56 protein-coding genes and 1 tRNA gene (1 of these 57 only partly in view) are annotated in these 56,916 nt (G+C 69.8%); 39 read left to right on the top strand and 18 right to left on the bottom strand.

The annotated features are described in order from the left end of the window. From ACFUN8_RS13300 to ACFUN8_RS13265, 8 genes are all read left to right on the top strand, one after another. Positions 1-443, top strand: the end of a protein-coding gene (locus tag ACFUN8_RS13300; protein ID WP_383635391.1) for an FAD-dependent monooxygenase. Its footprint begins 1,051 nt before the window's first position; only the last 443 of its 1,494 coding nucleotides appear in the window; its start codon lies beyond the left edge, outside the window; it ends in the stop codon at positions 441-443. Beyond that, the gene (locus tag ACFUN8_RS13295) at positions 440-1,903 is read left to right on the top strand and encodes an NDP-hexose 2,3-dehydratase family protein (protein WP_383635388.1); all 1,464 of its coding nucleotides are present in this window, start codon (positions 440-442) and stop codon (positions 1,901-1,903) included. Before ACFUN8_RS13300 ends, ACFUN8_RS13295 begins: the two co-directional genes overlap by 4 nt. Continuing rightward, the gene (locus ACFUN8_RS13290) at positions 1,900-2,910 is read left to right on the top strand and encodes an NAD-dependent epimerase/dehydratase family protein (RefSeq protein WP_383635385.1); all 1,011 of its coding nucleotides are present in this window, start codon (positions 1,900-1,902) and stop codon (positions 2,908-2,910) included. The genes ACFUN8_RS13295 and ACFUN8_RS13290 overlap by 4 nt, the downstream gene beginning before the upstream one ends. A 24-nt stretch (positions 2,911-2,934) precedes the next feature. Next, positions 2,935-4,044, top strand: coding sequence for a DegT/DnrJ/EryC1/StrS family aminotransferase (locus ACFUN8_RS13285; RefSeq protein ID WP_383635382.1), 1,110 nt, complete (start codon positions 2,935-2,937; stop codon positions 4,042-4,044). Next, the gene (locus tag ACFUN8_RS13280; RefSeq protein ID WP_383635379.1) at positions 4,044-4,673 is read left to right on the top strand and encodes a dTDP-4-dehydrorhamnose 3,5-epimerase family protein; all 630 of its coding nucleotides are present in this window, start codon (positions 4,044-4,046) and stop codon (positions 4,671-4,673) included. The genes ACFUN8_RS13285 and ACFUN8_RS13280 overlap by 1 nt, the downstream gene beginning before the upstream one ends. Positions 4,674-4,704: 31 nt before the next feature. Further along, positions 4,705-5,907, top strand: coding sequence for a nucleotide disphospho-sugar-binding domain-containing protein (locus ACFUN8_RS13275; RefSeq protein WP_383635376.1), 1,203 nt, complete (start codon positions 4,705-4,707; stop codon positions 5,905-5,907). Between the two features lie 42 nt (positions 5,908-5,949). Further along, positions 5,950-6,531 carry an NADPH-dependent FMN reductase gene (locus ACFUN8_RS13270; RefSeq protein ID WP_383635373.1) on the top strand — a complete coding sequence of 194 codons (582 nt, stop codon included), beginning with the start codon at positions 5,950-5,952 and terminating at the stop codon, positions 6,529-6,531. A gap of 97 nt (positions 6,532-6,628) precedes the next feature. After that, entirely contained in the window at positions 6,629-7,354 is a 726-nt protein-coding gene (locus tag ACFUN8_RS13265; RefSeq protein WP_383635370.1) for a class I SAM-dependent DNA methyltransferase, read from the top strand. Between the two features lie 64 nt (positions 7,355-7,418). Here the strand turns inward: ACFUN8_RS13265 and ACFUN8_RS13260 are convergent, their stop codons facing one another. The 3 genes from ACFUN8_RS13260 to rfbA form a co-directional block, all read right to left on the bottom strand. Further along, positions 7,419-8,552, bottom strand: a complete 1,134-nt coding sequence (locus tag ACFUN8_RS13260) for a nucleotide disphospho-sugar-binding domain-containing protein (protein WP_383635367.1) — start codon at positions 8,550-8,552, stop codon at positions 7,419-7,421. After that, on the bottom strand, positions 8,549-9,253 hold the full coding sequence (locus tag ACFUN8_RS13255; protein WP_383635364.1) for an antibiotic biosynthesis monooxygenase family protein: 705 nt from the start codon (positions 9,251-9,253) through the stop codon (positions 8,549-8,551). Before ACFUN8_RS13255 ends, ACFUN8_RS13260 begins: the two co-directional genes overlap by 4 nt. A gap of 94 nt (positions 9,254-9,347) precedes the next feature. Further along, positions 9,348-10,241, bottom strand: coding sequence for a glucose-1-phosphate thymidylyltransferase RfbA (rfbA, locus tag ACFUN8_RS13250; protein WP_383635361.1), 894 nt, complete (start codon positions 10,239-10,241; stop codon positions 9,348-9,350). A gap of 316 nt (positions 10,242-10,557) precedes the next feature. On the opposite strand from rfbA, the gene ACFUN8_RS13245 reads away from it, so the two are divergent. The 4 genes from ACFUN8_RS13245 (at position 10,558) to ACFUN8_RS13230 (ending at position 14,001) form a co-directional block, all read left to right on the top strand. Continuing rightward, on the top strand, positions 10,558-11,688 hold the full coding sequence (locus ACFUN8_RS13245) for an acyl-CoA dehydrogenase family protein (protein ID WP_383635358.1): 1,131 nt from the start codon (positions 10,558-10,560) through the stop codon (positions 11,686-11,688). 88 nt (positions 11,689-11,776) lie between these two features. Continuing rightward, complete coding sequence (gene rfbB, locus ACFUN8_RS13240) at positions 11,777-12,769, top strand: dTDP-glucose 4,6-dehydratase (RefSeq protein WP_383635355.1); 993 nt, start codon at positions 11,777-11,779, stop codon at positions 12,767-12,769. Then, positions 12,766-13,119 (top strand): hypothetical protein, encoded by a 354-nt coding sequence (locus ACFUN8_RS13235; protein WP_383635352.1) that lies wholly within the window; start codon positions 12,766-12,768, stop codon positions 13,117-13,119. Before rfbB ends, ACFUN8_RS13235 begins: the two co-directional genes overlap by 4 nt. A 48-nt stretch (positions 13,120-13,167) precedes the next feature. Continuing rightward, entirely contained in the window at positions 13,168-14,001 is an 834-nt protein-coding gene (locus ACFUN8_RS13230; RefSeq protein ID WP_383635349.1) for an aldo/keto reductase, read from the top strand. Positions 14,002-14,030: 29 nt separating this feature from the next. Here the strand turns inward: ACFUN8_RS13230 and ACFUN8_RS13225 are convergent, their stop codons facing one another. The 14 genes from ACFUN8_RS13225 to ACFUN8_RS13160 all read right to left on the bottom strand — a co-directional run bounded on the left by ACFUN8_RS13225 (position 14,031) and on the right by ACFUN8_RS13160 (position 27,134). Next, entirely contained in the window at positions 14,031-14,780 is a 750-nt protein-coding gene (locus ACFUN8_RS13225) for a response regulator transcription factor (RefSeq protein ID WP_383635346.1), read from the bottom strand. Beyond that, complete coding sequence (locus tag ACFUN8_RS13220; protein ID WP_383635343.1) at positions 14,768-16,027, bottom strand: NAD(P)/FAD-dependent oxidoreductase; 1,260 nt, start codon at positions 16,025-16,027, stop codon at positions 14,768-14,770. Before ACFUN8_RS13220 ends, ACFUN8_RS13225 begins: the two co-directional genes overlap by 13 nt. 53 nt (positions 16,028-16,080) lie before the next feature. Beyond that, positions 16,081-16,851, bottom strand: coding sequence for an SDR family NAD(P)-dependent oxidoreductase (locus ACFUN8_RS13215; protein WP_383635341.1), 771 nt, complete (start codon positions 16,849-16,851; stop codon positions 16,081-16,083). Continuing rightward, entirely contained in the window at positions 16,844-18,373 is a 1,530-nt protein-coding gene (locus ACFUN8_RS13210) for an FAD-dependent monooxygenase (protein ID WP_383635338.1), read from the bottom strand. Before ACFUN8_RS13210 ends, ACFUN8_RS13215 begins: the two co-directional genes overlap by 8 nt. 34 nt (positions 18,374-18,407) lie before the next feature. Beyond that, positions 18,408-19,355: an aromatase/cyclase gene (locus ACFUN8_RS13205; RefSeq protein ID WP_383635416.1), complete on the bottom strand. Its 948-nt coding sequence runs from the start codon at positions 19,353-19,355 to the stop codon at positions 18,408-18,410. Positions 19,356-19,428: 73 nt separating this feature from the next. Then, on the bottom strand, positions 19,429-20,214 hold the full coding sequence (gene fabG / locus ACFUN8_RS13200) for a 3-oxoacyl-ACP reductase FabG (RefSeq protein ID WP_383635335.1): 786 nt from the start codon (positions 20,212-20,214) through the stop codon (positions 19,429-19,431). A 147-nt stretch (positions 20,215-20,361) separates the two neighbouring features. Then, positions 20,362-20,631 carry an acyl carrier protein gene (locus ACFUN8_RS13195; RefSeq protein WP_383635332.1) on the bottom strand — a complete coding sequence of 90 codons (270 nt, stop codon included), beginning with the start codon at positions 20,629-20,631 and terminating at the stop codon, positions 20,362-20,364. Between the two features lie 78 nt (positions 20,632-20,709). Beyond that, the gene (locus ACFUN8_RS13190) at positions 20,710-21,921 is read right to left on the bottom strand and encodes a ketosynthase chain-length factor (protein WP_383635330.1); all 1,212 of its coding nucleotides are present in this window, start codon (positions 21,919-21,921) and stop codon (positions 20,710-20,712) included. Then, positions 21,918-23,174: a beta-ketoacyl-[acyl-carrier-protein] synthase family protein gene (locus ACFUN8_RS13185; RefSeq protein ID WP_383635327.1), complete on the bottom strand. Its 1,257-nt coding sequence runs from the start codon at positions 23,172-23,174 to the stop codon at positions 21,918-21,920. The genes ACFUN8_RS13190 and ACFUN8_RS13185 overlap by 4 nt, the downstream gene beginning before the upstream one ends. A gap of 41 nt (positions 23,175-23,215) precedes the next feature. Beyond that, on the bottom strand, positions 23,216-23,545 hold the full coding sequence (locus tag ACFUN8_RS13180) for a TcmI family type II polyketide cyclase (RefSeq protein ID WP_383635324.1): 330 nt from the start codon (positions 23,543-23,545) through the stop codon (positions 23,216-23,218). A gap of 96 nt (positions 23,546-23,641) precedes the next feature. After that, entirely contained in the window at positions 23,642-24,619 is a 978-nt protein-coding gene (locus ACFUN8_RS13175; protein WP_383635321.1) for an acyltransferase domain-containing protein, read from the bottom strand. A 70-nt stretch (positions 24,620-24,689) separates the two neighbouring features. Next, complete coding sequence (locus tag ACFUN8_RS13170) at positions 24,690-25,721, bottom strand: ketoacyl-ACP synthase III family protein (protein WP_383635318.1); 1,032 nt, start codon at positions 25,719-25,721, stop codon at positions 24,690-24,692. Between the two features lie 6 nt (positions 25,722-25,727). Continuing rightward, positions 25,728-25,922, bottom strand: a complete 195-nt coding sequence (locus ACFUN8_RS13165) for a ferredoxin (protein WP_383635315.1) — start codon at positions 25,920-25,922, stop codon at positions 25,728-25,730. A gap of 33 nt (positions 25,923-25,955) precedes the next feature. Further along, positions 25,956-27,134: a cytochrome P450 gene (locus ACFUN8_RS13160; RefSeq protein WP_383635312.1), complete on the bottom strand. Its 1,179-nt coding sequence runs from the start codon at positions 27,132-27,134 to the stop codon at positions 25,956-25,958. A gap of 867 nt (positions 27,135-28,001) precedes the next feature. On the opposite strand from ACFUN8_RS13160, the gene ACFUN8_RS13155 reads away from it, so the two are divergent. Beyond that, the gene (locus tag ACFUN8_RS13155; protein ID WP_383635309.1) at positions 28,002-28,613 is read left to right on the top strand and encodes a hypothetical protein; all 612 of its coding nucleotides are present in this window, start codon (positions 28,002-28,004) and stop codon (positions 28,611-28,613) included. Then, the gene (locus ACFUN8_RS13150; protein ID WP_383635306.1) at positions 28,610-28,825 is read left to right on the top strand and encodes a helix-turn-helix domain-containing protein; all 216 of its coding nucleotides are present in this window, start codon (positions 28,610-28,612) and stop codon (positions 28,823-28,825) included. The genes ACFUN8_RS13155 and ACFUN8_RS13150 overlap by 4 nt, the downstream gene beginning before the upstream one ends. Positions 28,826-29,431: 606 nt before the next feature. On the opposite strand, the gene ACFUN8_RS13145 is transcribed toward ACFUN8_RS13150, so the two are convergent. Then, positions 29,432-29,503, bottom strand: a tRNA-Arg gene (locus ACFUN8_RS13145). 172 nt (positions 29,504-29,675) lie between these two features. On the opposite strand from ACFUN8_RS13145, the gene ACFUN8_RS13140 reads away from it, so the two are divergent. The 25 genes from ACFUN8_RS13140 to ACFUN8_RS13020 all read left to right on the top strand — a co-directional run bounded on the left by ACFUN8_RS13140 (position 29,676) and on the right by ACFUN8_RS13020 (position 56,804). Next, positions 29,676-30,122 (top strand): response regulator, encoded by a 447-nt coding sequence (locus tag ACFUN8_RS13140; protein ID WP_383635303.1) that lies wholly within the window; start codon positions 29,676-29,678, stop codon positions 30,120-30,122. A gap of 83 nt (positions 30,123-30,205) precedes the next feature. Beyond that, complete coding sequence (gene nrtL, locus ACFUN8_RS13135; RefSeq protein WP_383635300.1) at positions 30,206-31,204, top strand: ArgS-related anticodon-binding protein NrtL; 999 nt, start codon at positions 30,206-30,208, stop codon at positions 31,202-31,204. Positions 31,205-31,256: 52 nt separating this feature from the next. Continuing rightward, on the top strand, positions 31,257-32,648 hold the full coding sequence (gene lysA, locus ACFUN8_RS13130; RefSeq protein ID WP_382567173.1) for a diaminopimelate decarboxylase: 1,392 nt from the start codon (positions 31,257-31,259) through the stop codon (positions 32,646-32,648). Positions 32,649-32,932: 284 nt separating this feature from the next. Further along, positions 32,933-34,243, top strand: a complete 1,311-nt coding sequence (locus ACFUN8_RS13125) for a homoserine dehydrogenase (RefSeq protein WP_023538655.1) — start codon at positions 32,933-32,935, stop codon at positions 34,241-34,243. Between the two features lie 7 nt (positions 34,244-34,250). Then, a complete protein-coding gene (thrC, locus tag ACFUN8_RS13120) occupies positions 34,251-35,357 on the top strand; it encodes a threonine synthase (RefSeq protein ID WP_383635297.1) in 1,107 nt (368 codons plus the stop codon). Between the two features lie 300 nt (positions 35,358-35,657). Continuing rightward, positions 35,658-36,578 (top strand): homoserine kinase, encoded by a 921-nt coding sequence (gene thrB, locus ACFUN8_RS13115; RefSeq protein WP_383635294.1) that lies wholly within the window; start codon positions 35,658-35,660, stop codon positions 36,576-36,578. A 392-nt stretch (positions 36,579-36,970) separates the two neighbouring features. Then, positions 36,971-39,058, top strand: a complete 2,088-nt coding sequence (rho, locus tag ACFUN8_RS13110) for a transcription termination factor Rho (RefSeq protein WP_383635291.1) — start codon at positions 36,971-36,973, stop codon at positions 39,056-39,058. Positions 39,059-39,322: 264 nt separating this feature from the next. Further along, positions 39,323-40,951: a trypsin-like serine protease gene (locus tag ACFUN8_RS13105; protein ID WP_383635288.1), complete on the top strand. Its 1,629-nt coding sequence runs from the start codon at positions 39,323-39,325 to the stop codon at positions 40,949-40,951. Positions 40,952-41,195: 244 nt separating this feature from the next. Continuing rightward, positions 41,196-42,296 carry an LCP family protein gene (locus tag ACFUN8_RS13100; protein WP_383635285.1) on the top strand — a complete coding sequence of 367 codons (1,101 nt, stop codon included), beginning with the start codon at positions 41,196-41,198 and terminating at the stop codon, positions 42,294-42,296. Positions 42,297-42,463: 167 nt separating this feature from the next. Then, positions 42,464-42,691, top strand: coding sequence for a 50S ribosomal protein L31 (rpmE, locus tag ACFUN8_RS13095; RefSeq protein ID WP_023538649.1), 228 nt, complete (start codon positions 42,464-42,466; stop codon positions 42,689-42,691). A 194-nt stretch (positions 42,692-42,885) separates the two neighbouring features. Further along, positions 42,886-43,977, top strand: a complete 1,092-nt coding sequence (gene prfA, locus ACFUN8_RS13090) for a peptide chain release factor 1 (protein WP_383635282.1) — start codon at positions 42,886-42,888, stop codon at positions 43,975-43,977. A 132-nt stretch (positions 43,978-44,109) separates the two neighbouring features. After that, entirely contained in the window at positions 44,110-44,949 is an 840-nt protein-coding gene (prmC, locus tag ACFUN8_RS13085; RefSeq protein WP_189105624.1) for a peptide chain release factor N(5)-glutamine methyltransferase, read from the top strand. Positions 44,950-45,164: 215 nt separating this feature from the next. Further along, positions 45,165-45,812, top strand: coding sequence for an L-threonylcarbamoyladenylate synthase (locus ACFUN8_RS13080; protein ID WP_354604892.1), 648 nt, complete (start codon positions 45,165-45,167; stop codon positions 45,810-45,812). Then, positions 45,809-46,450: a low molecular weight phosphatase family protein gene (locus ACFUN8_RS13075; RefSeq protein WP_023538645.1), complete on the top strand. Its 642-nt coding sequence runs from the start codon at positions 45,809-45,811 to the stop codon at positions 46,448-46,450. The genes ACFUN8_RS13080 and ACFUN8_RS13075 overlap by 4 nt, the downstream gene beginning before the upstream one ends. A gap of 198 nt (positions 46,451-46,648) precedes the next feature. Further along, a complete protein-coding gene (locus ACFUN8_RS13070) occupies positions 46,649-48,064 on the top strand; it encodes an MraY family glycosyltransferase (RefSeq protein ID WP_383635279.1) in 1,416 nt (471 codons plus the stop codon). A gap of 265 nt (positions 48,065-48,329) precedes the next feature. Then, a complete protein-coding gene (locus ACFUN8_RS13065) occupies positions 48,330-48,767 on the top strand; it encodes a hypothetical protein (protein WP_383635276.1) in 438 nt (145 codons plus the stop codon). A gap of 225 nt (positions 48,768-48,992) precedes the next feature. Beyond that, the gene (atpB, locus tag ACFUN8_RS13060; protein ID WP_382567158.1) at positions 48,993-49,805 is read left to right on the top strand and encodes a F0F1 ATP synthase subunit A; all 813 of its coding nucleotides are present in this window, start codon (positions 48,993-48,995) and stop codon (positions 49,803-49,805) included. 80 nt (positions 49,806-49,885) lie between these two features. Beyond that, positions 49,886-50,140 (top strand): ATP synthase F0 subunit C, encoded by a 255-nt coding sequence (atpE, locus tag ACFUN8_RS13055; protein ID WP_078075070.1) that lies wholly within the window; start codon positions 49,886-49,888, stop codon positions 50,138-50,140. Positions 50,141-50,181: 41 nt separating this feature from the next. After that, on the top strand, positions 50,182-50,736 hold the full coding sequence (locus ACFUN8_RS13050; RefSeq protein WP_383635273.1) for a F0F1 ATP synthase subunit B: 555 nt from the start codon (positions 50,182-50,184) through the stop codon (positions 50,734-50,736). After that, on the top strand, positions 50,733-51,548 hold the full coding sequence (locus tag ACFUN8_RS13045; protein WP_383635270.1) for a F0F1 ATP synthase subunit delta: 816 nt from the start codon (positions 50,733-50,735) through the stop codon (positions 51,546-51,548). The genes ACFUN8_RS13050 and ACFUN8_RS13045 overlap by 4 nt, the downstream gene beginning before the upstream one ends. A gap of 159 nt (positions 51,549-51,707) precedes the next feature. Further along, a complete protein-coding gene (atpA, locus tag ACFUN8_RS13040) occupies positions 51,708-53,306 on the top strand; it encodes a F0F1 ATP synthase subunit alpha (protein WP_356586553.1) in 1,599 nt (532 codons plus the stop codon). Positions 53,307-53,326: 20 nt separating this feature from the next. Then, complete coding sequence (locus ACFUN8_RS13035; protein WP_383635266.1) at positions 53,327-54,253, top strand: F0F1 ATP synthase subunit gamma; 927 nt, start codon at positions 53,327-53,329, stop codon at positions 54,251-54,253. After that, positions 54,253-55,707 (top strand): F0F1 ATP synthase subunit beta, encoded by a 1,455-nt coding sequence (atpD, locus tag ACFUN8_RS13030; protein WP_383635263.1) that lies wholly within the window; start codon positions 54,253-54,255, stop codon positions 55,705-55,707. The genes ACFUN8_RS13035 and atpD overlap by 1 nt, the downstream gene beginning before the upstream one ends. Positions 55,708-55,848: 141 nt before the next feature. Beyond that, entirely contained in the window at positions 55,849-56,223 is a 375-nt protein-coding gene (locus ACFUN8_RS13025) for a F0F1 ATP synthase subunit epsilon (RefSeq protein ID WP_354604884.1), read from the top strand. A 134-nt stretch (positions 56,224-56,357) separates the two neighbouring features. Continuing rightward, a complete protein-coding gene (locus ACFUN8_RS13020) occupies positions 56,358-56,804 on the top strand; it encodes a DUF2550 domain-containing protein (protein WP_354604883.1) in 447 nt (148 codons plus the stop codon). Positions 56,805-56,916 lie beyond the last annotated feature (112 nt).

Here is a 56,916-nt window from a genome sequence, read left to right as displayed (position 1 = left end):
AGCCGCTGCGCGCCATGTTCGGCGAACTGATGCGGTACGAAGAGGTCAGCCGCCATCTGATCGGCATGGTCAGCGGTCTGGACATCCACCACGAGGTCGGCGGTGGCGACCATCCGCTGCTCGGCCGCAGGGTCCCGCCCGCCGAACTCCTGACGTCGGCGGGGGTGTCCACCACCTTCCGGACGCTGCACGGCGGGCGGGGCGTGCTGCTGGACCTCGCCGACGACGCCCGGCTCCGCTCGGCCGCCGCCGGCTGGGCCGGCGCGGTCGACATCGTCACCGCCCGGCCGCAGGGTGACGCGGCCGACGGAGGTGCCCTCGCCGGTACCGACGCGCTCCTGGTGCGGCCGGACGGTTATGTGGCCTGGGCCGCCCCCGGTCACACCGACGGACTGTCCGACGCGCTCGGCCGCTGGTTCGGCACGCCGGTGGCACCCGTATGAGCGGGACGACGCGTGCGCCGGGAAGCCCGCGGGACCACGGGCTCCCCGGCGGCCCCCGCCTCGCCGAGTTCCGTACCGCGCTCGACGCGGCCCGCGGCTCGGTCTTCACCCGGGCGGAGCGCATCCCGCTCGACGCGCTGGACCGGTGGAGCGCCGACCCGGAGTCCGGCACCATCCGGCACGTCAGCGGCAAGTTCTTCTCGGTCCAGGGGATCGATGTCACGATCTCCACGGACGGCACGACCCGGCGGTGGCACCAGCCCATCATCAGCCAGCCCGAGATCGGCGTACTCGGCATCCTCGTCAAGGAGTTCGACGGGGTGCCCCACTTCCTGATGCAGCTCAAGGACGAGCCGGGCAACATCAACGGCATCCAGCTCTCCCCGACCGTGCAGGCCACCCGTAGCAACTACACCCGGGTCCACGGCGGTCACGCGGTGCCGTATCTCGACTACTTCCTGGAGCGTGCCCGGCACCGGGTGATCGCGGACGTCCGGCAGTCGGAACAGGGCGACTGGTTCCTGCTCAAGCGCAACAGGAACATGATCGTCGAGACCCGCGGCGACGTGCCCCCGCGCGAGGGCTTCCACTGGCTGACGATTCATCAGATCCACGATCTGCTGGACCTGGACGACATGGTCAACATGGATGCCCGTTCCGTGCTGTCCTGTCTGCCGCTCTGGGAGTTCGTACGGGCGTCGGCCGGGGACGAGCGGGTGAACTCCGTCGTCGACGCCTGGTCGAAGACGGGGCACCGGGGGCTGCACGACACGGCCGAGCTGCTCAGCTGGATCACCGACGCACGCACCCGGACCGAGGTCGACGTACGGAACGCCCCACTCGACCGGCTGCCGCACTGGCGGCGCGGCACGGAGATCATCTCCCACGAGTCCGACCGGTTCTTCGACGTCATCGGCGTCCGGGTCGAGGCGGGCGGCCGTGAGGTCGCCGGGTGGGACCAGCCGATGGTGGCGGCCAGACATGTCGGACTCGTGGCGTTCCTCGTCACGTACGCCGACGGAGTCCCGCACGTGCTGGTCGGCATACGGGCCGAGCCCGGCTTCGCCGACGTCGCCGAGTTGGGGCCCACCGTGCAGTGCGTACCCGCCGAGCACGAACGCGGCCACCCCGAGTGGCCGCCCTTCCTGGACACCGTGCTGTCGGCCCCCGCCGACCGGGTGCTCTACGACACGACGCTGTCGGAGGAGGGCGGCCGGTTCTTCCACACCCGTAACCGCTATCTGATCGTCGAGGTGGACAGCGACGTCGACCACCCCGGCTTCCGGTGGATGACACTCCATCAGCTCGCCGAACTGATCCACCACAGCCACTACATCAACGTGCAGGCGCGCACCCTGCTGGCCTGCATGGCGACGCTCGCCACGACACGGGAGACCGGCTCCGCCGGCCCCCGGACCCCGGAGCCGGCCACCACGGCGGGCCAAGGGGGCGGCGTATGAGCGCGCCCCGCGTACCGACGATCGCCGTACTCGGCGCCTCCGGCTACGTCGGCTCCGTACTGTCCCCCCTGCTCGCGCGGCGCCCCGGATCGCTGCGTCTCGTGGCCCGGCGGGAGTGCCCCGTCCCGGCGGGGGCGGCGGCGGCCGTCGAGCCGATCGCGGCCGATCTCACCGACCACGCCGCGGTCGCCCGCGCGGTGGCCGACGCGGACGTCGTGCTGCATCTGGTGAAGCACAGCGGCGACTGGCGGCTTCCCGAGGAGGACCCGGCGGCCACGGAGCCGGTGAACGTCGGCACCATGCGCTCGGTCGTCGAGGTTCTGGCGTCCCGCCCCCCGGCGGCGGACCGTCCGCCGCCGCTCGTCGTGTTCGCCGGCGCCTGCACACAGATCGGGCACACCCCCGACCACCCCATGGACGGCACCGAACCCGACGACCCCGGCACCGAGTACGACCGCCAGAATCTGGCGGCCGAGAACCTCCTCATGAGGGCGAGCCGGGCCGGCGTGGTCCGCGGGATCAGCCTGCGGCTGGCCACCGTCTTCGGCCAGAGTCCGACCGCGGGCGCGCCGGACGCCGGGGTGGTCACGACCATGATCCGCAAGGCGCTCGACGGTTCACCGCTGACCATGTGGCACGACGGCACGGTCGTCCGCGACATCACCTATGTCGAGGACGTCGGCCGGGCGTTCGTGGCGGCGATCGACCGACCCGACCGCCTCGTCGGACGCCACTGGATGATCGGCAGCGGCCGCGCCGACCGCCTCGGCGACGTGTTCGGCACGGTGGCCGAGAGCGTGGCGGCCGCCACCGGCCGGCCACCGGTGCCGGTGGTCACCGTGACCCCGCCGGGAGCGGCGGTCGTCACCGATTTCCTCAACGTGTACATAGATCCCGCGCCGTTCAGGTCCGCGACCGGCTGGTGGGCGCGAACCTCGCTCCGCGAAGGCATCGACCGCACGGTCGCGACACTCCTTCCGCGCCCGGTGTCCGCCGCCACGCCATGACCTGAGAACCGAAAGGAAGAACAGATGGCGACCCGAGTCTGGGACTACCTGGCCGAGTACGAGGACGAGCGCGACGACATCCTCGACGCGGTCAAGACGGTGTTCGAATCCGGCACCCTGGTGCTGGGCCCCAGCGTGCGGGCCTTCGAGGAGGAGTTCGCCGCCTGGCACGGCGTCGGACACTGCGTCGGCGTCGACAACGGTACGAACGCCGTCAAGCTGGCCCTCCAGGCGGTCGGTGTCGGACCGGGCGACGAGGTCGTGACGGTGTCGAACACGGCGGCCCCCACGGTGGTGGCCATCGACGCGGTGGGCGCGACGCCCGTCTTCGTGGACGTCAACGAGGACGACTACCTGATGGACGTCGCCCAGGTCGAGGCCGCGATCACCGAGCGCACCCGCTGCCTGCTGCCGGTGCATCTGTACGGCCAGTGCGTGGACATGACGGCGCTGCGGTCCGTCGCCCGCGCCCACTCCCTGACCGTGGTCGAGGACTGCGCCCAGGCCCACGGCGCCCGGCAGAACGGCCGGCTGGCCGGCTCCTTCGGCGCCGCGGCCGCGTTCTCCTTCTACCCGACCAAGGTGCTCGGGGCGTACGGCGACGGCGGGGCCGTCGTGACCGTCGACGAGACCGTCGACGGGAACCTCCGCCGCCTGCGCTACTACGGCATGGAGGAGCGGTACTACGTGGTCGGGACGCCCGGCCACAACAGCCGTCTCGACGAGGTCCAGGCCGAGATCCTGCGCCGCAAGCTGGGCCGTCTCGACGGCTACGTGGCCAAGCGCCGGGCCATCGCGGCCCGTTACCGGGAGGCGCTCGGCGACACCGGTCTCGTGCTGCCCGAGGTGACCGAGGGCAACGAGCACGTCTACTACGTCTACGTGGTCCGGCACCCCCGCCGTACAGAGATCATCGAACGGCTCAAGAGCTACGACATCCACCTCAACATCAGCTATCCGTGGCCGGTGCACACCATGTCCGGCTTCGCGCATCTCGGCCGGGAGACCGGGACACTGCCCGTCACCGAGCGCCTGGCCGGAGAGATCTTCTCGCTCCCCATGTACCCCTCGCTCACCGAGGACGTGCAGGACAAGGTCGTCTCGGCGCTGCGCGACGTGCTGGAAACCCTGTGATGAAGGTGCGCGAGCTGGCGGTCGAGGGCGCTCTCGAATTCACCCCGGACGTGTACACGGACGAGCGCGGGTTCGTCGCCAACCCCTTCGAGCTGGTCTCCTTCACCGAGGCGCACGGCGGCCCGCTCTTCCCGGTGGCCCAGACGATCCACAGCCACTCGCGACGGGGAGTCGTCCGGGGAATGCACTACACGGCCACACCGCCGGGGATGGCGAAGTACGCCTACAGCGCCCACGGCGAGGCCCTGTACCTGGTCGTCGACACCCGGGTCGGCTCGCCCACGTTCGGACGGTGCGACTCGGTGTCGATGGACCAGCGGTCGTTCCGCTCGATCTACCTCCCCGTCGGGGTCAGCAACGGTTTCGTCGCCCTCACCGACGAGACGGTCATCTCGTACATGATCTCGAAGCCGTACGTGACCGCCGACGAACGGGCGCTGTCGGTTCTCGACCCCGCCCTCGGCCTGCCGATCCCCGACGGCCTCCCGCTGATCCTGGCCGAACGGGACCGCGAGGCGATCACGCTCGCCGAGGCACTTCGGCTGGGTGTCCTTCCCGACTACGAACAGTGCCTGTCGGCGGACCGCGGCCCGAGGGCCGGGAGCGCCGCGACGGGTGCGACCGGCTGATGCCGTCGCGACGGAAACTTTGAGGAGAGCAATGCGCGTTCTGTTCACGACACTTCCGGGCACGTCACACGTCCTGCCGTGGGTCTCCCTGGCGCAGGCCGCCCAGTCGGCGGGGCACGACGTCCTCGCCGCGGTCAGCGGTCCGGCGCTGGAGCCCGCGGCCGGCGCCGGACTGCACGCCGTCGCGACCGACGACGGTGAGGCGCGCCGTAACTACGAGAAGCTCGCCGACATGCTGGCCGAAGGCGGATCGGGCATGGAGATCGGCGGCGAGCAGATGGCTCGTTACGTCGGCTCGGTCTTCGCCGACACCAGCACCGCCATGATGGACGGCCTTCTCGACGCCGCGCGGAAGTGGGGCCCCGACCTCGTCGTGTACACGCCGCCGACGGTGGCGGGTCTGGTCACCGCCCGGGTGCTGGGTGTCCCCGCGGTCATGCACGGGCTGGGCACGCCGCTGCCCACACCGCCGGGCGCGCTCGCCGGATTCGCGGCGGAGGCGGCCCGGCACGGCGTCCCGGACCTGGCGAAGGAGATACGGGACGTCGAGATCGACGTCAGCCCGCCCTCGCTCGACGCCTTCGGCCCGCCGAGAGCGCCGGCGCACCGGAGTTCGGTCCTGCCGATGCGGTTCACCGCCTACACCGGTGGCGCCCATCTCCCGGACTGGCTGCTGGAACGCGGGCCGCGGCCCCGCGTCGTCGCCACCCTCGGCTCCTTCACCCGCTGGTTCGGTGAGGGCAGCCTCATGCGGGAGATCGTCCTGGGCACCCGCGACCTCGGCGTCGACCTGGTCGTGGCCACGGCCGGCGCCGAACTGCCCGCCCTGCCGGATCCGTTGCCCGACCATGTGACGCTGGTCGACTGGGTACCGATGCGGGCCCTGCTGGGGGTCAGCGACGCCGTCATCCACCACGGCGGACTCGGCACCATGTACGCGGCCTTCGCCGCGGGTGTCCCGCAGCTGGTGCTGCCCGCCGCGGCCGGGCCCGCCCTCGCCAACGCCCGGACGATCGCGGCACGGGGCGCCGGCGCCCTCATCGACATGGACGAGGCCACCCCGGCCACCGTGAAGCCCGCGGTCGAGGACGTACTGGTCAACCCCGCCTACCGGCAGGCCGGTCAGGAGGTGGCGGCCGAGATGGCCGCCATGCCCGCCCCGGCCAGGGTGGTGGACCAGCTCACGGACTTCGTGTCCGCCCACCGGCGCTACCGGCGCCCCGCGCGCACCTGAACCCATCCCCAGGACGAAGACGAAAAGGAAGAAAGACACCCCATGAGCGAGACGCGACTCAACCTCGTCATTGTGATCGGCAGTATCCGCAAAGGCCGTACGGGCGACACCGTGGCCTCGTGGATGAAGGAGGCGGCGGCCAAGCACGACCAGTTCGACATCGAGATCGTCGACATGGCCGAGAACCCGCCGCCGCTCATCCTCACCGACGACGCGCCGCCGGAGCTGGCCGGGACGACGAGCAAGCTCGCGGCCGCCGACGCCTTCATCATCGTGACGCCTGAGTACAACCACAGCTTCCCGGCGTCGATCAAGAGCCTCATCGACTGGCACTACACCGAGTGGCGGGCGAAGCCGGTCGGGTTCGTGTCCTACGGCGGGCACGCCTGCGGACTGCGCGCGGTCGAGGCGCTGCGGCTCGTACTCGCCGAGATGCACGCCGTCACCATCAGGGACTGCGTCAGCTTCGGGATCTACTCGGGGAACGGCTTCGACGACGAGGGCAGGCCGGCCGACGCGGAGGGCGCCGAGACGGCGGCCAAGGTGATGCTGGACCAGCTCGGCTGGTGGGCGGCGGCCCTCAGCGAGGCGCGCAGCAAGACGCCGTACGAAGTCCAGTTCTGATCCGACGTCCGACATCCGATGCCCGGACCACCACCCACGGTGCGGCTGGTGGTCCGGGCATCGGACGGCCCGCACCGGTCGCCGACGAGGAGGAGACATGGGATCCGTCTACGGATCTGACACGGCGAGTATTTACCACGATTTCTACCGGGAGCGTAAGGGCAAGGACTACGCCGCCGAGTCGGCGAATGTCGCGGCACTGGTACGCGAGCGGATGCCGGAGGCGTCCTCGCTGCTCGACGTCGCCTGTGGCAGCGGGTCCCATCTGGAGCACTTCGTCTCGGAGTTCGACCACGTCGAGGGTGTGGAGCTGTCCGAAGCCATGCTCGCCGTGGCCCGGCCGTTGCTGCCGGGTGTCCCCCTGCACCAGGGCGACATGCGCGATTTCTCCCTCGGCCGCCGCTTCAGCGCCGTGACCTGCATGCACAGCTCCATCGGTTACGCCGGTGACGAGGCGCGACTGCGGCAGACGCTCGCCTGCCTGGCCGACAAGCTGGAACCGGGCGGCGTGCTGGTGGTGGAACCGTGGTGGACCCCCGGGAACTTCCTCGACCGCCACGTCGCCGGCGACGCCCTGACGGTCGGCGACCGGACCATCTCCCGGGTGTCGCACACGGTGCGCTCCGGTGACGTGACCCGGATGGAGGTCCACTGGGTCGTCGCCGATCCCGTCAACGGGCCCCGGCATGCCGTCGAACGGCACGAGTTGACGCTGTTCGAGCGGGCGCAGTACGAGAACGCGTTCGCCGAAGCCGGCTGCACGGTCGAGTATCTGCGACCCGACTGGACCGGCCCCGGCCTCTATGTGGGCGTACTGATCTAGGTTCTGTCCGTCGCGACTGGCCCCGGCTCGGCCGGGGCCAGTCGCATGTCGCGTGAGCCGGTGGTCAGACCAGGCCCTCGACCAGGGCCACATGATCGGCCGGGCCCGGCAGCCCGGCGATCTCGGACGCCAGGGCGTCCGCCCGGTCCTTGAACGAGGAATCGTCCAGGAGCCGCCGGCACCCCTTGGCGATGTGCTCGGTCGTGTGCTCCTCGGGCTCACCGAGCACGATCGCCGCGCCCTGATCGCCCAGCCGCTGCCACAGCTTCCGGTACAACGGCCATTCGGAGAGCACCAGTTGGGGCGTGCCCGCGGCCATGGCGTTCATCGCCGTGGACCCTCCGCCGTGGTGCACGATCAGATCGCAGGTGGGCACCAGCACCTCCAGGGGCATCCAGCCCACGCGCAGCCCCGGCAGAGCCTCCCGTACGGCGGGCGCGACATCCTCCGGCGCCGCCACGACCAGTTCGGCGTCGAGGTCGGCGAGATCCCGGCCCAGCCGGATCAGGAAGTCCTGGCTCTCGCTCGCCGCCACCCGCGTGCCGGCGGTCACACAGATACGCCGCCGGTCGCCGGTCGTCAGCATCCACGGGTCCATCCGACGGGCCAGGTTGGTCCCCACCCAGCGCGCGTGCACCCTGTTCGGCACGGTCGCGGCGGGGCTGATGCTCGGGGGAGTGACATCCAGGATCAGCTCGGGATGCGGCACCGCGTCCAGCCCCAGCGCCGCCAGCTCCGGGGCGAGTTCCTCGTCCGCGTAGCGATTGGCCTCCCGGATCTCCAGGGCGTCCCAGGTGTGCCGCACCTGGGGGATGCCCAGGGAGGCGGCGAGAAGGCCGGCGGCGTACGACTGGCTGCCGCCGACGACGACGTCCGGGCGCCAGTGCTCGGCCAGCGCGCGTAGTCCGTCGAAGCTCGCGGCCGCCAGCCGGGCCATCCAGGAGCCGTGGAACCGGATCTGGTCCTCCACGCTCTCGGGAGGAGGGACGGGCTCGCCGTCGCGGCCCGTCGACAGCAGGCTCTCAAGGGTGCGGTCGGTGATCGTGACGAACGGTATGGCCATCTGCTCGGCGACCGACGCCGTCTCCTCGGTCGTGGCCAGCACCACGCTGTGGCCGACGTTGCGCAGCGCCGTGGCCAGCGGCGGCGCCCAGAACATGGTGGCCGGGCCCGGCCCGGTCACGAAGAGCACCTTCATGCGCGGTCCCCGGTGCGGGCGTCGGCCGCCGAGCGCGAGTGGGCGATGGTGTAGGTGTGCGGCTCGTGCGAGTTGACCAGCGACTGGCCGATCGCGCGGCGCTGCCTGACCTCCTCGGGCCGCTCGCTCTCGGGCAGCACATGGAAGGCGTCGTAGGCGTCCTTGCTCTCCCACTGGGCGTACATCGCGACATGCGTGCCGTCGATGCCGCGCAGGATGCTGTGGGAACGGAAGCCCGGCACTGTCTTCAGCCACTCGTCGGGCTGTGCGAGCGTCTCGATCAGGGCCGCCTGGTTCTCGGGGTCGGCCGCGAACAGGGTCAGCACGGTGAAGTCCTCGCGCTCGGGCGAGATCTCCACGATCCCGCCGAGATCGGGGTGTGTCTGGGTGAAGACGACCTCCGTCTTGACCGACTTGAACCAGGTCGTCCACTGGTAGAAGGCGGGCATCGTCTCGGTCACCATCTTCTCGCGCTTGTAGCGCTTCTCGATGGCTTCCCGCGACCGCATCTGGATGAGGTTGGCGGTACCGGGCACGTCTTGGCCGGAATGCAGCGACGACGACACCCAGCCCGGGAATTCCCCGGCGTTGTCGATGATGTCGCGCATGGCCTCCACCAGGCGCTCATGACGATAAGGGGTGTCGGTTCCGAACCAGTTGAGAATGTTCAGATAGCCGTCGTCGACTGACAGGTAAGCCATGTTTCCCTCTCTGGGTAATCCGGACCGCGATCCGGGGGCCGCGGTTGTTGTGCGTGATTCAGGGCGTGATTCAGGGCCTGAATCAGGGTCTGGCTCAGGGCGCGACGAGCCAGGGCGCGGGCGCGGCGGCGGATATGTTCATGACGTACTGGCCGTAGTCGGAATTCGCGAGTTCCTCGCCGAGGCGATGACACGCCTCGGCGTCGATGTAGCCCATGTTCAGGGCCACTTCCTCGATGCACGCCACCCGTACGCCCTGCCGCTGTTCCATGAGCTGCATGTAATGACTGGCATCGGTCAGTGAGTCGTGGGTGCCCGTGTCCAGCCAGGTGAAGCCGCGGCCGAGGTCGACCAGGGTCGCGCGCCGCTGCTGCGTGTAGACCCGGTTGACGTCGGTGATCTCCAACTCGCCCCGCGGCGAGGGGCGGATACCCCGCGCGATCTCGACCACGTCGTTCTCGTAGAGGTAGAGCCCGGTCACCGCCAGGTTCGACCGCGGGCGGGCCGGCTTCTCCTCCAGCGAGACGATGCGCCCCTGCGCGTCGGCCTCGGCGACGCCGTAGCGTTCGGGGTCCGGCACCCGGTAGCCGAACAGCACACATCCGTCGATGTCGGCCACATGGTGGTGCAGGACCTCGCCGAAGCCGGGCCCGTGGAAGATGTTGTCGCCCAGCACGAGCGCGACGTCGTCGGTCCCGATGTGATCGGCACCGATGAGGAGCGCCTCGGCGATGCCCCGCGGCTCGTCCTGGGCCGCGTAACTGAGGTCGAGGCCGAGCTGCTTGCCGTCGCCGAAGAGGGCCTGGAAGGCCCCGAGATCGCGCGAGGTCGAAATGATCAGGACGTCCCTGACCCCGGCCAGCATCAGGATGGACAGCGGGTAGTAGATCATCGGCTTGTCGTGCACGGGCAGCAGCTGCTTCGAGACGCCGAGGGTCAGAGGGTGCAGCCGGGTGCCCCGCCCGCCCGCCAAGATGATGCCCTTCATGCCAGGCCTTCCCACGGTTCGGGTGTGGTGTGAGGAGAGCGAGCGACCGGTGCCCCGTCGGGGTGCGCCGTGTCGGCAAAGCGCCTCATCAAAAAGCATGGCAGGAGAAAGTGAGACATCGATCGGGGAATTGTCAGGCCACCGATAACTGTTCGTCAGGGCTTTCACAAGTGCGCTCGGTGACCTTGACGCACCCCCGGAGTCGTCCAGCAAGGTATAACCAGGATCCGCCGACATCCGGGCGAAAACGGAGAGTTGACCGCACGGGAAGCGTGAGTGTCACGCACTCGCGGTCCTGTAGTTAGGGGTTTGCAGCGTGCTGATCGTCGATGAGCTGGCGGAAAAGGCGGCCGCGGCCGCACAGCAGGCGGAGGAGAAGCGCCGGCTCGGTCCCGAGGTTGTCGAATCGATGCTCGGGGCCGGATTCGCGCGCCATTTCGTCCCGCGCGAATTCGGCGGCGCCGAGGGCACGTTCGGAGAGCTGACGCGAGCCGTCGCGACCCTGGGCGCGGCCTGCCCCGCCACGGCGTGGTGCGCCTCCCTCGCCGCGAACATCGGCCGCATGGTGGCGTTCCTGCCCGCCGAGGGATACCGGCAGATCTGGGAGCACGGTCCCGACCCGCTGGTCGTCGGCTCGCTCGCCTCCTTCGGCGAGGCGGTCCCGTCCCCGGACGGCTGGACGGTGTCCGGACGGTGGCCCTACATCAGCGCCGTGGGCGACTCCGACTGGGCCCTGCTGTGCGCCGTCACGCCGGAAGGCGAGTCCCGCGTGTTCGCGCTGCGCACCTCCCAGCTCCAGGTCGAGGAGACCTGGGACAGCATCGGGATGCGGGCCACCGGCAGTCACAACGTCGTCGTCACCGGTGTCGACGTACCGGCGACACTGACCTTCGCCCGGGACGACCTCCTCGCCGGGCGCCCGACCGACTCGACGGCCCTCTGCCACACCGTTCCGCTGGAGGCGGCCAACCTGCTCTCCTTCGCCGCCCCGATGCTGGGTACGGCCGAAGGCGCGCTCGCCGTGTGGACCACGTACGCGCGCGGGAAGGCCGCCGGGTGGAATCCCGCGGCGCCCAGCGCCAGCACGCTCGCGACGACGTTCGCGCGTACGTCGGGGGAGATCGACGCCGCCCGTCTGCTGCTGGAGCGCTGCGCCGACGTGTGCGACCGGGGCGCGGCGGTGACGGAGGAGGAGATCGCCCGGAACACCCGCGACACGTCGCTCGCCGTTCGGATGCTGATCGAGGCGGTCAACCGGCTGGCGGCGCTGGGCGGTACCTCGAACTTCGGTGAGGGCAAGCCGTTGCAGCGCTTCTGGCGCGACGCCAACACCACCGCCACCCATGTCGCCCTCCAGTTCGAGATGGCGGCGATGGGTTACGCCGAGGGCCGTCTGTGGGAGCCGGGCAAGGCTCCCGGCAACCGGCCCGCCGACGCCGATTGGTGACACCGCCGCCGCGAATTCGCATCGGCACCTCATCGACACCGCATCGCACCGCAGCGACGCCTCATCGACGAAGGGAACGGACCGGGGCATGACTCAGCGTGTTCTCGTCACCGGCGGCGCCGGTTTCATCGGATCGCACTATGTGCGCTCGCTGCTCGGCGGCGTCTATCCGGGCTGGGAGGACGCCGAGGTCACCGTGGTGGACAGGCTCACCTACGCCGGGAACCCGGCCAACCTGGAGCCGGTCGGCGGCCGCCACAGATTCGTGCACGGCGACATCTGCGACCCCGACCTGCTCCGTACGGTCGTACCCGGCCATGACGTGGTGGTCAACTTCGCGGCCGAGTCGCACGTGGACCGCTCCATCACCGCCGCCGCGGAGTTCGTGAGGACCAACACGCTCGGCGTCCAGACGCTCATGCGGGCATGCCTCGACGCGGGCGTCACGAAGGTCGTCCAGATCTCCACGGACGAGGTGTACGGCAGCATCGACGACGGCTCCTGGGACGAGACCGCGCCACTGGCGCCCAACTCCCCCTACGCGGCGGCCAAGGCCGGGGGTGACCTGATCGCCGGCGCGTACGCCCACACCTACGGACTGCCCGTGTCGATCACCCGCTGCGGCAACAACTACGGGCCGTACCAGTATCCGGAGAAAATCATCCCCTTCTTCCTCACCAACCTCCTCGACGGGCGTGCGGTACCGCTCTACGGAGACGGGCTCAACGTGCGCGACTGGATCCATGTGGACGACCACTGCCGTGGAGTCCAGACCGTCGTGGAGCACGGCCGGGCGAGGGAGGTGTACCACATAGCGGGCACCGCGGAGCTGTCCAACACCGAGCTGACCGAGCAACTGCTCAAGGCGGTGGGCGCCGACTGGGACAGCGTCGAACGCGTCGCCGACCGGCCGGGCCACGACCGCCGCTACTCCCTGTCGGACGCCAAACTGCGCGCTCTGGGCTACGCGCCCCGCGTGCCGTTCGCGGAGGGGCTCGCCGAGACGGTCCGTTGGTACGCCGACCGGCGCGGCTGGTGGGAACCGCTGAGGGCAGCCGCCGCGAAGGGCGCGAGCGGGTGACCGGGAGCGTACTGGTCGTCGGACGGGAGGGACGGGTCGTGGCGGCGGTCGTCCAGGAGATCGGGCGCCACGGGGCCCGGGGCGTCGGCGCCACGACCGACGACGAGGCACTCGCGGCCCTCGACGCCGGAGACATCCGCCTCCTGGTCATCGGCGGCGGGATCGGGCACCCCGCACGCGACACCCTGTCGCGGCGGGCCCGCGCGCGGGGCGTCGACGTCGTCGGCACCCCGCTGCGCGACCTGGACATCGACGTGTACGTCGGACGGGAGATCGTTCCTCGACTGCGCGAGGGGAGCGAAGTCCGGGCCTCCGACGATCCGTCCGACGATTCGCCGGACAGCAACTAGGCTGTGGCCGACCGGTGTTGACCGACTTCGAGCGAGGCAGACCAAGCCATGACAACCGGCGAGCTACTCATCGGGCGGCACGGTGTGCGGCGGCTCGGGTTCGGCGCGATGCGTCTGCCGACCAAGCCCCAGGAGGCCCGGAAGAACGCCGTCGCGGTGGCCCGACGCGCCGTCGAACTGGGCGTCACGCTGATCGACACCGCGCATCTGTACGGCTGGGGGGCCAACGAGGAGCTTCTCGCCGAGGCACTCCACCCCTACCCCGACGACCTGCTGATCGCGACGAAGATCGGGGTCGCCCGCGAGACCCCCACCCGCGAGGCGGACTACGACGGGCGCCCGGAGTTCCTGCGGGACCAGGTCGAGCAGGGCCTTCGCCGGCTCCGGGTCGACCGGCTCGAACTGCTCCAACTGCACCGTATCGACCCGAAGGTTCCCCTCGCCGAACAACTGGGAGCGCTCCGCGACCTCCGTACCGAGGGAAAGATCGGCCACATCGGACTGTCCGAGGTGACGGTCGCCGAACTCACGGAGGCCCGGAAGACCGTCGACGTGGTGAGCGTGCAGAACAAGTACAGCCTGCTCGATCGCGAGCACGAGGACGTGCTCGACGTCTGCGCGGCCGAGGGGATCGCCTTTCTGCCCTGGCGGCCCGTCTTTCCCTCGGTGTCGTCCGGACTCGCCGAGATCGCCGCGGTGGCGGCCGAGACCGGCGCCACCGCGGCCCAGGTCTCACTCGCGTGGCTGCTGCACCGTTCGCCGGTCATGCTGCCCATCCCGGGCACCGGCTCGATCGCCCACCTGGAGGAGAACGTCGCCGCGGCGGGTCTGCGGCTGAGCGAGGAGCAGTTCCGGCGGCTCGACCGGCTCCGGCCGGGATGACGGGATGCCGGGCTGACGGGATCAGCCGATCAGCCGGCGCTGCCGGACGACCTCCCGCCGTCGCCGTACCCCGGTTCGAGAAGCGCCAGCCGCCGCGGCTCCTTGTGGTGCAGCGGAGTCGGAGCGGGAATCGGCCCCAGCCGGAAACCCACGCCCCGGACCGTGACGATCCAGTCGCTGGAACCGAGCTTCCTGCGCAGCATGCTCACATGGGTGTCGATGGTGCGACTGGCGGTCCAGTCGTCGTTCCACACCTCGGACATGATCCGCTCACGGGACAGCACCCGGTCGGGCGCGGACGCGAGCAGATAGAGCAGGCTGAACTCCTTGCGCGTGGCCTGGATCTGACGCGCGCCGACGTACACCTCGTGCCCGACCGGATCGATCCGCAGCGGTCCGTGCACGATCGGCCGCGGATAGTCCGGCTCCTGCCGGACCCTGCGCATCACCGCCTCGATGCGCGCGAGCAACTCGCGTACTCCGAACGGCTTCACGAGGTAGTCGTCGGAGCCGGCCTGGAGCCCCAGGACCTTGTCCACCTCGGCCGACCGTTTCGACGTGATGATCACGGCCGCGTCGCGCTCGGAGCTGATCTCCCGGCAGATCATGACGCCGTCGACATCGGGAAGCTCCAGTTCGAGCAGGATCAGGTCCGCCCACCGGAACAGCCTCCTGGCCTGCTTCCCGGTGGGGACGATCTGCACCTCGTGCCCGTGTCTCTCCAACGTCCGGCCCAGCGACTGAGCACTGTCATCGGGTTCCACTATCAGCGTTCGCATGGTTCCACCCTTGCTGGCGGCTCTCGGAGGTCGGGGGTCGGGAAGACGCTGCGGCGCGTCACGAGTTCGCGGGCTTCCGCCAGGCTCGCTCTCCTTCTGATCAGTGCGCGGAACTTCACCGCCGAGGGCTGACGGCCGACGGTCAGCACCCCGACCAGTCGGTCGTCGCAGTGGTAGAGGGCGGTCACCCGTCCCTCGTCCGGGTCCCCGGAGGTCTCGATCCGGGCCCCGTCGGGCGACCCGACGAACTGGATGCGGGTGCCGTACCAGTCGGACCAGAAATAGGGGACGGTCGCGCACGGTTCGAGGGCGCCCGTCGCTACGGCGTTGCGGCCCGCCACGGCGCCCTGTTCGGCCGCGCCGGTCCAGTTCTCCATGCGCGTGCTCCGTCCGAAGAGGGGGTGGCGCCACCGGGCGACATCGCCCGCGGCGTACACACCGGGGACACCGCAGTTCAGGAACTCGTCGCACATCACACCGTCCTGGAGGTCCAGCCCCGACGTCTCCAGCCAGCCCGTGGCCGGTACGGCGCCCACTCCCACGACCACCAGGTCGGCGTCGACCGCGGATCCGTCGGAGAGCCGCACCCGTTCGACCCGTTCGCCGCCCTCGACCCCGGTCACCGTGACACCGCAGCGCAGCGTGGTGCCGTGGCGCGCGTGCAACGCGGAGCACACCGCGCCCATCCGCGCGCCGACCGCGCGTACCAGCGGGGTCGGGAGCGCTTCGAGGACGGTGACCGGCAACCCCCGGCCGCGCGCGGCCGTCGCCACCTCGGCGCCGATGAAGCCCCCGCCGATCACCACCGTCCGCGCTCCGGCGTCGAGCGCCGAGCGGACCGCGCGGGCGTCGTCGACGGTACGCAGGGTGTGCACGCCCTTGAGACGCCGCAGCTCCGCCGGCCACCGGGGCCGAGCGCCGGTCGCGATCACCAACCGGTCGTATCCGACGCTCCGTTCGCCCACGTGGACGATCCGGGACTCGGTGTCCAGACCGGACGCCGGGGCGCCGAGCATGAGCCGCACCCCGAGGTCCTGGTAGGACGACGAGGGGGCCAGCGAGGACGGACCGTCCGGTTCCGGCCCGCTGTCGAGGAACGCCTTGGACAGCGGAGGGCGGTCGTAAGGCGCGTACTCCTCCTCGCCGATCAGGACGACATGACCGTCGAAGCCGGCCCGCCGGGCCGCCTCCACGGCTCGGAGCCCCGCCAGTGAGCCGCCCACCACCACCAGCCGCCGTCTCCCCATGCGGCCACCTCCCACTGTCGCGTTCATGTGCGGTCAGGTCGTCGGACAGCTCGTCAGAGCTGTTGGCCCAGCAGGGTGCCGCCGGTCGCGTCGATCCAGGCGCCGGTGACCCAGCGGGCTTCGGAGGAGGCGAGGAAGGCCACGACATCGGCGATGTACTCCGGTTCCCCGAGCTGTTCGAAGACCGAGAGCCCGCCCAGCAACCGCCGTAGTTCGGGGGCCTGGAGGAACGGATCGCCGTTGTCGACGACCCCGGGAGCCACGGTGTTGACGGTGATACCGCGCAGACCCAGATGCCGGGCGAAGTGAAGGGTGATCATTTCCAGCGCGGCCTTGGCCATCGCGTGCGGGATTTCCTGCGGATTGGCGAATCTGGTGAGGCCGGTCGAGATGTTGACGATCCGCCCGCCGCGTGGAATGAGCGGCAGGAAGCGCTGCACGATGAAGAACGGCGCCTTCGCGTTCACCGCCATCACCCTGTCGAAGTCCGCGGGAGTGACCATCTCCGGCGGCATGGTGCTCAGGATTCCCGCGTTGTTGACCAGGATGTCGAGTTCCCGCCGGTCGGAGTGGTCCGCCAGGACCTTCTCCACACCTTCGGCCAGCACGTCGGCGTCCCCGGGCACGCCCAGCTCCGCCACCACGGCGAACGCCCGGCCGCCCTCGCGCGTGATGCTGTCGATCGTCTCGTCGATACCGGAGGTGTCGGTCCCCGAGTGCACGGCGACCAGCGCCCCGTCGCGGGCCAGCCGCTGTGCGGTGGACCGGCCGATGCCGCGGCTCGAACCCGTGACCAGAGCTGTCTTGCCGGTCAGATCAGTCATGCCGTCCTTCTTGTGTAGGGGCCCCCGTCGGGGGCCGCGCGTCGCCGAACCAGCGGCGCAGTGCGGTCTCGGGGGCGCCGTCGGCGGTGTCCGTCCAGACGACATGCCCGTCCGGACGCAGCAGCAGCGCCGTGACATCGCGCAGCGGACCGTCGGCGGGCGGCCGCGCCGCCACCGGAAGCACCCGGTCCGCCCACGGGGCCACGAGGTCCGCCCACCGTGCGGCCTCCCGCGGCGCCAGGCAGAGGAGTACGCCGCGGGCCGGCCGGAGCAGCCGGGCGGTACTGGTCGGACCGTCGTCGGTGCGCAGTTCGGCGGGCGGGACGCGCAGGCCGACCAGCGGATGCCGGTCCTCCCCGATGTCGTATCGGATGTCCAGACCGCTGATCGTCCCGGCCAGGCCCCGGCGTACGGAGGCGAACTCCAGCAGCTCGGCCAGTGCCGTACGGACGGGGTCGACGTCACGCGCTCCGAGCAGGATGTGCGCCTGCGCGCGGATGTTGGTCAGGACCCGTTCGCCGACGGGGTGGCGTTCGGCGTGGTACGTGTCCAGCAGTGTGGTGGGGGAGTGGCCGCGTACCTCCGCGGCCAGCTTCCACCCGAGGTTCGCGGCGTCCTGGAGGCCGAGGTTGAGGGCCTGGCCCCCGACCGGCATCTGCGCGTGGGCCGCGTCGCCCGCGAGGAAGACCCGCCGGTCCCGGTAACGGGTCGCCTGACGGCTCGTGTTGTCGAAGGCGTTGAGCCACAGCGGTGTGCCGCCGGAGATGTCCTCACCGGTGACGTCCGCCCACACCTTGGCGACCTCGGCGAACTCCGGGTCACCGGTGCGCCCGCCCGGCGGGTCCCCGAACCGGTGGACCATCACCCGGGTCACGCCGTCCGGGCGTACGGCGGCGACCGCGAGGCCGGCGGGGAGCCGTTCGAAGCGCCGGTTCGGGATGTCGATCCCCGCCACGTCGGCGCGCAGCATCTCCTTGCTCGCCGCGGTGCCGGCGAAGCCGAACCCGGCCGCTCGCCGCACGGTGCTGCGTTCGCCGTCGCAGCCCACCAGATAGGACGCCCGCAGCCTGACCGGCCCGACCGGGCCGGTCAGGACCGCCTCCACGTGGTCGTCGTGCTGGACCACGTCCGTCAGTTCGAGTTCACGGCGCAGGTCGGCGCCCAGCCCCACGGCCCAGTCGGTCAGCAGCCGCTCGGTGCGGGTCTGCGGCACTTTCCAGATGCCCGCGTACGGGCTGGACAGCCCGTCGATCGGCAGCGGGATGCCGCCGAAGTGCCCCGTCGTCTCGCGCGGTGGCGTGCCCAACAGCTCCAGCAGGCCCCGCTGGTCGAACAACTCCATGGTGCGGGCGTGCAGGGCCGAGGCGCGCGATTCGTCCGTCGGCCGTGCCAGCCGGTCCACCACCACGACGTCGGCGCCGCCGAGCCTCAGCTCGCCGGCGAGCAGCAGTCCGACCGGGCCCGCGCCGACGACGACGACCTCGGTCTCCATGACCTGGGCGTCCATGACCTTCGTGTCCATGTTCCTCCGCCGTATCGCTCTCCGTTCCAACCGGTCATCGACGCGCCGCGGCCCGCTTCTCCGCGTACTCCTTGGCGTGGCCGAGTGTGGCGAGGCTGTTGGTGCCCAGCACCTGCCGCGCGAACTCCTTCGCCCCGGCCAGGCTTCCGCCGGCGCCCGGAACCGCGGCGATGTTCGCCGGATCGATCACGACGGTGTGCTGGGAGGTGGCCGTGACCCCGTCCTCGTGCTCCTCGATCGACCAGCGACCGGTGTGCAGCGCCAGCAACGGCGGCAGGGTCACCTGCTTGTAGAGGATGCGGCCGGGCGCGAGGCACACCCGGAACGACCGGGTCGTGTGGGTCGAGCCGTCCTTCGCCCGCGTGTCCATCTCCAGCACCTGGAGTCCGGGAGTCTCTTCCGTGAGGGACACCCGGGCCACATGGGGCAGCCGCTGCTCCCAGAGCCCCGCCTCGTTGAGGAAGTCGTAGACGTCCTGGGCGGAGCCTTCGATGTGGATGCTGTCCTCGAAGGACATCGTCCTGTCCTCGTGCACGTTCAGTTCGATTCCGGCCTTGAGCGCGGCCAGTTCCGAGCGGCTGTTACGGTCCACGGCCTCGTCGATCCAGGCCAGACTGTCCGGGTCGTCGCCGACGGCCCGGTAGTCGTGCAACAGCTCGACCAGCGACTCCTCGTCGGAGACCGGGCTGATGATCCAGGCCCCGCCCATCGACGCCACGGGCGGACTGGAGACCTCCTGACGGAAGTCGATGCGCAGCGCGGCCGGATCCAGGGTGCGGCGCGAAGTCCAGCTCTTTCCCTGCCCGTTGGCGGTGGCCCAGATACGGATACGCTCCTGGGCGCCGTCCCGTTCGAGATGCTCGACATGGATCGTGGGCGGAAAGAGCTCCGGCCAGTTCCACACCTCCTCGATGAGCCGGTACACCTCGGCGGCTGGAGCGCGTACCGACACCTCGTGCCGTACGTGGCGTACGTTCTCCAGGCCGTCCCGCTCGCCCCGCCGCCCCGGCTTGACCTGCTGGTTCTGCTTCTCCTGTGACAAGGTCGAGATCCCCTCAGAAGTTTCCGAGACCGCCGCAGACGTTGATCGCCTGGGCGGTGATGGAGCCGGCGGTGTCGGAGGCCAGATAGCCGACCAACCCGGCCACCTCCTCCGGGGTCGAGTAGCGGCCGAGCGGGATCTTCGCCTGGAACTTCTCCAGGATCGCCTCCTCGGTCGTCTCGTAGAACGCCGCGTACCGGTTGCGGATGCCCTGGGCCATCGGCGTCTCGACGTAGCCGGGGCAGACCGCGTTCACCGTGATCCCGGTCGGGGCCAGCTCGTTGCCCAGGGCCTTGGTGAAGCCGACGACGCCGTGCTTGGAGGCCGAGTACGGGGCGCCCAGCACCACGCCCTGCTTGCCGGCGGTGGAGGCGATGTTGATGATCCGGCCGCGGTCCTTGTCCCGCATGCCCCCGGTGGTCAGCGCCTCCCGGGTCATCTGGAACACGCTGGTGAGGTTGGTGTTGATGACGTCGAACCACAGCTCGTCGGAGATGTCCGCGGTCACTCCGCCGCCGCCGCGGCCGGCGTTGTTCACCAGCACGTCGACACCGCCGAAGGTGTCGACGGCGCCACTGACGAAGGCGCGGATCTGCTCGGGGTCGGTGACGTCGCACGCCGTTCCGTCGGCCTCGATGTCCGCCTCCCGCAACCGCTTCACGGTCAGCTCGACGTTCTCGGCCTTCCTGGCGCACAGGAAGACCCGGTGGCCCTGCTCGCCGAGCGTCTTCGCCACGGCGAGTCCGATGCCGCTGGTCGCGCCGGTCACGAGAGCGACGCGCTTGTCCTTGGTGGGCATGTCCCCGTTCCTCCGAATTCGGGCAGAGCGAAGGTGCCGCCGTCGCGGGAGCGAGGGCGGCACCTTCGGTCGGTCGGCGGCCGGCGGTCCGGCCGTGGATACGTCATGTGTGCGCGTCATACGGGTACGTCATGTGCGCTCGCGGCGTCACGCCGAGGCGGAGGCCGCGAGACGCTCGTTGACGATGCCGATCAGCGCGCTGGGAGTCCCGGCCTCGGCCAGGACCTCGTCCTCCAGCTCCAGGTCGTACTCACGCTGGATACGGCTGGTGGCCTCCAGCAGCGCGAGCGAGTCGTAGCCCAGCGCGTCGAAGGCGACCTCGCCGATGTCCCCGCTCAGGTCCGTCCCCTCGTCCTCGCCCCCCGCCTCCAGCAGGATGCGCTTCAGGTCGTCCACGGTCATGCGTGCGTCAGCCATGATGTCGTTTCCCTTCAGGTGCGTTTCCGCCGTGTTCGTCCGGCGGTCCTGGCGTTCTGCTTGTGTGGCCGGACGCGCTCATACGGCGCGGACCACGACGGCCGAGTTGAAGCCGCCGTGCCCCCGGGCGATGACCAGCGCCGTGGTCATGACGGCCTGCCTGGGCGCGTCCACCACGAGATCGATGCCGTAGTCGGCCACGGGCGAGACATTGGTGGTCGCGGGGATCACCGAGTCCCGGATCGACAGCAGCGCCGTCGTCACGTCCAGTGCTCCGGCGCCGGAGTTCAGCCGCCCGGTCATCGCCTTCGGCGCCGTCACCGGCACCGCGTCGCGGCCGAACACGTCCCTGATCGCGGTGGCTTCGACGCGGTCGAGTTCGGGGACACCGGCGGCGTCCGCGAACACCACCCCGACCTCCTCCGGTGACGCGTCCGCGTCCCGCAGTGCCAGTTCCACGGCACGGCGGAGTGCGGGCGGCCGGCCGCTGCCCGGCCGCGGGTCGAAGGTCGCCGCGTACCCGGCGATCTCCCCGTAGACATGCGCGCCGCGCCCGCGGGCGGCCTCGGCCTCCTCAAGGACGAGAAGCGCCCCGCCCTCACCCGGTACATGACCCCGCGCCGCGGCGTCGAACGGGAGGTACGCCCGGTCCTGGTCGTCGCTGGTACTCAGCCGGCCGCCGGACAGCTGCGCCACCCAACCCCACGAGCAGAGCGAGGAGTCGACGGCGCCCGAGAGCATCAGCGGGACCCCTTTGCGGATGTGCCGGCGTGCCTGTGCGAGGGCGTCGAGACCGCCCGCCTGGTCGCTGACCACCACGCCGCTCGGCCCGCGCATGCCGTTGCGGATCGACAACTGCCCGCTGTTCACCGCGTAGAACCAGGCGAACGACTGATAGGCGCTGACGTACTTGTTGCCCTTGCTCCACATGTTCCGCAGCTCACGCTCGCCGAACTCGTAGCCGCCGGCCGAACTCGCGGTCATGACGCCCATGTCGAACTCGGGCCAGTCCTGCGGCCGTACGCCGGCGTCGGCCAGCGCCCAGTCGCCCATGACCAGGCTGAGCCTGGTCATGTGGTCGGTCTGCGGGAGCATCCGGCCCGAGAGATGGTCCTCGGGTACGAATCCCTTGATCTCACCCGCCAGCCGGGCCGGATACTGCTCCGGATCGAATCGCGTCAGCCGGCCCAGCCCGGACCGTCCGGCCAGGGTCGCCGCCCAGAACTCCTCGGTGCCCAGCCCGTTGGCCGCGACCGCGGCGACCCCGGTCACCACCGTCGATGTGCTCACGTCACCCTCCGAAGGACCATCGCGCTCTGGAAACCGCCGAACCCGCTGCCGACCGTCAGCACGTTGTCGGTGCGCCACTCCCGGGCGGTCACCGGCACATAGTCCAGGTCGCACTCCGGGTCGGGCTCGTGCAGGTTGGCCGTCGGCGGTACGACGTTGTTCTCGATCGCCAGCACGGAGGCGACGATCTCGATCGAGCCGATCGCGCCCAGCGAGTGCCCGATCATCGACTTGATGGAGCTGACCGGTGTCCGGCGGGCGTGCTCCCCGAGGGCGCGCTTGAACGCGGCCGTCTCGTGCCGGTCGTTCTGCTTGGTGCCCGAGCCGTGCGCGTTGATGTAGTCGATGTCGTCGGCACCGATGCGTGCCTCGTCCATCGCCACCTTGATCGCCTCGGCCATCTCCCGGCCGTCCGGACGCAGTCCGGTCATGTGGTAGGCGTTGGAACGCGTCGCGTAGCCCGCGACCTCCGCGTAGATGTGCGCGCCCCGTCGCCGCGCGCTCTCCAGGTCCTCCAGCACCATCATCGCCGCGCCCTCGGCCAGCACGAACCCGTTGCGGCGGGCGTCGAACGGCCGGGAGGCGTGCTCGGCGTCGTCGTTGCTGGGGGAGGTCGCCTTGATCGCGTCGAAGCAGGCCACCGTGATCGGCGAGATCGGCGCGTCGGTGGCGCCGGCGATCACGACATCGGCGCTGCCCTCCCGGATCAGCTCGACGGCGTGGCCGACCGAGTCGAGACCGGAGGTGCACCCCGTCGAGACGACCGTCACCGGACCTTCCGCGCCGACCTGCCAGGCCGCCTCGGCGGCGAGCGAGCTGGGGACGAAATGGCTGTAGAGGTGCGGCACGGTGTAGTTGTGGTCGACCAGTTCCAGCCGGCCCCCGTCGCTGACCGCCCGGTACTCCTCCTCCAGGCTCATGGTGGCGCCGACCGCGCTGCCCACCGAGACCCCGACCCGGCTCGGGTCGACCCCCGCGAACTCCAGGCCGCTGTCGCCGACGGCCTCGGCCCCGGCGGCCACCACGAACTGGGCGCTACGGTCCATCCGCCGGATCTCCTGCGGACTCAGCCCATGGGCCTCCGGGTCGAAATCGACCTCCGCGGCGACACGGGAACGGAACGGGCCGGGATCGAAGAACGTCAACCGCCGGGTCGCGGTGCGTCCCTCGCTGAGCAGATTCCAGAAGGCCTTCGCACCGACACCGCCCGGCGCCAGCACCCCGATACCGGTAATGACAACTCGACGCCCCATCCGGACGTCACCTCCTGATTCCGAAGTCCACGTACGGGTGATCAGGCAGGGGGCGCCCAGTGGTAGAAGCGCTTCGCCATCGCGTCCGCCGGCGACTGCCAGGTCTGAGGGTCGTAGGGCGCGATGAACTCCTTGAGATCGTCGCTGATCCCCTGGAACAGCGGATGCGACCTGGCGGCCTCGATGCCCCGGTGCCCCTGTTCGCCGTCGAAGTCCTGCAGGTGGAAGTAGAGGCCCTGGTAGGAGAACAGCTCCCGCCGCCTGGTCCCCATCGTGTGCGGCATCTCCGTCGCGTCGAACTCCGCGAAGAGCTGGGCCACTTGCTGGGCGGATTCCGGGACCATCCGCGCCACGATCAACGTGCTGTGCATGTTCACTCGTCTCTGCCGGATGTCGGACGATCTGCCGAACCCGGCGGTCTTGATCACCGTCTGTGGGTCCTGTCCGCCCCTCAGGCCGGTCTCGGCCTAGGCGTTCAGTTCTGCGAGCGTCTTCAGCCCCTCCTCCCAGACCGGCCACGGGTCCCGGCCCGCCGGGGGCAGCAGGGTGATCACCTCGCTGTTTCCCGCTCGTACGGACGGGTGCCGGCGGGCCACCGTGGACAGACCGCTGCCGGGCCCGGCCTCGACGAACACGAACCGCCCCTCGGCGGGAAGGCCGGACAGCGACTGCCAGAACAGCACCGGCTCGCACATCAGATACGCCCAGAACGCCGGATCGAGGGCCTCGTGAGGTTCGACCGTGCGCGCCGTCCGCGCGGACGTGACCGGAATCCGGGGTACGTGCAATCGCTCGGCGGCGATGGTCCTCTCGAACTTCTGCGCCGCCTCGGCCAGTACCGGCGAGTGGAAGGGCTGCCGGGCACGCACCCGCCGCGCGACCAGTCCGGCCTCCTTCGCGGCGGCCTCCACCAGGGTCAGTTCCGGCTCCGGCCCCGCCAGGATGGTCTGCGACGGAGCGTTGACGGCACCGACCGCCAGCCCCCGTGCGGCCCACTCGGGGGTGATGATGCCCGCGGCCCGTTCCGGGGCCGCCGCCACCGCCAGCATGCCGCCGGCCGGCGTGCCGACGAGTGCGTCGGACCTGCCCCGCAGAATGTTCGCCGCCGCCGGCAGGTCGAACACCCCCGCCAGCGCCGCCGCGGCCAGTTCACCCACGCTGTGCCCCAGCAGCACAGCCGGCCGCAGCCCGCGCTCCTCCAGCACCTTGCCGATCGCGTAACCGATGGCGAAGAGCAGCGGCTGCGCGCGGGGGCCGTCGTCGATCGAGACCTCGGGCGAGTCGCTGAGCCAGTCCTCCCGGACCCGGGTGCCCTCGGGGCCCATGGCGGAGAAGAACGTGTCGAGCACATCGGCGAACAGCGGCTCGCGTCGGTAGAGGGGAACCGCCATTCCCTGGTACTGCGACCCCTGCCCCGGCAGGAGCAGCACGATCCGTCGGGTCATCGGAGCCTCCTCCCGTTGGTCTCGCGTGTACGTGTACGTGTACGGGCGCCCGGCCGGGCCGCGCCGCGCCTCACCGCGCCCAGCGGGGCGTTTCGAGGATCTCGACCACCGCGCAGGACCAGCTGAATCCGGCGCCGACACCGACCAGCAGCCCTCGGCTGCCGGGGCCGGCGACCCCGGTGGTGACGAGATGGTCGAGGCCGGCGAACTGGTCGCCGGCCCCGAGATGACCGACGGTGCGGCTCCACGGCCAGGTCGACCGCTCGGGGTCGATGTCGTACTTGGTGAAGTAGCCCGCGGCCAGGCGCCGGTAGCCGAGCTGGGGCAGCACGAACCAGTCGACGTCCGCGAGTTCCAGATCGCCGTCCGCCAAGGCCCCCTTGATGGCCTCGCGTTGCCCGGTTCCCAGGTGCGACAGCACGAAGGACTTGCCGGCCTCCGCGATGAACTCGTCCTTGCACGCCTCCAGGTCGACCCGCTCACGATGGCTGAAGGGGACGGGCCCGAAGGGGACCGTGCCGCGGTGCATGCCCTCCAGCTCCGGCCGGGACACCGTCACCAGACTGCGCAGCCGGGCGAATCCGGACCGGCGTGAGAGCACCAGCGCGGTGCCGCCGTCCGCGTACACGGTGCCGGGATCGCTGCGCCACCGGTCGAAACCGGGAGCGCAGAACCGGTCTCCCGAGGTCAGCAGCGCCGCGCCGCGCGCGGGATCGGCGCCCAGATAGGCGGTGGCCAGCTCCAGGGAGGCCATGCCGCCGTTCGACACCTGGCCGATGTCCATGGCCGGGCACTGGTTGCCGACGGAGGCGCGCTGTACGTACGAGGCCGGCGCCCACAACTCGTGCCCCTGGTGGTAGATGGAGGCGTGCAGCACCAGGTCGATGTCGGCCGGTCCGGCGCCCGCCCGGTCCAGCGCGGTCCGGGCGGCGCCGGCGGCCAGTTCGGGGCCCGACTCCCCCTCGGACACGGTGACCGAGACGGTCCTCATGGCCGCGGCCAGGGGCGCCTCGCACAGTCCCTTCGCGACGGCCTCCGCCACGCTCATGGCGGGCGGCAGCCGGGTCGCCGAGCCGGCGATGTACATTCCGTCGATTCTCATCGGCGCTCACGCGCCCCCGCGCAGGGCGCCGACCGGGCACACCCGCACCGCCTCGGCGGCGCGCTCCTCCTGGCCGGCCGGCACCTCCCCGGTGAATCGCACCACCAGATCACCCTCGTCCCCGAGTTCGAAGAGTTCGGGGGCGGCGTCCTCGCAGAGGCCGTGCCCCTCGCAACGCTCCAGGTCGACGATCACTTTCACGGTGCCCCGCCCTTCATGCCTGTTCTCATCGCTTCATGCCTTGAGCGTCGCCGGCAGTGCCGAGATCGCCCGGATGGTGTTGTGCACGCGGTACTCCGGCTCGCCGACCTCGATGGTTTCCACCTTGTTCGCCAAGGAGGTCAGCAGCGCGTGACCTTCGAGCCGGGCCAGCCCCTGTCCCACGCACCCGTGGATGCCGTGGCCGAAGCCGACGTGGCTGTTGGCGTTGGAGCGCCTCACGTCGAAGTCGTCGGGGGAGTCCCAGTGCCGCTCGTCGCGGTTGGCGGAGCCGTACATCATCAACGCGCGGGCGCCGGCGGGCAGTACGACCCCGCTCAGCTCCCGGTCCCTGGTCAGCGTCCGGGCCAGCGAACGGATCGGGGTCTCGTACCGGATGACCTCGTTGAGCACGTTGGGGATCAGCGAGTGATCCTCGCGCACGGCGCGCCACTGCTCGGGGTGGCGCCCCAGCAGCAGCATCGCGCTGGTCAGCGCGGACACGGTGGTGTCCAGCGAGGGGACCAGATAGTCACCGATGAGCGCCGGCAGCAACTGCTTGCTGATCGTGCCCTGTCCGGCGGCCTCGACGAGATCCGCCCCCCAACTGCCCGGACGCAGCTTGCCCGGCTGCACGATGTCGGCCATGAAGACCCACATCCCGGCCAGGACGGGTATGTCGGCCCGCGCCCGTTCGTTCATCGGGCCGAGCGCGTTGAACCCCGCGGAAGCCCAGGCCAGGAACTCGCTCCGGCCCTCCGACGGCCAGCCGAGGAGGTCGGGCACCACCGAGAGGGGGAACAGCTGGGCGAAGTCGACCACGGCGTCGAACGAGCCCCGCTCAAGGAGATGGTCGACCAGTTCGTCGGCCAACCGCTGGAAGTCCTCGCGGTGTTGGCGCAGCGCCTTCGGAGTCAGCGGTTTCGCCATCACGCCGCGCACATGGTCGTGGTACGGCGGGTCGCTGACGAGCGCGCTCCCCTTCATCTTCTGGTTGAGCTGCTCGTTCAGAGCCACGCCCGAGCCGGAGGAGAACGCCTCGTGGTCGTGGAGTGCCTCGTAGACGTCGTCGTACCTGGCCACCGCGTAGGTCTGGTACTGCTCCAGCCAGACGGCGGGGCCCAGATCCCTGAGCCGCCGGTACGACTCGTAGGGGGACCGGATCACCTCCTCGGACCACAGGTCGATGTCGGAACGGGGAATCGTAAGCGCCACGGTGGGTCGCCCTTCTCTCGTCGGCAGAGGGCATCCGGACAGGCCCGTCCATAGGCGGATCGTTGTGGGGGGCACGTGATTTCCGTCGTTCGGACGACAGACGTCCGGCAGGGGGCCCGCAGGGGTCCGAATGCGCTGGCGCTCGCTGCATTCTGCGAGGGCGGGAAGGCGTTGCGGCCGCGATTCAATAAGAGATCACGGCGTGTCCAATTTGCGGGAACTTTACGCGGCTGGGTGGGATGTGGGCACACCTCTGCCGCTGGTCCGCAGCGTGACACAGGCCGAACGCGCGTGTCAAAAACTTTCCCCCATGAATCGCTTCCGCGCTGCTCGGAGGGGGTGTGTTGTTTGTGCGGGAAATGCTTGGAACGGCCAGGGGTTTTCTCGTACCGTGGCACGTTCCGGTTGCGTGCCGGCCTCGCTGGGCGACATCGTCCCCCGTGCCGGAGCGGTATGGCGTGAAGTGTCCTGGACCGGCCGAGCGGAGTGCGCAAAACGCCTGAAACTGCCCAAAATCGTACCGGAAATGACCGAGCGGGGTCGATGCGGCCGTGACGGGGATCACATTGCAATCGCGTCAGGATGGAGTAGACACTGACGATCAGAAGCACAGGTAAGGGCATTTGCATTGCGGGGAAGGGGATGCCTCTCGATCTGGTGCAATGCAATTCTGCGCTTATGGGGTAAGCGCTTGCTCTGTCTGTGTACCAGACATGAGCAGTCATGCTTTCGATTCATTGTCGGTAGCGATGATTTGTCGGCGGACTGTGCATGACAGAATGGTTTACGGGGGTTCCATAGATGGTGCAATCTTTATGTTCCGCGGCGCGTCAGCAATTCGGGGAAGAGAAGTGCGACCGTCGGTCGATGGCCGGTCTGCGGGTGTGCGCGACCTGCCGGGAGCGAATACGGAAGTCACTGGCCGAACTGCCGAAGCTCTATCTCGACTGTGAGGCGATTCTGGGCCGCCGACCGCGCCCGATGAACGCCGAGAGAGTGAGCGGCAGCAAAGTCCAGGGGCTGCCGATCAACGAGGCGGCGGCGAAGGCCAGAACGAATCTGGTGCGGGTGACGGCCGCCTGGGCGGGGATGGTGGCCGACGAGTTCGACACGCCCCGCCCCGGCTCCCGCGCCGTCGACGAACTCGCGCTCTTCCTCGCCCGTCAGCTGGACCGCCTCCTCGCGCATCCGGCGGCGGGCGACTTCGCGGCGGAGCTGTTCGCGGTGGTGCGGGCGGCCCGGCGGGCCGCCTACGCCGGAACGGCCCGCCGACTGGACGTGGGGAGCTGTACCCACGCCGGCTGCGACAGCCGCATCACGGTCCGCGTCCACGGGCACGACTTCTCACCGCACCATGTGCTCTGCGACGCCGGGCACACCTGGCCCGCACAGCAGTGGCTGATGCTGGCCCACCGGCTCGAACGAGTCAGACGCACACAGGGCCTCCAGCAGGTGGGCCGGGCCGGTGGCGGCCGATGAGCGAACCGACGCCACCGTTCCGGCCCGTACCGACCGAACTGGCGGCGCTGGCCGCGGGCGTCACCCCGGCGACGATCCGCAAATGGGCGAGCCGCGGCAAGATCACGCGATACGGCGAGCCCAGACGCGCCCTGTACGACCTCACCGAGCTGCTGGAGCTCGCGGCGGACAGACGCGACGGCCCCGACTCCGGGGACACCGACGCCTCTTGAGCGACGGGAGCCCGACGGCTCCGGTCCGTGGCCGAGGGGGAGGCCGTACGGTAAAACGGCCTCCCCCTCGGCATGTCCGCCGCTCGGACGGACCTTCTTGAATTTCCCCCGGAAATTTGAACCCGACTGCTCGGACAGGCCCGACTCGCCGCGGCCGACGGGTCGGGCACCATGGGGCGGGGAAGAGCCGGAAAGCGGGTGACCGCCTATCCGAATATCCGTCGGCGGTCAATGGCGACTTGGCCGGACCGACGGGGCAACCCCGGCCGCGAGGCGCGTTCTCGACGATGTTCACGAGAATGACACGTGGTGGTGATGATCCGAATTCGTCCGCCCGGACGGCGAGTTGACTGAAAACGCACCCGTTCTTTGCCGTATCGGGGGCGGAATCGGAGTAGGACGGCCTCCCGTCTAAATCCGAACGGGCTCACAAGTCCGTGCGGGCGCCCGTCTCCCGCCCGTTTCCCCGGTGACGCGCGGCGACGTACGGCGGCACGCTCCGGACTCTCCACGCATCTCGGGCATTACGTGGCACGTGAGCGTCCCAGCACGCACAAAAAAGGCCCTGACCGGCATTATCTGCTGGTCAGAGCCTTGTTCCGGAAGTGCCCCCGGCAGGATTCGAACCTGCGCACCCGGCTCCGGAGGCCGATGCTCTATCCCCTGAGCTACGGGGGCGTATCGCCGTGGATCTTGGCGACGGGTGAAACCTTACCAGCCCCGACGGGGTCGTCGTGAACAGGTTTCGGGCGAGCGCCCCGCGGCCGGCCGGCGGCCGCGGCTTCCTCACGCGGGGTGAGAAGTGAGGAAAACCCGGACGCGGCCAGGGAGCCCGCCCTACTCTCAAGTTGTGTCAGGCGCGTCAGGCCGTGTGCTCGTTGTCGACGACAACAGGGTCATCCGGCAGTTGATCAGGGTCAACCTTGAGCTGGAGGGCTTCGAGGTCGTGACCGCGGCCGATGGTGCCGAGTGTCTGGACGTCGTCCACCAGGTCAGGCCCGATGTGATCACCCTCGACGTCGTCATGCCACGCCTCGACGGCATCCGCACCGCCGCCCGTCTGCGGGCCGATCCGACGACCTCGCACCTGCCCGTCGCCATCATCAGCGCCTGCACGCGGTACGAGGTGGAGACCGGAATGGTCGCCGGGGTGGACGCCTTCCTCGCCAAGCCCTTCGAGCCGTCCGAGCTCGTCAGGGTCGTACGTCAGCTGATGCGCCGGGAGGGTCCGCCGTCCTTGGACGGCAGGCATGGAGCCGGGCGTGCGGGAAGCACGCCCGGAAGCGCACGAGGCTGACCGCGCCCCACGGGACCCGGAGAGCCGCCCGTATCGCGAAACCGGTTCGCGAAGACGCCCCCCTCCTCCCATACGCTGGTCCCGTGACCCCCGCCGACCTCTCCCGAACCGTGCTGCGCGCCGTGCGCCGCACGGTCGACGAGGGCGTACTGGCCGGGCCCGTCCCGGACAGCGTCCAGATCGGGCGCCCCGGCCCCGGCGGCAGCGGCGACTACGCCACCTCCGTGGCACTACGGCTCGCGGGCCCCGCCCGGCGCGACCCGCGCGAGGTCGCGGAGATCCTCCGTACGGAGATCCTGCGCACCGCCCCGGCCCTCACCCGGGTCGATGTCACCGGACCGGGCTTCCTGAACTTCACGCTCGCCCCCGACAGCCGCGCCGATCTCGTCCGCGCCGTCCTCGACGCCGGGATCCGGTACGGGCACGGGGACGCCCTCGCCGGCACCACCGTGGTCCTCGCCCCCGCCGACGAGCCGCGCGCCGCCGTCCGGACCGGGGCCGTCCTGCGGCTGCTGCGCGCCCAGGGCGCCGACGCCCGCACCTGCGAGGACGCCACGGAGCGGCTGTCCGTACGCCCGGTGCCCGCCCATCTCGCCGGGGACCTCTTCGCCCGCCTCGGCCCCGACGCCGCCCGCTGGGGCCTGCTGCGGCCCGCCGCCCACGACCGGCCCGCGACGGGCGACGACCTCCTCGTACAGCACGAGAGCAACCCCCTGTTCACGGTGCGCTACGCCCACGCCCGTACCCGCGCCCTCGTCCGGAACGCCGCCGACCTCGGCGTCCCGGCCGGCGGCGCCCACACGTACGAGCCCGAGGCCCGCGCCCTGCTGAGAAGCATCGGCGACCACCCCGGCGTACTCGCCGCCGCCGCCCGCCATCGCGCCCCCGACCGGGTCGCCCGCCATCTCGAACGCACCGCGGACGCGTTCCTGCACCTCCAGGAGACGTGCCGCCCGCTGCCCGTCGGCGACGAGAAACCCTCGGCCGCCCACCGGTCCCGGCTCGCCCTCACCGAAGCCGCCGGGACGGTGCTGGCCGGTGGCCTCACCCTCCTCGGTATCGACGCGCCCGAACACCTCTGATGCCGTCCGCCGAGTCGGACGCATCCGACGTAACCAAGAGAGCCACAAGACGATGAGCCGTTCCGCCCACCCCGCCGGGCCCCGCTACGCCGACGTGCACACCGAGGGCCACTACTCCCCGCCGCCCGCCGACCTCAACGCGCTGGACGACAAGATCTGGTCGCGCACGGTCCGCCGGGACGAGGACGGTGTCGCCACCGTCGCCGGACTGCCGGTCACCCGTCTCGCCGAGGAGTTCGGCACCCCCGCGTACTTCCTCGACGAGGCCGACTTCCGGGCCCGCTGCCGCGCCTGGACCGACGCCTTCGGCAAGGACGCCGACGTCTTCTACGCGGGCAAGGCGTTCCTGTCCCGCGCCGTCGTCCACTGGCTCAAGGAGGAGGGCCTCAACCTCGACGTCTGCTCCGGCGGCGAACTGGCCACCGCGCTCGACGCCGGCATGCCCCCCGAGCGCATCGCGCTGCACGGCAACAACAAGTCGGTGCAGGAGATCGAGCGCGCCGTCTCCGCGGGTGTCGGACGCATCGTCCTCGACTCGTTCCAGGAGATCGTCCGCGTCGCACACATCGCGCAGCGCCTCGGCCGGGTCCAGCCCGTGCAGATCCGGGTCACCGTCGGCGTCGAGGCCCACACCCACGAGTTCATCGCCACCGCCCACGAGGACCAGAAGTTCGGCATCGCGCTGGCCGACGGACAGGCCGCGGAGGCCGTCCGCCGGGCGCTGAAGCTCGACGGCATCGAACTCATCGGCATCCACTCGCACATCGGCTCGCAGATCTTCGACATGGCGGGCTTCGAGGTCTCCGCGCGCCGCGTCGTCGAACTGCTGGCCGCGATCCGCGACGAGCACGGCGTCGAACTCCCCGAGATCGACCTCGGCGGCGGCCTCGGCATCGCGTACACCCCCGAGGACGACCCCAGCGAGCCGCACGAGATCGCCAAGTCCCTGACCGCGATCGTCACCCGCGAGTGCGAGTCCGCGGGCCTGCGCACCCCCCGGATCTCCGTCGAGCCGGGCCGCGCGATCGTCGGCCCGACCGCCTTCACGCTGTACGAGGTCGGCACCATCAAGCCCCTGGAGGGGCTGCGGACGTACGTGAGCGTCGACGGCGGCATGTCGGACAACATCCGTACGGCGCTGTACGACGCCGAGTACAGCGTCGCGCTCGTCTCCCGCCGCTCCGACGCCGAGCCGATGCTGTCGCGCGTCGTCGGCAAGCACTGCGAGAGCGGTGACATCGTCGTACGCGACGCGTTCCTGCCCGCCGACCTGGCGCCGGGGGACCTGATCGCGGTCCCCGCCACCGGCGCGTACTGCCGCTCGATGGCGAGCAACTACAACCACGCGCTGCGCCCGCCGGTCGTCGCCGTCAAGGACGGCGGGGCGCGGGTGATCGTCCGGCGTGAGACGGAGGAAGATCTCCTGCGTCTGGACGTCGGCTAGGCCCTGTCTTCAAAGTCCCGCCTGGCCTGCGACGCCTGGCACGGCACCTCGCCGCGTTGTCGGAGTCATGCGAGTACGCCCGGTACGAGCATGATCCTCCGCCTTGCGATGCACCGCACCAGCCGCCGCAGGCCCCGCCCTGCGGGCGGACGGCGCTACTTTGAAGACAGGCCCTAGGCCCCTGCCGGGCTGAGACAGACGTCTCGTATCCCGGACAGAGGGTAGAAACTTCCGTCCGGTGCGTGAGACTGGTCCACATTGCTGAGAGAGGGAATCGAGGTCGCATGATGCGTACGCGTCCGCTGAAGGTGGCGCTGCTGGGCTGTGGGGTCGTCGGCTCAGAGGTGGCGCGCATCATGACGACGCACGCCGACGATCTGGCCGCGCGGATCGGCGCACCCCTGGAACTCGCCGGGGTCGCCGTCCGCCGTCCCTCCAAGGTGCGCGAGGGCATCGACCCCGCCCTGATCACCACGGACGCGACGGCGCTGGTCAAACGGGGCGACATCGACGTCGTCGTCGAGGTCATCGGCGGCATCGAGCCCGCCCGCACACTGATCACCACCGCCTTCGAGCACGGCGCGTCCGTCGTCTCGGCCAACAAGGCACTGCTCGCCGAGGACGGCGCGACCCTCTTCGCGGCCGCCGAGAAGCACGGCAAGGACCTCTACTACGAGGCCGCCGTCGCCGGCGCCATCCCGCTGCTGCGGCCGCTCAGGGAATCCCTCGCGGGCGACAAGGTCAACCGCGTGCTCGGCATCGTCAACGGCACCACGAACTTCATCCTCGACCGGATGGACTCCTCGGGCGCCGGCTACTCCGAAGCGCTGGACGAGGCGACGGCGCTCGGTTACGCGGAGGCCGACCCGACCGCCGACGTCGAGGGCTTCGACGCCGCCGCCAAGGCCGCGATCCTCGCCGGGATCGCCTTCCACACCCGCGTACGTCTCGACGACGTCCACCGCGAGGGACTGACCGAGGTCACCTCCGCCGACATCGCCTCCGCGCGCCGCATGGGCTGCACCGTCAAACTCCTCGCCATCTGCGAGCGGGCCGCCGACGGGAAGTCGGTCACCGCCCGCGTCCACCCGGCGATGATTCCGCTCAGCCACCCGCTCGCCTCCGTGCGCGAGGCGTACAACGCGGTCTTCGTGGAGGCCGAGGCGGCGGGCCAGCTGATGTTCTACGGCCCCGGCGCGGGCGGCGCGCCCACCGCGTCCGCCGTACTCGGCGACCTGGTCGCGGTGTGCCGCAACCGGCTCGGCGAGTCGACGGGACCCGGCGAGTCCGCGTACACACGGCTGCCGGTCAGCTCGATGGCCGAGGTCGTCACGCGCTACCACATCAGCCTCGACGTGGCCGACAAACCGGGTGTACTGGCCCAGGTCGCCACGGTCTTCGCCGAGCACGACGTGTCGATCGACACCGTGCGCCAGCAGGGCCGGCTGGACAGTGAAGGACTCGGCGGCGAGGCCTCACTCGTCGTCGTCACCCACCGCGCGCCCGACGCGGCCCTCTCGGGCACCGTCGAAGCGCTGCGCAAGCTCGACACCGTGCGCGGTGTCGCCAGCATCATGCGTGTTGAAGGGGAGTAAGGGACCCATGACGACCCAAGGCAACAGCGGCTCCGCCGCCGGGGGCGCCCAGCGGGGCACCCACCAGTGGCGCGGCATCATCGAGGAGTACCGGGACCGGCTGCCGGTCACGGACACGACCGCGGTCGTCACACTCCGCGAGGGCGGTACGCCGCTCGTCCCCGCCCAGGTCCTCTCCGAGCTCACGGGCTGCGAGGTGCACCTCAAGGTCGAGGGCGCCAACCCGACGGGGTCGTTCAAGGACCGCGGCATGACGATGGCCATCACACACGCCAAGGAGGCGGGCGCGCAGGCGGTCATCTGCGCCTCCACCGGCAACACCTCCGCGTCGGCCGCCGCGTACGCGGTACGCGCCGGCATGGTCTGCGCCGTCCTGGTGCCGCAGGGCAAGATCGCGCTGGGCAAGATGGGCCAGGCGCTGGTGCACGGCGCGAAGATCCTCCAGGTCGACGGAAACTTCGACGACTGTCTGACGCTGGCGCGCGGACTGTCCGACAACTACCCGGTGGCGCTGGTCAATTCGGTGAATCCGTCCCGTATCGAGGGCCAGAAGACGGCGGCCTTCGAGATCGTGGACGCGCTCGGCGACGCCCCCGACATCCATGTGCTGCCCGTCGGCAACGCCGGCAACATCACGGCGTACTGGAAGGGCTACACGGAGTACACCGCCGACGGCCCCGCGACCCACCGGCCGCGCATGTGGGGCTTCCAGGCGTCCGGTTCGGCGCCGATCGTGCGCGGCGAGGTCGTCAAGGACCCGCACACGGTGGCCACCGCGATCCGCATCGGCAACCCGGCGTCCTGGCAGCAGGCGCTCGCCGCCAGGGACGAGTCCGGCGGCTTCATCGACGAGGTGACGGACCGACAGATCCTGCGCGCCTACCGGCTGTTGGCCGCACAGGAGGGCGTTTTCGTCGAGCCGGCGTCGGCCGCGTCCGTCGCCGGTCTGCTCAAGGCCGCCGAGGAGGGCAAGGTCGATCCCGGCCAGCGGATCGTCTGCACCGTCACCGGGAACGGGCTCAAGGACCCGGACTGGGCGGTCGCGGGAGCGCCCCAGCCGGTCACCGTGCCGGTGGACGCGGTGACGGCGGCGGAGCGTCTGGGCCTCGCGTGACCGGCGGCCCGGCCCGGTAAGTACCCGCTTGCCCCGGCGAGCACCCGCACAAAGCACACCAAGACGCTTCATAGGCGCACAGGAAGGCACGCGACACGCATCGTGCGCCTCCTGTGCGCCCTATGTCGCGACAGAACCTTCCTTCGATAGGCTGTGCCCCACCCGCCCCGCCGCATATGCCGCGGTGTTGTTGCCCTCGTGGCCGTCGGGTGTTTCCGTACCTCGCCGAAATCCCGCAGTCTCGCAGCCCCGCCTCCGTTCCGCCTTCCTCGCAGTCACACAAGGAGAGTCGTCTAAGCGATGGCCGGTCCCGCTTTCCGCGCCGCCGCCGTACGGGTGCGCGTCCCCGCCACCAGCGCCAACCTCGGGCCGGGATTCGACGCCCTCGGCCTGTCGTTGGGGCTCTACGACGACGTGGTGGTGCGCGTCGCCGACTCCGGTCTGCACGTCGACATCGCCGGCGAGGGCGCCGAGACGCTGCCCCGCGACGAGAACCACCTCCTCGTACGGTCCCTGCGCACCGCGTTCGACCTGCTCGGCGGCCAGCCGCGCGGCCTTGAGGTCGTCTGCGCCAACCGCATCCCGCACGGCCGTGGCCTGGGCTCCTCGTCCGCCGCCATCTGCGCCGGGATCGTCGCGGCGCGCGCCGTGACGATAGGCGGCGACGCCAGGCTCGACGACACGGCGCTGCTGGAGCTGGCCACCGAGATCGAGGGCCATCCGGACAATGTGGCGGCCTGTCTGCTCGGCGGATTCACGCTCGCCTGGACCGACGGGGGAGCGGCGCGCGCCATCCGTATGGAGGCCGCCGAGTCCGTGGTCCCCGTGGTGTTCGTGCCCGACCGGCCCGTCCTGACCGAGACCGCGCGAGGGCTGCTGCCACGCGCCGTCCCCCATGTGGACGCGAGCTTCAACGCGGGCCGGGCGGCACTGCTCGTCGAGGCCCTGACCAGGCGTCCCGAGCTGCTGCTCGCCGCCACCGAGGACCGGCTCCACCAGGAGTACCGCGCTCCGGCGATGCCGCAGAGCGTGGAACTGGTGAACCGACTGCGGGCCGACGGCGTCCCCGCGGTCATCTCCGGCGCGGGCCCCACGGTCCTGGCGCTGACCGAGGACAGTGCGGCCGACAAGGTCGCACGGCTGGCCGGCGAGGGCTGGGCGGCGAACAGGCTCGGCCTCGACGGCACGGGCGCGAGTGTTCTGCCGCTGGGTTCTCAGTGACGGTGGATTGCCGGTGAGTGAGAGGGGGAATGTTTGTTGGAGCCGGTAGTGTTAACCTCAAGTCTGCACCCGACGTCTTTGTGGCTCGGTGCATCGCGTCCCCATTCGGGACCACCATTCTTCCGGGAGCCTCCCCAACTGCCTGAGCAGCCTGCCTGAGCAGTTTTGAGCACGCCTCGGAACCGGCACGACACCCCTCGCTATGTCCAGGAGTGGGCCGAGCAGGGGGACCTCGGGCCGGACCCATTGCACGTACGCAAGTCTTCCGCCGTACCCGGCGGGACCATCGCCCCGACTGCGGCCGGTGATCGACACGATCACAACCCGCATTCGGACAGCACAACCGGTCGCCGAGCCAGAAGGCCGACGTCCGCTCCAGGGAAGGACCCTTCGTGAGCGACACCACCGATCTGATGGGCGTGAGCGCCGACAACAGCGTCGACACCACCGCGCCCGCCGAAGGTGCTGCCACTGGCACCACCTCACGGCGCCGCCGCTCCGGCACCGGCCTCGACGGCATGGTCCTGGCCGAGCTGCAGCAGGTCGCGTCCGGCCTCGGCATCAGGGGCACCGCGCGGATGCGCAAGAGCCAGTTGATCGAGGTGATCAAGGAGGCGCAGGGCGGCGGTTCGTCCGCGCCGAAGAGCGCCGACGCCTCCGGCGGCGACGTCGAGGCGAAGCCCAAGCGGCGCGCCACCTCCAAGGCCCGCACGGGCGACACGGCCGCCGCCGACGCCCCCGCCGACAAGGCGACGGACAAGTCCGTCGACCCGGCCCCGGCCAAGGCGGAGAAGGCCGACAAGACCGACTCCTCGATCGACATCCCGGGCCAGCCGGCCAGCGACGACCAGCCCACGGGCGAGCGTCGTCGGCGCAGGGCCACCGCGCAGGCGGGCAGCCCGGACACCAAGAACGAGAGCCGCGAGTCGGGAACCGACACCGCGGTGGACGACCGGCCCGACACCAAGGCCGAGGCCGCCGTCTCCGCGTCCGACCGGGGCGACGCCGACGGACGCCGCGGCGACCGCCAGGAGCGCGGCCAGCGGGGCGAGCGCGGGGAGCGCGGCGACCGGCAGAGCCGCCAGCGTGACCGCCGCGGCAAGGGCGACGACCAGCAGGGCGGTGGCGGCCAGCAGACCGGCGGCCAGCGCCAGCAGCGCCAGGGCCAGGGACAGAACCAGGGCCAGGGCGGTCAGAACCAGGGCAACGGGCCGCAGGACGACTTCGACGACGAGGCGGGCGGCCGTCGCGGCCGTCGCGGCCGCTACCGCGACCGCCGCGGCCGTCGTGGCCGCGAGGAGTTCGGTGGCGGCGGCGAGCCGCAGGTCGCCGACGACGACGTGCTGATCCCCGTCGCGGGCATCCTCGACATCCTCGACAACTACGCGTTCATCCGGACCTCCGGCTATCTGCCGGGCCCGAACGACGTGTACGTGTCGCTCGCCCAGGTCCGCAAGAACGGCCTGCGCAAGGGTGACCACGTCACCGGCGCGGTGCGCCAGCCCAAGGACGGCGAGCGCCGCGAGAAGTTCAACGCGCTCGTGCGCCTGGACTCGGCGAACGGCATGGCGGCCGAATCGGGCCGCGGGCGGCCGGAGTTCCAGAAGCTCACCCCGCTCTACCCGCAGGACCGGCTCCGGCTGGAGACCGACCCGGGTGTGCTGACGACGCGGATCATCGACCTCGTCGCACCGATCGGCAAGGGCCAGCGTGGTCTGATCGTGGCCCCGCCGAAGACCGGCAAGACCATGATCCTCCAGGCGATCGCCAACGCGATCACGGTCAACAGCCCCGAGTGCCACCTGATGGTCGTCCTCGTCGACGAGCGTCCGGAAGAGGTCACCGACATGCAGCGGTCGGTGAAGGGCGAGGTCATCTCCTCGACCTTCGACCGTCCCGCCGAGGACCACACCACCGTCGCCGAGCTGGCCATCGAGCGCGCCAAGCGCCTCGTGGAGCTGGGTCACGACGTGGTCGTCCTGCTGGACTCCATCACCCGCCTGGGCCGCGCGTACAACCTCGCCGCCCCGGCCTCCGGACGCATCCTGTCCGGTGGTGTCGACTCGACCGCGCTCTACCCGCCGAAGCGCTTCTTCGGTGCGGCGCGCAACATCGAGGACGGCGGTTCGCTGACCATCCTGGCCACCGCGCTCGTCGAGACCGGCTCGCGCATGGACGAGGTGATCTTCGAGGAGTTCAAGGGCACCGGCAACATGGAGCTCAAGCTCGACCGCAAGCTCTCGGACAAGCGCATCTTCCCGGCGGTCGACGTGGACGCGTCGTCCACCCGTAAGGAAGAGATCCTGCTCGGCAGCGACGAGCTGGCCGTCGTCTGGAAGCTGCGCCGGGTGCTGCACGCGCTCGACCAGCAGCAGGCGATCGAACTGCTGCTGGACAAAATGAAGAAGACGAAGTCGAACGCGGAGTTCCTGCTCCAGATTCAGAAGACGACTCCGTCGCCCGGAAACGGCAACGACTGACGCGTCATACCGACGCCCGGTTCCGGGATTCACGTCCCGATTGCTCAAGTTCCGCATGGATCCGCCCCGTTACTCCGGTGACGGGGCGGATTTCTGCATGTAATATTCGATCAGCCGTTCCATCCCCCCACACGGCGCCAAACCAATTCCCTTGATTAGTGGGAGATTTGCGTGCGTGTGTCGCTTCAAGGCAGACCTGTCTCGAAATTGCGAAGACTGATTGCCGTAGGTACGGCGGCAGTTGCCCTCCTCGCCGGTGGCCTGGTGAGTACCGCCCAGGCCGACGACGGCGGAGTTCGGAAATTCCTGCCGCCCAAGGGCGCGGAGGTCGTCAGTTCCAAGGATCTCTCGCCGCGCATCATCGGCGGAACGAACACTTCCATCAGCAGCGCCCCCTGGATGGTGCAGCTGTTCTTCGAGTGGGACAACGACGGACTCTTCTATTTCACCTGCGGCGGAACACTCGTCGCGCCCAACAAGGTTCTTACGGCGGCGCACTGCGTCACCGACGAGAACGGCAAAGCGCTCGACATGGTCGGCCGCGGCATGGTCCTGGCCAACACGGCCAAGCTCGCCGGCGGTCCGGACAACGCGGAGGGCACCGCGGTCAGCATCAGCCGCTCGTACTACGCGGGTTCGTACAACGCGGACGCGATCGACAACGACATCGCGCTGCTGACGCTCGCCAAGCCCCTCACGGGCACCCCGGCGCAGCCCGCCTCGTACGGCGACACGGCCCGCTACGCGCCGGGCACCACCGCCACCACCTACGGCTGGGGCCTGACCGGCTCGTCCCCGAGCGACCAGCTGGCCGACACCCTCCAGCGGGTCACACAGCCGCTGCGCTCGGACGCGGAGTGCTCGGAGAACCTCGACACCTCGCTCGGCCAGCCGGGCGCGTTCAAGCCCGGCCACATGATCTGCGCGGGCAACGGCGGCACCGGGAACAACTCCACGGGCAAGGCGACCTGCCCCGGTGACTCCGGCAGTCCGATGATGGTGAGCGGCCGGATCGTCGGCGTCACCTCATGGGGCGTGTCCACCCAGTCCCAGCTGTGCAACTTCGGCGGCACGTACGACGTGTACACCAAGGTCTCGACGTATGTGCCGGCCATCCAGCCGCGCATCGACGACACCAGCTTCAGCCGTGACCACCGGGCCGACCCGTTCGCCCGCACCACGGGCAGCACCGGCTACACCTTCACGTCGAGCGGTGAGAAGGTCACCCGCAAGGCGTTCTCCGGGTCGTACAGCGCCTACAACTACATCGTGCAGACCGACCTCAACAGGGACGGCTACGAGGACCTCGTCGTCCGTCAGGCGTCGACCGGCGACGTGTACTGGCTGCACCGCTCCGTGAGCAGCGCGACCTACGTGAAGACCAAGATGTTCTCCAACTGGAAGACGGTCCGCGCGATCGTCACCCCCGGCGACGTCAACGGTGACGGCAAGGGCGACCTCCTCTCGGTCACCTCCACCGGCAGCCTGATGGTGTATCCGAGCTTCGGCAACGGCAAGTTCAACACCGCGGTCAAGGTCGGCACCGGCTACCAGGCGTACAACCAGGTCCGCGGCCACGGTGACTTCACCAACGACGGCAAGGCCGACCTGCTGGTCCGCCGCGGCGGCACGAACGCCCTCTACCTCGTGAAGGGCACCGGCAAGTCCACCGCCCCGTTCGAGGCACCGGTCCTCGTCCGCGCCGACTGGTCCGCGTACAACCTCGTCGTCACCCCCGGTGACGTGAACGGCGACGGCAAGGCCGACGCGCTCGTCCGTACCCCGGGCGGCAGCCTGTCGCTCCTCAAGGGCACCGGCAAGGCCACATCCGAGATCTTCGCCACAGGCGTGAGCCTCGGCACCGGCTGGCAGAGCTACTACACCATCGCGTGAAACCGCAGGTGAGGACCGGCTGACCGGTCACTCGCCGGCGCATTCCTGTGGCCCCCGCCCCGGCGGGGGCCACAGCTTGTTGTGCAACCCTGCCAGCTGCCCCGCACGTCTGAACCGCAGACGGCGAACCGGGCCTGAACGCCGTGGCAGGGGGTAGCCGCCAGCGCTACGGGAGTCCTACGGGAGCTGAGCGCTACGGGAGCCCTACGGGAGCTGACGAGGGCCGACGAGAGCTGAGGAGCACATGACCGATCAGAGCAAGGGCGGCCGAATACGCGCGACCGGATCGCGCCGCAAGAAGCCCACCGCGCGCCGTCGCGCCACGACCGTGGTCGCCTGGTCGGCCGCCGCCCTGGTGCTCGTCGGCGGATCCGGTCTCGGCTACGCGTACTTCAAACTCAACGGCAACATCAAGGGCGTCGACATCAACGCCAGCCTCGGCACCGACCGCCCCGTGAACGTCGACAACGGCTCGATGGACATCCTCGTCCTCGGCTCCGACTCGCGCTCCGGCGCCAACTCCTCGTACGGCGCGGACCAGGGCGGAGCCCGCTCGGACACCGCGATGATCGTGCACGTCAACGAGGGCCACAAGACGGCCAGCGTCGTCTCCGTACCGAGGGACACGATCGTCGAGCGCCCCGACTGCGAGAGCGACGAGGGCACCGCCGGGGGCGCGCGGCGGGCGATGTTCAACACGGCGTACGAGGTCGGCGGCCCGGCCTGCGCGGTGAAGACCGTCGAGAAGATGTCCGGCATCCGCATGGACCACTACATCGAGGTCGACTTCACCGGGTTCAAGCAGCTCATCGACGACCTCGGCGGTGTGAGGATCACCACCAAGGAGGCCATCGACGACTCCAAGAGCCATCTGAACCTCGAACCCGGCACCCACACCCTCGACGGTGAGCAGGCGCTCGGCCTCGTCCGGACCCGCAAGAGCGTCGGCGACGGCAGCGACCTGGGCCGGATCCAGCTCCAGCAGGCGTTCATCAAGGCGCTGATCACCCAGGTCAAGGAGATCGGCCTGCTCAGCAGCCCCAAGAAGCTGTACGACCTCGGCGACACCGCGACCCGCGCGATCACCCCCGACTCCGAACTGGACTCGGTCAGGGAACTCGCGGGCTTCGCCGGCGGTCTGAAGAGTCTCGGCGCCTCGGACGTCAACATGATCACGCTGCCCGTCGAGTACGACCCGGCCGACCCGAACCGCGTCGTACCGCTGGAGAAGGCGTCCCAGCAGGTGTGGACCGCCCTGCGCGCCGACAGGCCGATCCCCGCGTCGGCGACGGAGCAGTCCGCCGGCGACAAGGGCGACGCCGCCGACGTGGTCACGGGCGGATGACGGCGCGAGCGCACCGCGCGGCGGCGGAATAGATCCGGGGTCACCCCGGTTTTGGAGATACGGCCGGTCCTGGCAGACTGGTCCGTCGGTCCCGGTTCACGTACGAGCATCCGCGCGTGCGACCCGGCGCCTTCCTCGCCTGGCGAGGATGTTCCCTAGGAGACACCTTGAAGCGCGACATCCACCCCACGTACGTCGAGACCCAGGTCAGCTGTACCTGCGGTGCGTCGTTCACCACTCGCAGCACGATCGAATCGGGCTCGGTCCGTGCCGAAATCTGCTCCGAGTGCCACCCGTTCTACACGGGCAAGCAGAAGATCCTCGACACCGGTGGCCGTGTGGCCCGCTTCGAGGCCCGCTTCGGCAAGGCTGCCGCCGGCTCCGCCAACAAGTAGCGAGCCACTGCGCCGGTTCTCGGCGCCCCTGCCCTGGGGCGTCGGGACCGGCGCTTTGCCGTCCCGCAGCACGTTCACGGGCGGTCACGGCAGGCACGGCGGCCGGCGGTCACGGCAGCCGTGCCGGTCACGCCCTTCAGGCCATTCACAGCGTCTTCGCGCAGCATCTACGTACGCAACCCAGGAGCCCCCGAATGTTCGAGGCGGTCGAGGAACTGGTCGGCGAGCACGCCGACCTGGAGAAGAAGCTCGCCGACCCGTCGGTCCACGCGGACCAGGCGCATGCCCGCAAGCTCAACAAGCGGTACGCCGAACTGACCCCGATCATCGGGGCGTTCCACGCCTGGAAGCAGACCGGGGACGACATCGAGACGGCCCGGGAGTTCGCGGCGGACCCCACGGACGCGTCGGCCGGCGAGTTCGCCGCCGAGGCCAAGGTGCTGGAGAAGCAGCGCGACGAGCTGACCGAGAAGCTCCGCCTGCTGCTCGTACCGCGTGACCCCAGCGACGACAAGGACGTCATCCTGGAGATCAAGGCGGGCGCGGGCGGCGACGAGTCGGCGCTGTTCGCCGGTGACCTCCTGCGGATGTATCTGCGGTACGCCGAGCGCGTGGGCTGGAAGACCGAGATCATCGACGCCACCGAGTCCGAGCTGGGCGGTTACAAGGACGTCCAGGTCGCCGTGAAGACCAAGGGCGGCAACGGGGCCACCGAGCCGGGACAGGGCGTCTGGGCGCGGCTCAAGTACGAGGGCGGGGTGCACCGCGTGCAGCGCGTGCCCTCCACCGAGTCGCAGGGCCGGATCCACACCTCGGCGGCCGGTGTCCTCGTGACGCCGGAGGCCGAGGAGGTCGACGTGGAGATCGTCGCCAACGACCTGCGTATCGACGTCTACCGCTCGTCGGGCCCCGGCGGCCAGTCCGTCAACACGACCGACTCCGCCGTCCGGATCACGCATCTGCCCACCGGCGTCGTCGCTTCCTGCCAGAACGAGAAGAGCCAGCTCCAGAACAAGGAGCAGGCCATGCGTATCCTGCGCTCGCGGCTGCTCGCCGCGGCACAGGAGGAGGCGGAGAAGAACGCGGCCGACGTCCGGCGCAGCCAGGTGCGTACCGTCGACCGGTCCGAGAAGATCCGTACGTACAACTTCCCGGAAAACCGGATCTCGGACCACCGCGTCGGCTTCAAGGCGTACAACTTGGACCAAGTGCTCGACGGTGAGCTGGCGGCAGTGATCCAGGCCTGCGTCGACGCCGACTCGGCGGCGAAGCTCGCGGCCGCCTGAGCCCACGTCCGCCACTCCCGTACCGAACACGTCCCCCTCCCCGTCCACGTCTCAGGAGGAACCAGCGTGCAGCCACCTTCTGGGGGGCCCAGCGACCCCCAGCGGCTCCGCCGCGGGCCCGCCCCCCGCAGTCTGCTGCTTGCCGAGGTGGCCCAGGCCACCCAGCGGCTGGCCGACGCGGGCGTGCCGTCGCCGCGGTTCGACGCGGAGGAACTCGCCGCGTTCGTGCACGGCGTCAAGCGCGGAGAGCTGCACAGCGTCGTGGACGAGGAGTTCGACGCCCGCTACTGGGAGACCGTCGCGCGCCGCGAGGCCCGCGAACCGCTCCAGCACATCACCGGGCGGGTCTTCTTCCGGTATCTGGAACTCCAGGTCGGGCCAGGGGTGTTCGTGCCCCGGCCGGAGACCGAGTCCGTCGTCGGCTGGGCCATAGACGCGGTCCGCGCGATGGATGTCGTCGAGCCGCTGATCGTCGATCTCTGCTCGGGATCCGGCGCGATCGCGCTCGCCATGGCACAGGAGGTGCCGCGCTCGCGTGTGCACGCCGTGGAGCTGTCCGAGGACGCCCTCACCTGGACGCGGAGGAACGCCGAGGGGTCCAGGGTCACCGTGCACCGCGGAGACGCTCTGACGGCCCTTCCCGACTTCGACGGCCAGGTCGACCTGGTGATCTCCAACCCGCCGTACATCCCGCTCACCGAGTGGGAGTACGTGGCGCCCGAGGCCCGTGACCACGACCCGGAGATGGCGCTCTTCTCCGGCGAGGACGGCCTCGACACGATCCGCGGGATCGAACGCACCGCGCACCGGCTGCTGCGGCCCGGCGGCCTCGTGGTCGTGGAGCACGCGGACACCCAGGGCGGGCAGGTCCCGTGGATCTTCAGCGAGGAGGCCGGCTGGGCGGACGCGGCCGACCACCCGGACCTGAACAAACGCCCCCGCTTCGCGACGGCCCGCAAGGCCATGCCGTGACCAGCGGAACAGGGACGACAACGACGACCCCTCACGTCGTGACCTCAGCCCCGGGGCTTTCTGCGAGTGAGCCGAAGGGGCGCGCGCCTGTCGAAAGGGAGAGCGCGCAGAGCCCCCGAGGAACGAGGGGGCGAGCACGGTCGACCGTCGACAGGCGCTTGAGCGCCCCGGAGGCGAACCGAGCACACCAAAAAACACAGAAAGAGGGCAGTTAGATGGCACGGCGATACGACTGCAACGACGCGACCGACCGTACGACCGGTCTGCGTGAAGCCGCGTCCGCCGTCCGTCGCGGCGAGCTCGTCGTCCTGCCCACCGACACCGTCTACGGGCTCGGCGCCGACGCGTTCAGCTCCGAGGCCGTCGCCGACCTCCTCGACGCCAAGGGCCGTGGCCGCAACATGCCCACACCTGTGCTCATCGGCTCCCCGAACACCCTGCACGGCCTGGTCACGGACTTCTCGGAGCAGGCGTGGGAGCTGGTCGACGCCTTCTGGCCCGGCGCCCTCACGCTCGTCGCCAAGCACCAGCCCTCGCTCCAGTGGGACCTCGGCGACACCCGTGGCACCGTCGCGATCCGGATGCCGCTGCACCCCGTCGCGATCGAGCTGCTGACCGAGGTCGGCCCGATGGCCGTCTCCAGCGCCAACCTGACCGGACACCCCGCGCCGGAGGACTGCGACGCCGCCCAGGAGATGCTGGCGGACGCCGTGTCGGTGTATCTCGACGGGGGCCGGACGCCCGGCATCGTGCCGTCGTCGATCGTGGACGTGACCGGCAAGGTCCCGCTGCTGCTGCGCGCGGGCGCCGTCGACGCCGACGAGCTGCGCAAGGTCGTACCCGACCTCGAGGTGGCCAATTGACCGCCCCTGAGGGGCGTGGCATAGCGGGACTCCCCGACACCTTCCGCATCCTCCACGTCAGCACCGGCAACGTGTGCCGCTCGCCCATCACCGAGCGGCTGAACCGGCATGCCCTGAGCGACCGCCTCGGCGAGCGGCTCACGGGCGGGCTGATCGTGGAGAGCGCGGGAACCTGGGGACACGAGGGGGCCTCGATGGAGGCCAACGCGGAGGCCGTCCTGGCGGATTTCGGCGCGGACCCGTCCGGCTTCGTCGGGCGGGAGCTGCTGGACGAGCACGTCATCCGCGCGGACCTGGTCCTCACGGCGACGCGTGACCACCGGGCGCAGGTCATCTCGATGGGGCACTCGGCGGGGCTGCGGACCTTCACGCTGAAGGAGTTCACGCGTCTCGTACGGGCCATAGACCCGGCGACGCTGCCCGATCCCCTCGACGAGGGCGTGGTCGAGCGCGCCCGTGCGCTGGTGCGTGCCGCCGCCGCGCTGCGCGGATGGCTGCTGGCCCCCAACGCGGAGGCGGACGAGGTCTACGACCCGTACGGCGCGCCCATCACCTTCTTCCGCTCCATCGGCGACGAGATCCACCAGGCGCTGGACCCGGTGGTGACGGCGCTCACGGGCGTACCGACCCGGCACTGACAGCGGCCCGGCACGCCCCCGCTCGCACACCGTTGAACTGCGGCGACGTACGGTGAGAAACGCGGCGGGGCATAAGGTGGGGCGAGTTTGTGCAACCATCGCGCCGCCGTGTAAGTCCTTACCTCATGTGGCTACGCGCATTCCATCAGCCGTCCTTCTCCGAGTTAGTGTGTGTGGCTCAGACGGTCGGCGATTCCTGTGGGGCAGCCTGTGCGTGATTACCTGCTGACGCTCTGCGTGACGGCCGCGGTGACATATCTGTTGACCGGTCCGGTGCGGAAGTTCGCCATCGCGATCGGCGCGATGCCCGCGATCCGCGCCCGCGACGTCCACCGCGAACCGACACCGCGTCTCGGCGGTATCGCGATGTTCTTCGGCCTGTGCGCCGGACTTCTGGTCGCGAGCAACCTGCAGAATCTCAGCGGGGTCTTCGAGCAGTCGAACGAGCCGCGCGCGCTGCTCTCCGGAGCCGCGCTGATCTGGCTGATCGGTGTCCTGGACGACAAGTTCGAGATCGACGCCCTGATCAAGCTCGGCGGCCAGATGATCGCCGCCGGTGTGATGGTGATGCAGGGTCTGACGATCCTGTGGATCCCGGTTCCCGGCGTCGGCACCGTCGCGCTGACGTCGTGGCAGGGCACGCTCCTCACCGTCGCGCTCGTCGTCATCACCATCAACGCGGTCAACTTCGTCGACGGACTCGACGGCCTGGCCTCCGGCATGGTCTGTATCGCCGCGGCGGCGTTCTTCCTCTACGCGTACCGCATTTGGTACGGCTACGGCATCGAGGCCGCCGCCCCCGCCACCCTCTTCGCCGCGATCCTGATGGGCATGGGGATCGGCTTCCTGCCGCACAACATGCATCCGGCCCGGATCTTCATGGGCGACTCGGGCTCGATGCTGATCGGTCTGGTCCTGGCGACGGGCGCCATCTCCGTTACGGGGCAGGTCGATCCGGACGCCCTGAAGATCTACGCGGACGGCTCGACCCGTGAGGCGACGCACGCCGCGCTGCCGGTCTTCATCCCGCTGCTGCTGCCGTTGACGATCATCGCGATCCCGGTCGCCGACCTCGTCCTCGCGATCGTGCGCCGCACCTGGAACGGCCAGTCGCCGTTCGCCGCCGACCGCGGCCATCTCCACCACCGACTGCTGGAGATCGGGCACTCGCACAGCAGGGCCGTACTGATCATGTACTTCTGGTCGGCGCTGATCGCCTTCGGTGTGGTGCTGTACTCGGTCCACTCCTCGTCCACCATGTCCACGATGTGGATCGTGTTCGCGGTCGTCGTGCTGAGCGCGCTTGGCCTGCTGCTCCTCCTGCTGCCGCGCTTCACACCGCGCGCCCCGCGCTGGGCCGAGGCCGTCGTGCCGCCCCGCTACCGGCGCCGCCGGCGGCGCGGCCAGGGGGAGTTGGCGGACGGGACCCACGAGGCGCCGGAGTCGAAGGAGCGCCCGGAGGGCGCCGGATCACAGGTGCCTCACGATTCACTCGCGACCGACGGTGTACCGGCCGACGGACCGGCTCCGGTCCCGGCGGGCGTCAACGGGGCGACCGCGATCGGACCGCGATCTCACTTCCCCGATCGACGCAAGGCGGATTCGGCGTACTGAGAATTGCCTCAACGTGCCCCATTACCAGACAAGACGGCTCGCTGTCCGGCTCAGACGCGCGAATTACGCCTCATGTGTGACGGTAAGCACACGTTCATGGTAAAGACCTCATCAAATAGTTTGTGATACCGTTCACGAGACCCGGCGCCAGAGCCGAAGGACCGTAGTGCGACGGTCCGTTGGCCCGAGAATCCAACTCTCGGACCGGGCCTACGCTCGTCCATGACGACACCATCTGCCCCACCCAGCAAGCGGAGCTGCCGCCATGCCGACCAACGACGTCCGGATCCTGCTCAATTCCGCCGTACCCACCGCCGCCGCCGGCGTCATCGCCGCGGTGATCAGCGGTGTGGTCAGTGGCGGCAAGGGCGCTCTGGGAGCCGCTGTCGGTGTAGTGGTGGTCCTTCTCTTCATGGGTATCGGGCTCACGGTGCTCCAGCGGACCGCGAAGTCGCTGCCGCATCTCTTCCAGGCGATGGGGCTGATGCTCTACACCGCCCAGTTGCTGCTGCTGCTCGTCTTCCTGGCGGTCTTCAAGGACACCACGCTCTTCAACCCGAAGGCCTTCGGGTTCACGCTCCTCGCGACGACCCTCGTCTGGATCGCCGCGCAGGCCCGCGCGTACATGAAGGCCAAGATCCTTTACGTCGAGCCCGAGTCCTCGTCGGCCGGTAAGGCCGAGAAGACGGGGTCCTCGGCGTGAAGGGTAGGGCCGGGATAAGTGCCCGTTCGGGATCCTGCTATCGTCCGGTTCCAACTGCGGCATTGCGGGCGCGGGCATCCGAGCTGACGCCTGTTCCATCGCGAGGCTCCATGCCTGAGAGCCGCCCCCACATCTGTCAGACCAGTCCAGTGCCGAACCGTGGCTTCGTGCCGCGCCGACACAACGAGGTTGCCGTACCTATGCGCCACGCTGAAGGAGCCCGCGGTGAGTGCTGATCCCCAGACCCTCGCCTTCGATGCGAGCTGCCATATCTTTTCCGGCTGCGGGTTCCCGGCTCCGGGCCTCCATACGTTCATGTACAAGCCGATCTTCGAGGTGGCCGGCTTCGAGTTCAACAAGCCGATGCTGCTCGCTCTGCTGAGCACGATCGTGGTTGTCGGATTCTTCTGGGCGGCGTTCAACAAGCCGAAGTTGGTACCGGGCAAGGTCCAGATGATCGGCGAGGCCGGTTACGACTTCGTCCGCCGCGGCATCGTCTACGAGATCATCGGCAAGAAGGACGGTGAGAAGTACGTCCCCTTGATGGTGTCGCTCTTCTTCTTCGTCTGGCTGATGAACCTCTGGTCGATCATTCCGCTCGCCCAGTTCCCGGTCCCCTCGCTGATCGCCTTCCCGGCCGCACTCGCGATCATCGTCTACATCGTGTGGGTCAGCCTGACGTTCAAGACCCACGGATTCGTCGGTGGCTGGAAGAACATCACCGGCTACGACAAGTCGCTCGGCTGGGTCCTGCCGCTCGTCGTGGTGATCGAGTTCTTCTCGAACCTGCTGATCAGGCCCTTCACCCACGCGGTCCGGCTGTTCGCCAACATGTTCGCCGGTCACCTGCTCATCGTCATGTTCACGCTGGCCACGTGGTACCTGATGAACGGGCTGGGCTTCGTCTACGCCGGTGCCTCGTTCGTGATGGTGCTCGTCATGACCATCTTCGAACTCTTCATCCAGGCCGTCCAGGCGTACGTCTTCGTACTCCTGGCCTCCAGCTACATCCAGGGCGCGCTCGCCAAGAGCCACTGAGCCCGGCCCCGTTAACCAGAACCAACAGACGTCCGGTGGCCAACCCCCACCCGGTCCGTGAAAGAGAAGGAAGTAACGGCATGTCCGCTGCTCTCGAATTGGTCAACCTCGCCTCCGCCAAGACCACCGTCGTCGGCAACGTGGCCTCGATCGGCTACGGCCTGGCCGCGATCGGCCCCGGCGTCGGCGTCGGCATCATCTTCGGTAACGGCACCCAGGCCCTCGCCCGTCAGCCTGAGGCGGCCGGCCTGATCCGCACCAACCAGATCATGGGTTTCGCCTTCTGTGAGGCGCTCGCCCTCATCGGCATCGTCATGGGCTTCGTCTACCAGTAAGCCGGACCGACAGCCCGTTCCCTTTCACGGAAGGCATTGATGTGAACGCTCTCTACGTTGCGGCAGAGGCGGAGGCTCAGAATCCGCTCGTCCCGCATCTTGACGAGCTCATCATCGGCCTGATCGCCTTCGCCATCGTCTTCGGCTTCCTCGCCAAGAAGCTCCTCCCGAACATCAACAAGGTTCTGGACGAGCGCCGTGAGGCCATCGAAGGTGGCATCGAGAAGGCGGAAGAGGCCAAGACCGAGGCGCAGAGCGTCCTGGAGCAGTACAAGGCCCAGCTCGCCGAAGCGCGTCACGAGGCGGCCCGTCTCCGCCAGGAGGCGACCGAACAGGGCGCCACCATCATCCAGGAGATGAAGGCGGAGGGGCAGCGGCAGCGCGAGGAGATCGTCGCCGCCGGCCACGCCCAGATCGAGGCCGACCGCAAGGCCGCCGCCTCGGCACTGCGCCGGGACGTCGGCAAGCTCGCCACCGACCTGGCCGGCAAGCTCGTCGGGGAGTCCCTTGAGGACAGCGCCCGGCAGAGCCGCACCATCGACCGCTTCCTCGACGAGCTCGAGGACGGCGCGTCGACGGTCGAGGCCGCCCGATGAATGGGGCGAGCCGCGCGGCGCTGGCCGCCGCACGGGAGCGTCTCGACGCGCTGACCGACAACACCTCGGTCGACGCGGCGAAGCTGGCCGAGGAGCTGACCGCCGTCACCGCGCTGCTCCACCGCGAGGTGTCGCTGCGCCGGGTCCTGACCGACCCGGCGCGGTCCGGCGAGTCCAAGGCCGAGCTGGCCGGCGGACTGCTGGGCGGACAGGTGGGCGGCGAGACCGTCGACCTGGTCACCGGCATGGTCCGGTCCCGCTGGTCACGCCCGCGTGACCTGGTCGACTCGGTGGAGGAGCTGTCGGCTCTCGCCGAGCTGACCGCCGCGCAGCGGGCCGGTGGCCTCGACGACGTCGAGGACGAGCTGTTCCGGTTCGGCCGGATCGTCGAGTCCAGCACCGAGCTGCGTGCCGCCCTGACCGACCAGGCGGCGACGGTGTCGGCCAAGAGCACGCTGCTGACCAGCCTGCTCGGCGGCCGGGCCAACCCCAGTACCGAGCGGCTGGTCGTCCGCCTCGTCACCCAGCCCCGTGGACGTAGCCTGGAAGCGGGTCTCCAGACCCTGTCCCGGCTCGCCGCGGCGCGCCGGGACCGGATGGTGGCGGTCGTCACGTCGGCGGTGCCGCTCACCGAAGGCCAGAAGCAGCGCCTCGGCGCCGCCCTGGCCAGGCTGTACGGCCACCCGATGCATCTGAACCTCGACGTGGACCCCGAGGTCCTCGGCGGAGTCTCGGTCCGCGTCGGCGACGAGGTCGTCAACGGCACGGTCGTGGAACGTCTCGACGAGGCGGCACGGCGGCTGGCCGGCTGAAGGCCGACGGTCGGTACGTCATAGCCGGATTACAGACACACATACAGAGATCAAGAACTGCGGCCCGGTTGGGCCGTGCAGAAATTGCAGAAGATTCCTGGGGGTCGCCCCCAGACCCCCATAGAACTTCGGGCCCAACAAGGAGAGCAGGGAATCCAGATGGCGGAGCTCACGATCCGGCCGGAGGAGATCCGGGATGCGCTGGAGAACTTTGTCCAGTCGTACAAGCCGGACGCGGCCTCGCGCGAGGAGGTCGGGACGGTCAGCGTTGCCGGTGACGGCATCGCGAAGGTCGAGGGTCTGCCCTCGGCCATGGCGAACGAACTGCTGAAGTTCGAGGACGGGACCCTGGGTCTCGCCCTCAACCTGGAGGAGCGCGAGATCGGCGCGGTCGTCCTCGGTGAGTTCAGCGGTATCGAGGAGGGGCAGTCGGTCACCCGTACCGGCGAGGTGCTCTCCGTCGGCGTCGGCGAGGGTTACCTCGGCCGTGTCGTCGACCCGCTCGGCACCCCGATCGACGGTCTCGGCGAGATCGCGACCGACGGCCGCCGCGCCCTGGAGCTGCAGGCTCCGGGCGTCATGGTCCGTAAGTCGGTGCACGAGCCGATGCAGACCGGCTACAAGGCCGTCGACTCGATGGTGCCGATCGGCCGAGGCCAGCGTCAGCTGATCATCGGCGACCGCCAGACCGGCAAGACCGCCCTGGCCGTCGACACCATCATCAACCAGCGCGACAACTGGCGCTCGGGCGACGTGAACAAGCAGGTGCGCTGCATCTACGTCGCCATCGGCCAGAAGGGCTCCACCATCGCGTCCGTACGCGGTGCGCTGGAAGAGGCCGGCGCTCTTGAGTACACGACGATCGTCGCCGCCCCGGCGTCCGACCCGGCGGGCTTCAAGTACCTGGCCCCGTACACCGGTTCGGCCATCGGCCAGCACTGGATGTACCAGGGCAAGCACGTCCTGATCATCTTCGACGACCTGTCGAAGCAGGCCGACGCCTACCGCGCCGTCTCGCTGCTGCTGCGCCGTCCGCCGGGCCGCGAGGCCTACCCGGGCGACGTCTTCTACCTGCACTCGCGTCTGCTGGAGCGCTGCGCCAAGCTCTCCGACGACATGGGCGCCGGTTCGATGACGGGCCTGCCCATCGTCGAGACCAAGGCGAACGACGTGTCGGCGTTCATTCCGACCAACGTCATCTCCATCACCGACGGCCAGTGCTTCCTGGAGTCCGACCTGTTCAACGCCGGCCAGCGGCCCGCGCTGAACGTCGGTATCTCGGTCTCCCGAGTCGGCGGCTCCGCCCAGCACCGGGCCATGCGCCAGGTGTCGGGCCGACTGCGCGTGGACCTCGCCCAGTACCGCGAGCTGGAGGCGTTCGCCGCCTTCGGTTCCGACCTGGACGCCGCGTCGAAGGCGTCGCTCCAGCGTGGTCAGCGCATGGTCGAGCTGCTGAAGCAGCCGCAGTACGCGCCGTACCCCGTCGAGGAGCAGGTCGTCTCCATCTTCGCCGGCACCACCGGCAAGATGGACGACGTCCCGGTCGAGGACATCAGCCGCTTCGAGACCGAGCTGCTGGAGCACCTGCGCCGCGAGCGCAAGGAGCTGCTGACCAGCATCGCCGAGGGCGGCAAGATGTCGGACGACACGGTCGAGTCCATCGGTGACGCCATCGCCAACTTCAAGAAGCAGTTCGAGACCTCGGACGGCAAGCTTCTGGGCGACGACGCCCCGGCCGGCGTCAACGTCTCCAAGTGACGACGGAAGGGACCTGACTCATGGGAGCCCAGCTCCGGGTCTACAAGCGTCGCATCAAATCCGTCACCGCGACCAAGAAGATCACCAAGGCGATGGAGATGATCGCCGCCTCGCGCATCGTCAAGGCGCAGCGCCAGGTGACGGCATCCACGCCGTACGCGACCGAGCTCACCCGCGCGGTCACGGCGGTGGCGACCGGATCCAACACCAAGCACCCCCTGACCACGGAGGTCGAGTCTCCGGTCCGGGCCGCGGTACTGCTCGTCACGAGCGACCGCGGACTGGCCGGCGGCTACTCCTCCAACGCCATCAAGGCGGCGGAGCGGCTCACCGAGCGGCTCACGAGTGAGGGCAAAGAGGTCGACACGTACATCGTCGGCCGCAAGGGTGTCGCCTACTACGGCTTCCGTGAGATCAAGGTCACGGAGTCGTGGACCGGCTTCACCGACAGTCCGACCTACGCGGACGCCAAGAAGGTCGCGGGGCCGCTGATCGAGGCGGTCCAGCGGGACACGGCGGACGGCGGCGTGGACGAACTCCACATCGTCTTCACCGAGTTCGTCTCGATGCTGACGCAGACGCCGGTGCAGAACCGGCTGCTGCCCCTCTCCCTCGCCGACGCGGCGAACCAGGACGAGGACGCGGCGAAGAAGCACGAGATCCTGCCGCTGTTCGACTTCGAGCCGTCGGCGGAGGACGTCCTCGACGCCCTTCTGCCGCGCTACGTCGAGAGCCGTATCTACAACGCGCTGCTCCAGGCCGCCGCTTCCAAGCACGCGGCCACCCGCCGCGCGATGAAGTCGGCGACCGACAACGCCGGGGATCTCATCAAGAGCCTCTCCCGGCTTGCCAACGCGGCCCGCCAGGCCGAAATCACCCAGGAAATCAGCGAGATCGTCGGTGGCGCCAGCGCCCTGGCCGACGCGACCGCGGGGAGTGAAAAGTAATGACGACCACAGTTGAGGCGGCCACCCCGGGAAGCACGGCCACGGGCCGCGTGTCCCGGGTCATCGGCCCGGTCGTCGACGTGGAGTTCCCCGTCGACGCGATGCCGGAGATCTACAACGCACTGCACGTCGAGGTGGCCGACCCGGCCGAGGACGGCAAGAAGAAGACGCTGACGCTCGAAGTCGCCCAGCACCTGGGTGACGGAGTCGTACGCGCCGTCTCGATGCAGCCGACCGACGGTCTGGTCCGCCAGGCCGTGGTGTCGGACACCGGCGCCGGTATCTCGGTGCCCGTCGGTGACGTCACCAAGGGCAAGGTGTTCAACACCCTCGGCGAGATCCTGAACGACCCGGAGGGCAAGGCTCAGATCACCGAGCGCTGGCCGATCCACCGCAAGGCCCCGGCCTTCGACCAGCTCGAGTCCAAGACCGAGATGTTCGAGACCGGCCTGAAGGTCGTCGACCTGCTGACCCCGTACGTCAAGGGCGGCAAGATCGGTCTGTTCGGTGGTGCGGGCGTCGGCAAGACGGTCCTCATCCAGGAAATGATCATGCGTGTGGCGAAGCTGCACGACGGTGTTTCCGTGTTCGCCGGTGTCGGTGAGCGCACCCGTGAGGGCAACGACCTCATCGACGAGATGACCGAGTCGGGCGTTCTGGACAAGACCGCGCTGGTCTTCGGCCAGATGGACGAGCCGCCGGGCACCCGTCTGCGGGTCGCCCTGTCCGCCCTGACCATGGCGGAGTACTTCCGCGATGTGCAGAAGCAGGACGTGCTGCTCTTCATCGACAACATCTTCCGCTTCACCCAGGCCGGTTCCGAGGTCTCCACGCTGCTCGGCCGTATGCCGTCCGCGGTGGGTTACCAGCCGACCCTGGCGGACGAGATGGGTGTGCTCCAGGAGCGCATCACCTCGACCCGCGGTCACTCGATCACCTCGATGCAGGCGATCTACGTGCCGGCGGACGACCTGACCGACCCGGCCCCGGCCACGACCTTCGCGCACCTCGACGCGACGACCGTGCTGTCGCGTCCGATCTCGGAGAAGGGCATCTACCCGGCGGTCGACCCGCTGGACTCGACGTCCCGCATCCTGGACCCGCGTTACATCTCGCAGGCGCACTACGACACGGCCAGCCGCGTCAAGGGAATCCTGCAGAAGAACAAGGACCTCCAGGACATCATCGCGATCCTCGGTATCGACGAGCTGGGCGAGGAGGACAAGCTCGTTGTCCACCGTGCCCGTCGCGTCGAGCGCTTCCTGTCGCAGAACACCCACGCCGCCAAGCAGTTCACCGGCCTGGACGGCTCCGACGTACCGCTCGACGAGTCGGTCGCCGCGTTCAACGCGATCTGCGACGGGGATTACGACCACTTCCCCGAGCAGGCGTTCTTCATGTGCGGTGGTATCGAGGACCTGAAGGCCAACGCCAAGGAGCTCGGCATCTCCTGAGCCGTCGACTCACCCGAGTCGTCGACTCGTTCGGCGGGGGGCGGCCCCGAACCGCCCCCCGCCGAAGCGCCGATCGTGAACCCCATAGAATCTAGACCAACACCCGGCGACAGAGCCGGGTGGTGACCCGAGGAGCCACCCTTGGCTGCTGAGCTGCACGTCGAGCTGGTCGCCGCGGACCGCAGTGTCTGGTCCGGCGAGGCCACCCTGGTCGTCGCGCGCACCACGTCCGGCGACATCGGCGTCATGCCCGGTCACCAGCCGCTGCTCGGTGTGCTGGAGTCGGGCCCCGTGACCATCCGTACGACCGAGGGCGGAACGGTCGTCGCCGCTGTGCACGGCGGTTTCCTCTCGTTCGCCGACAACAAGCTCTCGCTGCTCGCGGAGATCGCCGAGCTGGCCGACGAGATCGATGCCCAGCGCGCCGAGCGCGCGCTGGAGCGTGCCAAGTCGGGTGAGGACGACGCCGCCGAGCGTCGGGCCGATGTCCGACTGCGCGCTGTGGCGGTGCGCTGACGCACCGCTCCTGGAATTACCCTCAGCCGCGGCCCGTTCTGGAGTCATCCAGACCGTGTCGCGGCTGAGGCGATGCGGCCGCTGTTTCTGTTTGTTCGTACGGGTTACTCGATGAGGCGAGGAGGTCGGTTTCGATGGTCCTCGCTCTGCTTGTCTGTGGACTGGTCGTCGTACTGGTTGCGGTGGGGCTCTTCGTCTTCGGGCTGCGCCGACGGCTGATCCAGCGGTCCGGAGGGACCTTCGACTGTTCGCTGCGCTGGAACGTGGCCGAGGAACCCGACACGTCCGGCAAGGGCTGGGTGTACGGCGTGGCCCGCTACAGCGGCGACCGGATCAACTGGTTCCGGGTCTTCTCGTACTCTCCGCGGCCCCGCCGCAGCCTTGAGCGCTCGGCCATCGAGGTGCGCGCCCGGCGCGCGCCCGAGGGCGAGGAGGAGCTGGCGCTGCTCTCCGACTCCGTCGTGCTCGGCTGCGACCACAAGGGGACGCGCCTGGAGCTGGCGATGAGCGAGGACGCGCTGACCGGCTTTCTCGCCTGGCTGGAGGCGGCGCCGCCCGGCCAGCGGGTGAACGTCGCCTGAGTCTTCCGATACGCGGCGCTTTGCGAGGCGGCGCCTTACGAGACGGTGCCTTCCGACGCGGCGTCCTCCGGGGCGGCGCCTTCCGGGGCAACGACGAGGGGGACGGTGCCCG

The sequence above is a fragment of the Streptomyces sp. NPDC057307 genome (assembly GCF_042667665.1).
GTDB lineage: Bacteria > Actinomycetota > Actinomycetes > Streptomycetales > Streptomycetaceae > Streptomyces.
Note: the sequence above shows the minus strand (reverse complement) of the source record. Positions and strands in the feature narration are given on the sequence as shown.

Coding starts and splice junctions, on each gene's coding strand:
- ACFUN8_RS13295 (WP_383635388.1), top strand. CDS start 440: ATGAGCGGGACGACGCGTGCGCCGGGAAGCCCGCGGGACCACGGGCTC.
- ACFUN8_RS13290 (WP_383635385.1), top strand. CDS start 1,900: ATGAGCGCGCCCCGCGTACCGACGATCGCCGTACTCGGCGCCTCCGGC.
- ACFUN8_RS13285 (WP_383635382.1), top strand. CDS start 2,935: ATGGCGACCCGAGTCTGGGACTACCTGGCCGAGTACGAGGACGAGCGC.
- ACFUN8_RS13280 (WP_383635379.1), top strand. CDS start 4,044: ATGAAGGTGCGCGAGCTGGCGGTCGAGGGCGCTCTCGAATTCACCCCG.
- ACFUN8_RS13275 (WP_383635376.1), top strand. CDS start 4,705: ATGCGCGTTCTGTTCACGACACTTCCGGGCACGTCACACGTCCTGCCG.
- ACFUN8_RS13270 (WP_383635373.1), top strand. CDS start 5,950: ATGAGCGAGACGCGACTCAACCTCGTCATTGTGATCGGCAGTATCCGC.
- ACFUN8_RS13265 (WP_383635370.1), top strand. CDS start 6,629: ATGGGATCCGTCTACGGATCTGACACGGCGAGTATTTACCACGATTTC.
- ACFUN8_RS13260 (WP_383635367.1), bottom strand. CDS start 8,552: ATGAAGGTGCTCTTCGTGACCGGGCCGGGCCCGGCCACCATGTTCTGG.
- ACFUN8_RS13255 (WP_383635364.1), bottom strand. CDS start 9,253: ATGGCTTACCTGTCAGTCGACGACGGCTATCTGAACATTCTCAACTGG.
- rfbA (WP_383635361.1), bottom strand. CDS start 10,241: ATGAAGGGCATCATCTTGGCGGGCGGGCGGGGCACCCGGCTGCACCCT.
- rfbB (WP_383635355.1), top strand. CDS start 11,777: ATGACTCAGCGTGTTCTCGTCACCGGCGGCGCCGGTTTCATCGGATCG.
- ACFUN8_RS13230 (WP_383635349.1), top strand. CDS start 13,168: ATGACAACCGGCGAGCTACTCATCGGGCGGCACGGTGTGCGGCGGCTC.
- ACFUN8_RS13225 (WP_383635346.1), bottom strand. CDS start 14,780: ATGCGAACGCTGATAGTGGAACCCGATGACAGTGCTCAGTCGCTGGGC.
- ACFUN8_RS13220 (WP_383635343.1), bottom strand. CDS start 16,027: ATGGGGAGACGGCGGCTGGTGGTGGTGGGCGGCTCACTGGCGGGGCTC.
- ACFUN8_RS13215 (WP_383635341.1), bottom strand. CDS start 16,851: ATGACTGATCTGACCGGCAAGACAGCTCTGGTCACGGGTTCGAGCCGC.
- ACFUN8_RS13210 (WP_383635338.1), bottom strand. CDS start 18,373: ATGGACACGAAGGTCATGGACGCCCAGGTCATGGAGACCGAGGTCGTC.
- fabG (WP_383635335.1), bottom strand. CDS start 20,214: ATGCCCACCAAGGACAAGCGCGTCGCTCTCGTGACCGGCGCGACCAGC.
- ACFUN8_RS13195 (WP_383635332.1), bottom strand. CDS start 20,631: ATGGCTGACGCACGCATGACCGTGGACGACCTGAAGCGCATCCTGCTG.
- ACFUN8_RS13185 (WP_383635327.1), bottom strand. CDS start 23,174: ATGGGGCGTCGAGTTGTCATTACCGGTATCGGGGTGCTGGCGCCGGGC.
- ACFUN8_RS13180 (WP_383635324.1), bottom strand. CDS start 23,545: ATGCACAGCACGTTGATCGTGGCGCGGATGGTCCCGGAATCCGCCCAG.
- ACFUN8_RS13175 (WP_383635321.1), bottom strand. CDS start 24,619: ATGACCCGACGGATCGTGCTGCTCCTGCCGGGGCAGGGGTCGCAGTAC.
- ACFUN8_RS13170 (WP_383635318.1), bottom strand. CDS start 25,721: ATGAGAATCGACGGAATGTACATCGCCGGCTCGGCGACCCGGCTGCCG.
- ACFUN8_RS13155 (WP_383635309.1), top strand. CDS start 28,002: ATGGCCGGTCTGCGGGTGTGCGCGACCTGCCGGGAGCGAATACGGAAG.
- ACFUN8_RS13150 (WP_383635306.1), top strand. CDS start 28,610: ATGAGCGAACCGACGCCACCGTTCCGGCCCGTACCGACCGAACTGGCG.
- lysA (WP_382567173.1), top strand. CDS start 31,257: ATGAGCCGTTCCGCCCACCCCGCCGGGCCCCGCTACGCCGACGTGCAC.
- ACFUN8_RS13125 (WP_023538655.1), top strand. CDS start 32,933: ATGATGCGTACGCGTCCGCTGAAGGTGGCGCTGCTGGGCTGTGGGGTC.
- thrC (WP_383635297.1), top strand. CDS start 34,251: ATGACGACCCAAGGCAACAGCGGCTCCGCCGCCGGGGGCGCCCAGCGG.
- thrB (WP_383635294.1), top strand. CDS start 35,658: ATGGCCGGTCCCGCTTTCCGCGCCGCCGCCGTACGGGTGCGCGTCCCC.
- ACFUN8_RS13100 (WP_383635285.1), top strand. CDS start 41,196: ATGACCGATCAGAGCAAGGGCGGCCGAATACGCGCGACCGGATCGCGC.
- prfA (WP_383635282.1), top strand. CDS start 42,886: ATGTTCGAGGCGGTCGAGGAACTGGTCGGCGAGCACGCCGACCTGGAG.
- ACFUN8_RS13080 (WP_354604892.1), top strand. CDS start 45,165: ATGGCACGGCGATACGACTGCAACGACGCGACCGACCGTACGACCGGT.
- ACFUN8_RS13065 (WP_383635276.1), top strand. CDS start 48,330: ATGCCGACCAACGACGTCCGGATCCTGCTCAATTCCGCCGTACCCACC.
- atpE (WP_078075070.1), top strand. CDS start 49,886: ATGTCCGCTGCTCTCGAATTGGTCAACCTCGCCTCCGCCAAGACCACC.
- ACFUN8_RS13045 (WP_383635270.1), top strand. CDS start 50,733: ATGAATGGGGCGAGCCGCGCGGCGCTGGCCGCCGCACGGGAGCGTCTC.
- atpA (WP_356586553.1), top strand. CDS start 51,708: ATGGCGGAGCTCACGATCCGGCCGGAGGAGATCCGGGATGCGCTGGAG.
- ACFUN8_RS13035 (WP_383635266.1), top strand. CDS start 53,327: ATGGGAGCCCAGCTCCGGGTCTACAAGCGTCGCATCAAATCCGTCACC.
- atpD (WP_383635263.1), top strand. CDS start 54,253: ATGACGACCACAGTTGAGGCGGCCACCCCGGGAAGCACGGCCACGGGC.
- ACFUN8_RS13020 (WP_354604883.1), top strand. CDS start 56,358: ATGGTCCTCGCTCTGCTTGTCTGTGGACTGGTCGTCGTACTGGTTGCG.